50 protein-coding genes (2 of these 50 only partly in view) are annotated in these 55800 nt (G+C 72.7%); 13 read left to right on the top strand and 37 right to left on the bottom strand.

Going from position 1 to position 55800, the window contains the following annotated elements:
• The 4 genes in view from ACIGXO_RS28900 to ACIGXO_RS28915 are tightly spaced (each overlapping or abutting the next) and all read right to left on the bottom strand, a layout consistent with a single transcriptional unit that may run on beyond the window.
• Nucleotides 1–312, bottom strand: partial view of an amino acid ABC transporter ATP-binding protein gene (locus tag ACIGXO_RS28900; protein ID WP_399792613.1) — the 5' portion only. 468 nt of this gene lie to the left of the window's left edge; only the first 312 of its 780 coding nucleotides appear in the window; it begins with the start codon at nt 310–312; its stop codon lies off the left edge, out of view.
• On the bottom strand, nt 309–1199 hold the full coding sequence (locus ACIGXO_RS28905) for an amino acid ABC transporter permease (protein ID WP_399792616.1): 891 nt from the start codon (nt 1197–1199) through the stop codon (nt 309–311). The genes ACIGXO_RS28900 and ACIGXO_RS28905 overlap by 4 nt, the downstream gene beginning before the upstream one ends.
• Nucleotides 1183–3033: an FAD/NAD(P)-binding protein gene (locus ACIGXO_RS28910; protein ID WP_399792618.1), complete on the bottom strand. Its 1851-nt coding sequence runs from the start codon at nt 3031–3033 to the stop codon at nt 1183–1185. Before ACIGXO_RS28910 ends, ACIGXO_RS28905 begins: the two co-directional genes overlap by 17 nt.
• Entirely contained in the window at nt 3030–3908 is an 879-nt protein-coding gene (locus ACIGXO_RS28915) for an amino acid ABC transporter permease (protein WP_399792620.1), read from the bottom strand. Before ACIGXO_RS28915 ends, ACIGXO_RS28910 begins: the two co-directional genes overlap by 4 nt.
• 452 nt (nt 3909–4360) lie before the next feature.
• Between ACIGXO_RS28915 and ACIGXO_RS28920 the strand changes: the two genes are divergently transcribed.
• From ACIGXO_RS28920 to ACIGXO_RS28935, 4 genes are all read left to right on the top strand, one after another.
• The gene (locus tag ACIGXO_RS28920) at nt 4361–5407 is read left to right on the top strand and encodes an LLM class flavin-dependent oxidoreductase (protein WP_399792621.1); all 1047 of its coding nucleotides are present in this window, start codon (nt 4361–4363) and stop codon (nt 5405–5407) included.
• The gene (locus ACIGXO_RS28925) at nt 5404–5904 is read left to right on the top strand and encodes a GNAT family N-acetyltransferase (protein WP_399792623.1); all 501 of its coding nucleotides are present in this window, start codon (nt 5404–5406) and stop codon (nt 5902–5904) included. The genes ACIGXO_RS28920 and ACIGXO_RS28925 overlap by 4 nt, the downstream gene beginning before the upstream one ends.
• Nucleotides 5901–6827 (top strand): ABC transporter substrate-binding protein, encoded by a 927-nt coding sequence (locus tag ACIGXO_RS28930; protein WP_399792625.1) that lies wholly within the window; start codon nt 5901–5903, stop codon nt 6825–6827. Before ACIGXO_RS28925 ends, ACIGXO_RS28930 begins: the two co-directional genes overlap by 4 nt.
• 294 nt (nt 6828–7121) lie before the next feature.
• The gene (locus ACIGXO_RS28935; RefSeq protein ID WP_399792627.1) at nt 7122–7577 is read left to right on the top strand and encodes a cell division protein SepF; all 456 of its coding nucleotides are present in this window, start codon (nt 7122–7124) and stop codon (nt 7575–7577) included.
• Between the two features lie 54 nt (nt 7578–7631).
• On the opposite strand, the gene ACIGXO_RS28940 is transcribed toward ACIGXO_RS28935, so the two are convergent.
• The gene (locus ACIGXO_RS28940) at nt 7632–8822 is read right to left on the bottom strand and encodes an acyl-CoA dehydrogenase family protein (protein ID WP_030266835.1); all 1191 of its coding nucleotides are present in this window, start codon (nt 8820–8822) and stop codon (nt 7632–7634) included.
• 129 nt (nt 8823–8951) lie between these two features.
• Complete coding sequence (locus ACIGXO_RS28945) at nt 8952–10577, bottom strand: MFS transporter (RefSeq protein WP_399792629.1); 1626 nt, start codon at nt 10575–10577, stop codon at nt 8952–8954.
• A 352-nt stretch (nt 10578–10929) separates the two neighbouring features.
• On the opposite strand from ACIGXO_RS28945, the gene ACIGXO_RS28950 reads away from it, so the two are divergent.
• The gene (locus ACIGXO_RS28950) at nt 10930–12114 is read left to right on the top strand and encodes a hypothetical protein (RefSeq protein WP_399792630.1); all 1185 of its coding nucleotides are present in this window, start codon (nt 10930–10932) and stop codon (nt 12112–12114) included.
• Nucleotides 12115–12384: 270 nt separating this feature from the next.
• Nucleotides 12385–13410 (top strand): phosphatase PAP2 family protein, encoded by a 1026-nt coding sequence (locus tag ACIGXO_RS28955; RefSeq protein ID WP_399792632.1) that lies wholly within the window; start codon nt 12385–12387, stop codon nt 13408–13410.
• A gap of 111 nt (nt 13411–13521) precedes the next feature.
• On the opposite strand, the gene ACIGXO_RS28960 is transcribed toward ACIGXO_RS28955, so the two are convergent.
• Nucleotides 13522–13737: an I78 family peptidase inhibitor gene (locus ACIGXO_RS28960; RefSeq protein WP_399792633.1), complete on the bottom strand. Its 216-nt coding sequence runs from the start codon at nt 13735–13737 to the stop codon at nt 13522–13524.
• Between the two features lie 482 nt (nt 13738–14219).
• Here ACIGXO_RS28960 and ctaD point away from each other — a divergent pair, with 482 nt between their 5' ends.
• Nucleotides 14220–15917 (top strand): cytochrome c oxidase subunit I, encoded by a 1698-nt coding sequence (gene ctaD / locus ACIGXO_RS28965; RefSeq protein ID WP_399792635.1) that lies wholly within the window; start codon nt 14220–14222, stop codon nt 15915–15917.
• Here the strand turns inward: ctaD and ACIGXO_RS28970 are convergent.
• From ACIGXO_RS28970 to ACIGXO_RS28995, 6 genes are all read right to left on the bottom strand, one after another.
• Nucleotides 15886–16842 (bottom strand): helix-turn-helix transcriptional regulator, encoded by a 957-nt coding sequence (locus ACIGXO_RS28970; RefSeq protein WP_399792637.1) that lies wholly within the window; start codon nt 16840–16842, stop codon nt 15886–15888. The two genes, ctaD and ACIGXO_RS28970, sit on opposite strands and share 32 nt — an antisense overlap.
• Nucleotides 16843–16928: 86 nt before the next feature.
• The gene (locus ACIGXO_RS28975; protein WP_030624574.1) at nt 16929–17099 is read right to left on the bottom strand and encodes a hypothetical protein; all 171 of its coding nucleotides are present in this window, start codon (nt 17097–17099) and stop codon (nt 16929–16931) included.
• Nucleotides 17100–17189: 90 nt separating this feature from the next.
• Complete coding sequence (locus tag ACIGXO_RS28980) at nt 17190–18083, bottom strand: hypothetical protein (protein WP_399792639.1); 894 nt, start codon at nt 18081–18083, stop codon at nt 17190–17192.
• Nucleotides 18080–19339: a glycosyltransferase family 4 protein gene (locus tag ACIGXO_RS28985; RefSeq protein WP_399792641.1), complete on the bottom strand. Its 1260-nt coding sequence runs from the start codon at nt 19337–19339 to the stop codon at nt 18080–18082. The genes ACIGXO_RS28980 and ACIGXO_RS28985 overlap by 4 nt, the downstream gene beginning before the upstream one ends.
• Before the next feature lie 164 nt (nt 19340–19503).
• Nucleotides 19504–20067 carry a transglycosylase family protein gene (locus ACIGXO_RS28990; RefSeq protein ID WP_399792643.1) on the bottom strand — a complete coding sequence of 188 codons (564 nt, stop codon included), beginning with the start codon at nt 20065–20067 and terminating at the stop codon, nt 19504–19506.
• A gap of 146 nt (nt 20068–20213) precedes the next feature.
• The gene (locus ACIGXO_RS28995; protein WP_399792645.1) at nt 20214–20825 is read right to left on the bottom strand and encodes a transglycosylase family protein; all 612 of its coding nucleotides are present in this window, start codon (nt 20823–20825) and stop codon (nt 20214–20216) included.
• A gap of 574 nt (nt 20826–21399) precedes the next feature.
• On the opposite strand from ACIGXO_RS28995, the gene ACIGXO_RS29000 reads away from it, so the two are divergent.
• Together ACIGXO_RS29000 and ACIGXO_RS29005 are read left to right on the top strand one after the other, a co-directional pair.
• Nucleotides 21400–22206, top strand: a complete 807-nt coding sequence (locus ACIGXO_RS29000; RefSeq protein ID WP_399792740.1) for a hypothetical protein — start codon at nt 21400–21402, stop codon at nt 22204–22206.
• A 276-nt stretch (nt 22207–22482) separates the two neighbouring features.
• The gene (locus ACIGXO_RS29005) at nt 22483–22767 is read left to right on the top strand and encodes a hypothetical protein (protein ID WP_399792646.1); all 285 of its coding nucleotides are present in this window, start codon (nt 22483–22485) and stop codon (nt 22765–22767) included.
• A 62-nt stretch (nt 22768–22829) separates the two neighbouring features.
• Here ACIGXO_RS29005 and der read toward each other — a convergent pair whose 3' ends face one another.
• The 15 genes from der to ACIGXO_RS29080 form a co-directional block, all read right to left on the bottom strand.
• Entirely contained in the window at nt 22830–24299 is a 1470-nt protein-coding gene (gene der, locus ACIGXO_RS29010) for a ribosome biogenesis GTPase Der (RefSeq protein WP_399792648.1), read from the bottom strand.
• A gap of 79 nt (nt 24300–24378) precedes the next feature.
• The gene (locus ACIGXO_RS29015) at nt 24379–25035 is read right to left on the bottom strand and encodes a lysophospholipid acyltransferase family protein (protein ID WP_399792650.1); all 657 of its coding nucleotides are present in this window, start codon (nt 25033–25035) and stop codon (nt 24379–24381) included.
• A complete protein-coding gene (gene cmk / locus ACIGXO_RS29020; RefSeq protein WP_223736199.1) occupies nt 25032–25757 on the bottom strand; it encodes a (d)CMP kinase in 726 nt (241 codons plus the stop codon). Before cmk ends, ACIGXO_RS29015 begins: the two co-directional genes overlap by 4 nt.
• Before the next feature lie 152 nt (nt 25758–25909).
• Nucleotides 25910–26995: a prephenate dehydrogenase gene (locus ACIGXO_RS29025; protein ID WP_399792652.1), complete on the bottom strand. Its 1086-nt coding sequence runs from the start codon at nt 26993–26995 to the stop codon at nt 25910–25912.
• Entirely contained in the window at nt 26992–27354 is a 363-nt protein-coding gene (gene aroH, locus ACIGXO_RS29030) for a chorismate mutase (RefSeq protein ID WP_031064329.1), read from the bottom strand. Before aroH ends, ACIGXO_RS29025 begins: the two co-directional genes overlap by 4 nt.
• A gap of 131 nt (nt 27355–27485) precedes the next feature.
• Complete coding sequence (locus tag ACIGXO_RS29035; RefSeq protein ID WP_399792655.1) at nt 27486–28499, bottom strand: ADP-ribosylglycohydrolase family protein; 1014 nt, start codon at nt 28497–28499, stop codon at nt 27486–27488.
• Between the two features lie 93 nt (nt 28500–28592).
• Nucleotides 28593–29678 carry a pseudouridine synthase gene (locus tag ACIGXO_RS29040; protein ID WP_399792657.1) on the bottom strand — a complete coding sequence of 362 codons (1086 nt, stop codon included), beginning with the start codon at nt 29676–29678 and terminating at the stop codon, nt 28593–28595.
• Nucleotides 29679–29689: 11 nt separating this feature from the next.
• Entirely contained in the window at nt 29690–30409 is a 720-nt protein-coding gene (gene scpB, locus ACIGXO_RS29045) for an SMC-Scp complex subunit ScpB (protein WP_399792659.1), read from the bottom strand.
• Entirely contained in the window at nt 30406–31467 is a 1062-nt protein-coding gene (locus tag ACIGXO_RS29050; RefSeq protein ID WP_399792661.1) for a segregation and condensation protein A, read from the bottom strand. The genes scpB and ACIGXO_RS29050 overlap by 4 nt, the downstream gene beginning before the upstream one ends.
• Nucleotides 31468–31649: 182 nt before the next feature.
• Nucleotides 31650–32231: a hypothetical protein gene (locus tag ACIGXO_RS29055; protein ID WP_399792742.1), complete on the bottom strand. Its 582-nt coding sequence runs from the start codon at nt 32229–32231 to the stop codon at nt 31650–31652.
• Nucleotides 32228–33391, bottom strand: coding sequence for a ParA family protein (locus ACIGXO_RS29060; RefSeq protein WP_399792663.1), 1164 nt, complete (start codon nt 33389–33391; stop codon nt 32228–32230). Before ACIGXO_RS29060 ends, ACIGXO_RS29055 begins: the two co-directional genes overlap by 4 nt.
• Nucleotides 33392–33745: 354 nt before the next feature.
• Nucleotides 33746–34861 carry an alanine dehydrogenase gene (gene ald / locus ACIGXO_RS29065; RefSeq protein WP_399792744.1) on the bottom strand — a complete coding sequence of 372 codons (1116 nt, stop codon included), beginning with the start codon at nt 34859–34861 and terminating at the stop codon, nt 33746–33748.
• Between the two features lie 167 nt (nt 34862–35028).
• Nucleotides 35029–37131, bottom strand: a complete 2103-nt coding sequence (locus ACIGXO_RS29070; RefSeq protein WP_399792665.1) for a tetratricopeptide repeat protein — start codon at nt 37129–37131, stop codon at nt 35029–35031.
• Between the two features lie 202 nt (nt 37132–37333).
• A complete protein-coding gene (locus tag ACIGXO_RS29075; RefSeq protein ID WP_399792667.1) occupies nt 37334–37960 on the bottom strand; it encodes an NUDIX domain-containing protein in 627 nt (208 codons plus the stop codon).
• An 80-nt stretch (nt 37961–38040) separates the two neighbouring features.
• A complete protein-coding gene (locus ACIGXO_RS29080) occupies nt 38041–39702 on the bottom strand; it encodes a CTP synthase (RefSeq protein WP_399792668.1) in 1662 nt (553 codons plus the stop codon).
• Between the two features lie 422 nt (nt 39703–40124).
• Here ACIGXO_RS29080 and ACIGXO_RS29085 point away from each other — a divergent pair, with 422 nt between their 5' ends.
• Entirely contained in the window at nt 40125–41954 is a 1830-nt protein-coding gene (locus ACIGXO_RS29085; protein ID WP_399792670.1) for a glycoside hydrolase family 15 protein, read from the top strand.
• 36 nt (nt 41955–41990) lie between these two features.
• Here the strand turns inward: ACIGXO_RS29085 and ACIGXO_RS29090 are convergent, their stop codons facing one another.
• Nucleotides 41991–43151, bottom strand: a complete 1161-nt coding sequence (locus tag ACIGXO_RS29090) for a beta-1,3-glucanase family protein (RefSeq protein WP_399792672.1) — start codon at nt 43149–43151, stop codon at nt 41991–41993.
• Between the two features lie 109 nt (nt 43152–43260).
• On the opposite strand from ACIGXO_RS29090, the gene ACIGXO_RS29095 reads away from it, so the two are divergent.
• Nucleotides 43261–44307 (top strand): LacI family DNA-binding transcriptional regulator, encoded by a 1047-nt coding sequence (locus tag ACIGXO_RS29095; RefSeq protein WP_399792674.1) that lies wholly within the window; start codon nt 43261–43263, stop codon nt 44305–44307.
• A 9-nt stretch (nt 44308–44316) separates the two neighbouring features.
• Here ACIGXO_RS29095 and ACIGXO_RS29100 read toward each other — a convergent pair whose 3' ends face one another.
• On the bottom strand, nt 44317–45942 hold the full coding sequence (locus ACIGXO_RS29100; RefSeq protein WP_399792676.1) for a flavin monoamine oxidase family protein: 1626 nt from the start codon (nt 45940–45942) through the stop codon (nt 44317–44319).
• Nucleotides 45943–45952: 10 nt separating this feature from the next.
• The gene (locus ACIGXO_RS29105; RefSeq protein ID WP_399792678.1) at nt 45953–47473 is read right to left on the bottom strand and encodes an APC family permease; all 1521 of its coding nucleotides are present in this window, start codon (nt 47471–47473) and stop codon (nt 45953–45955) included.
• 238 nt (nt 47474–47711) lie between these two features.
• On the opposite strand from ACIGXO_RS29105, the gene ACIGXO_RS29110 reads away from it, so the two are divergent.
• Nucleotides 47712–49337 carry a PucR family transcriptional regulator gene (locus ACIGXO_RS29110; RefSeq protein WP_399792680.1) on the top strand — a complete coding sequence of 542 codons (1626 nt, stop codon included), beginning with the start codon at nt 47712–47714 and terminating at the stop codon, nt 49335–49337.
• Between the two features lie 31 nt (nt 49338–49368).
• Here the strand turns inward: ACIGXO_RS29110 and ACIGXO_RS29115 are convergent, their stop codons facing one another.
• Both ACIGXO_RS29115 and ACIGXO_RS29120 read right to left on the bottom strand, forming a co-directional pair.
• Nucleotides 49369–49695 (bottom strand): branched-chain amino acid transporter permease, encoded by a 327-nt coding sequence (locus ACIGXO_RS29115; RefSeq protein WP_399792683.1) that lies wholly within the window; start codon nt 49693–49695, stop codon nt 49369–49371.
• A complete protein-coding gene (locus tag ACIGXO_RS29120; protein WP_399792685.1) occupies nt 49688–50455 on the bottom strand; it encodes an AzlC family ABC transporter permease in 768 nt (255 codons plus the stop codon). The genes ACIGXO_RS29115 and ACIGXO_RS29120 overlap by 8 nt, the downstream gene beginning before the upstream one ends.
• A gap of 81 nt (nt 50456–50536) precedes the next feature.
• On the opposite strand from ACIGXO_RS29120, the gene ACIGXO_RS29125 reads away from it, so the two are divergent.
• Nucleotides 50537–50977, top strand: a complete 441-nt coding sequence (locus ACIGXO_RS29125; RefSeq protein WP_399792687.1) for an Lrp/AsnC family transcriptional regulator — start codon at nt 50537–50539, stop codon at nt 50975–50977.
• Nucleotides 50978–51002: 25 nt separating this feature from the next.
• Here ACIGXO_RS29125 and ACIGXO_RS29130 read toward each other — a convergent pair whose 3' ends face one another.
• The 4 genes from ACIGXO_RS29130 to ACIGXO_RS29145 all read right to left on the bottom strand — a co-directional run.
• The gene (locus ACIGXO_RS29130; protein WP_399792689.1) at nt 51003–52130 is read right to left on the bottom strand and encodes a glycosyltransferase family 4 protein; all 1128 of its coding nucleotides are present in this window, start codon (nt 52128–52130) and stop codon (nt 51003–51005) included.
• Between the two features lie 178 nt (nt 52131–52308).
• Entirely contained in the window at nt 52309–53100 is a 792-nt protein-coding gene (locus ACIGXO_RS29135) for a hypothetical protein (protein ID WP_399792691.1), read from the bottom strand.
• Complete coding sequence (gene recN, locus ACIGXO_RS29140) at nt 53097–54848, bottom strand: DNA repair protein RecN (protein ID WP_399792693.1); 1752 nt, start codon at nt 54846–54848, stop codon at nt 53097–53099. The genes ACIGXO_RS29135 and recN overlap by 4 nt, the downstream gene beginning before the upstream one ends.
• 224 nt (nt 54849–55072) lie before the next feature.
• A protein-coding gene (locus ACIGXO_RS29145) for an NAD kinase (protein ID WP_399792746.1) crosses the window boundary here: on the bottom strand, nt 55073–55800 show its 3' portion. Its footprint extends 196 nt past the window's final position; only the last 728 of its 924 coding nucleotides appear in the window; its start codon lies off the right edge, out of view — the gene reads right to left on this strand; the stop codon is at nt 55073–55075.

Consider the following 55800-nt stretch of genomic DNA (forward strand, 5'->3'; position numbering starts at 1 on the left):
GTTCTGGAAGACGAAGCCGATGCCGGTGCGCTGCTTGAGGATCTCCCGTTCGCGCAGCTCGTACAGCTTGTCCCCGGACCTCCGGTAACCGACCAGCGAACCGTCCACGCTGACCTGGCCGCCGTCCACCTTCTCCAGGTGGTTGATGGTGCGCAGCAGCGTGGACTTGCCGGAGCCGGAGGGGCCGAGGACGACGGTGACCTCGCCGGTGCGGACCGTCAGGTCGATGCCGCGGAGCACCTCCACCGGCCCGAAGTTCTTGGTCACGGCCTTGATCTCGACCATGGGAGTGGTTGCGGTCCCCGCGCTCATCGCGTGGCCCCCTTCGCGAAGTGTCGTTCGATGTAGTGCTGGAGTACGGAGAGCGCGCCGGTGAGGAGCACGTACCAGACGGTGGCGACCATCAGCAGCGGGACGACCCGGCCGTTGCGCCCGTAGATGACCTGGGCCTGGTAGAAGAGTTCGCCGATCGCCATGACGGAGACGATCGAGGTGCCCTTGAAGAGGGAGATGACCTCGTTGGCGGCGTTGGGCAGGATGGCGCGCATGGCCTGCGGCAGGACGATCCGGCGGAGCTGCCGCAGCCGCGGGATGCCGAGGGCCGCCGCGGCCTGCGTCTGGCCGCTGTCCACGGCCAGGACGCCGCCGCGCACGATCTCCGCGGCGTACGCGGCCTGGTGCAGCGCGAGGCCGAGGACGGCCGCGCTCATCGCGCCGACCAGCCCCGCCGTGTCGAAGGAGACGAAGCCGGGGCCGAACGGGATGCCGATGTCGAGCCGCTTGTAGAGGTAGGCGAGGTTGAACCAGAACAGCAGCTGGACGATGAGCGGGACGGCGCGGAAGATCCAGATGTAGCCGACGGACACCGCGCGCAGGAAGGGGCTGTCGGAGAGCCGCATGAAGGCGAGGACCAGGCCGAGTAGGAAGCCGAGGGCCGTGCCGTAGACGGTGAGCTGGAGGGTGGTGCCCACGGCGCGCAGGATGGTGCCCGCGGTGAAGTACTGCGCGAAGACCGGCCACTCCCAGCCGGGGTTGGTGACCAGCCCGTGGGCGAACTGGGCGAGGAGGACGGCGGTGAGCGCACTGGCGATCCAGCGTCCGGGGTGGCGGACGGGGACGATCTTCAGGGCGGCCTCCGGCGCGTCCGCGGGCGCGCGTGCGGGGGTCTTGCTCAGCGGCGGGTCACTGGTCAGCGGCATGGGAGTCCTTGGTGGTGCGGGTGGCGAGGAAGGCGAGCGGGGTGCGCGCCGTGGCGTCGTTCTGGCGGAAGGCGGGGGCGTTGGTACCGGGGCGGGTGAAGGCCCCGGAGGCGCGGGCGTCGGTGTACGGACCGAGCGCGAAGCGGCGCGGATGGGCCCGGCCGCCGCGGTCCAGGACCCGGCCGTCCGCGGCGTCGACGCGCAGCAGTCCGTCGGGCGTGGTGGCGGCACCATCGGTGTACAGGCCGCGCAGCAGCGCGTCCCGGCTGTGCGCGACGGAGGGTTCGGGGAGCCGGGCCTCGACGAGCGCGCGGGCGGTGATCTCGGCGCCGGGCAGGCTCGCGCTGCTCGCCCGGAAGCGGCCGTGCTCGGCGTCGGCGGTGACCGAGACGTGGGCGCCGAGGAACTTCACGACCCCGGCCCGGGAGAGCGCGAGCAGCTGCCGCAGCCGGGGCCCGGGCGGCCCGGAGGCGAGGTAGCTGAAGAAGCCGTGCCACCACGGGCCGCGGTCGCCGATCCGGGTCAGCTGGCCGTAGACGGACAGCAGCGCGAGGAAGACGGCCTGGTCGGGGCTGTACGCGGGGTCGTGGCGGCGGTCCAGGTCGGCCTGGATGTACCCGCGCAGGCCGTCCTGGAGCGCCGCCTCGTCCGGGAAGCGCACACCGTCCAGCGGGTGGTCGAGCGCTTCGAGGTCGAGGCGGTCGGCGGGATCGGGCACGGAGGCGGCGACCAGGGCCTGGAGTTCTGGGCTACCGGTTTCGACGGCCGCGTACTTCTCCTCGAAGTCGGTCCAGTGGACCGCCGTGCGCTCGGGGTGGGCGGTGAACAGCCGGTGGTAGTGGGCGAAGCCCAGCTCCTTGGCGATCAGCGGCCATACGTCCCGGGTGAAGTCGGCACCACCGGGCCGGGCCAGCAGCGCGTCGACCTCCGCGGCCCCGAAGAACCGGGGCAGCGGCGGCCGTTCGCCCGTCCAGCCGTATCCGATCTTGGAGTGGTACGGCACGCCGCGCCGCGACCCGACGTGCAGCACCGGCTCCTCGCCCGAGGGCAGATACGCGAGCTCCCCGTCGGGCCGGGTCAGGTAGCGGCCGCCGCGGCCCTCGGTGAGCAGGATCATCAGGTCGACGAAGGCCAGACCCATGCCCCGCACCAGTACCGGTTCGCCGGCGCGCAGCCCGGACAGGTCGCTGTCCGCGGTGAAGTCCGGCGGCAGGTACGTGAGGCCGTGCTCGGCGGCGAAGGCGGCCAGCGCCCGCTGCTCGGGCGGCGGTTCGGCGCCGAGGTGGCCGAGGGTGAGCACGACGAGGTCGGCGACGAGCGGAGTGGGGCGGCCCGCCAGCCAGACCTGCTGGCGGCCGTCGCGCGGGCCCGCGACCCGGACGGCGCGGTGCCGGTGCTCGTGCACGGTGACGCCGGGCGGCAGCTCCGCGACCGTGCGCGCGTACGCCCACTCCAGGTATCCGCTCTGCAGCCGGCGGCCGGCGAAGTCGCGCGGGCCGAGCGCGCCGGCCGCCTCCGCCAGTCCCGGTGCCACGTCGACGGCACCGTCCCTGACCTGCTGCGCCCAGTCGGCGAGCGTGGGCCCCGGGCGGACCGGCCCGGCCATCTCCACCGAGTCGTCGGTGAAGATCGTGACGTCCTCGGCGGTGGAGTTCATCCAGAGCAGCGGCGACTGGTCGTGCCGCCAGATGCGGCCGCCGCCGGGCGGGTGCGGGTCGACGAGGTGGATGTCCAGCTCGCGGCCGCCGTACAGCTCCGCGGCGTTGGCGGCGATCCGCTCCAGCAGTCCGGTCCCCCGCGGCCCGGCTCCCACGATCACCAGGGACGGCCTCATCGGGTGCGCTCCGCACCGCGCGCGTAGTGCCGCTCGACGTAGTACTGGCCGATGCTGAGCAGCGAGGTGATCAGTACGTACCAGAGGGTGGCGACCAGCAGCAGCGGGATGACCTGGTAGGTGCGGTGGTAGACCAACTGGACGGAGTACAGCAGGTCCTGGACGGCGATGACGCTGACGATCGAGGTGCCCTTGAGGGTGCCGATCAGCATGTTCCCGGCGGGCGGCACGATCGAGCGCATCGCCTGGGGCAGCACGATCCGCAGGCCGCGGCGCCACCGGCTCAGGCCGAGGGACTGCGCGGCCTCCAGCTGGCCGCGGTCGACGGAGAGGATGCCGCCGCGGACGACCTCGGCGGCGTAGGCGGCCTCGTGCAGGGTGAGGCCGATGAGGGCGACGGTGAGCGGCCCGAAGAGGTTCACGGTCCTGATGCCGAGGATGTGCGGGTACAGCGCGCCGATGTTGAACCAGAACAGCAGCTGCACCAGGATCGGCATGGACCGGAACAGCCAGACGTAGCCCCAGGCGACGCCTCGGAGCACCGGGTTGGCGGACAGCCGCATCGCGGCGAGCAGCGTGCCGAGCGCGAAGCCGAGCACCATCACCAGCGCGGTGAGCCAGAGCGTGAGGCCGAGGCCGCGCAGCACGGCGGTGGTGAGGAAGTAGCCGGCGACCACGTCCCACTGGAACGCGTCGTTGCGGACGACGGAGGTGGCGGCGAGCGCGAGCAGGGCCAGGACGAGGGCGGCCGCGGCCCATTGGCCGGTACGGCGGCGCGGGACGATGCGGGGCGCCCCGTCGGCGCCGGATCTCACGGGCGGCGGTGCCGGGGCAGGGGTGTCGAGGGTGCCGGAGGCCGGCTGTACGGAAGGCATGCGAAGGCTCCGTGGATGCAGAGATCGAACACGGGAGTTGACGCCTTCACACAGGCTCGAGAACCGGTCGCGCCCCTCAGCACGGCCGGTCCTCGAGGCTATGGCGTGGGTACCGCGCCCTGTCAACCCTGTCCATACTGTGAGAATCACATCTCAGGGGCAGTTGACGCGGAAACGGATGCCTGCTCCACTTGGCCGCATGTACTCATGGCAGCGGCTGGTCACCCGCGACCACATCGACTTCGGTCGAGTGTGGTCGTCGTCCTGTTGAGCTGACCCCCTGCCCGCCCGCCGCCTTCTCCGGCCGGGCCGTTTCGCGGTTCTGATCCGTCTTCCCTGATCCCGCCGCGCCTTCACACACTTTTCCGCGCCTCCCCTCGGCGCACCCTTCCCCCTTCCTTCCCCGCTGTTCTCCCCATTCCTTCGGCCTGCTCGAAGAAGGGCGCACCACAATGCGCTTCGGCGTCATGACATTGATCGACAACGTCCCGGACGCGCTGTCCGGGCGGCTTCTCCCGCCTCATCAACGCCTCCGTGAGGTCGTCGAACTGGCCGTGCTGGCCGAGGAGTTGGGCTACGACGCGATCGGCGTCGGGGAACGGCACGGACCGCCGTTCCTGTCCAGCTCCCCGGCCGCGGTGCTCGGCGCGATCGCCGCCCGCACCCACCGCATCCGCCTCTTCACCACCGTCACCGTCCTGTCCACCCTCGACCCGGTCCGGGTCGCCGAGGAGTACGCCACCGTCGACCAGCTCTCCGGCGGCCGCCTGGAGCTGATGACCGGCAAGGGCAACGCGCCCGAGCCGTGGCACCTGTTCGGCCGCGACCCGGCCGACCAGTACGCACTCCAGGAAGAGAACTACGAACTGCTGCGCCGGCTCTGGAGCGAGGAGAAGGTGACCTGGTCGGGGCGGTTCCGTCCACCCCTCGAGAACGCCACGACGCTCCCCCGCCCCTACCAGCAGCCGCCCACCATCTGGCACGGCAGCGCCACCAGCGAACGCTCGGCGGACCTCGCCGCCCTGTGGGGCGACCCGCTGTTCACCGCCAACGTCATCCAGCCCGTCGCGAACTACGCCCGGCTGATCGACCACTACCGGGAACGCTGGGCGGAGTACGGACACGACCCCTCGGCCGCGCTGGTCGGCGCGGGCGGCACGCTCTACGTCGCGCCCGACGACCGCCTCGCGCGCCGCGAGTTCGCGCCGTACTACGAAGCGGCGGTCGCGGCCCGGGACGTGCCCGGCAACAACACCCCCTTCCGCAGCCTCGCGGACGCCGCCGACCACGGGCCGGCCCTCGTCGGCTCGCCGGACCGGGTCATCGACAAGGTCCTCCAGCAGCACGCGGCGTACGGGCACGCGGTGCAGTTCTTCGGCGTGGAGAGCGCCGGGCTGCCGTTCGCCCGCAAGGCCGAGGTGCTGCGGCTGGCCGCCGAGCAGGTCCTGCCGGTCCTCCGCAAGGAAGCGCCGGATCCGCTCCCGTGGGACCGCCCGTGACCGCCCCGGCACCGCGTCCCGCGGCGCTGACGGTGCATCACACCGACGTGACCGACCCGCTGGCCCGCCCGCTGCTCGCCGAGCTGACGTACGAATACAGCACTCGCTACCAGAAACCCGTGGACCTGGACCGGGAGTACCCGCCGGAGGAATTCGCCCCGCCCGGCGGCGCGTTCCTGCTGCTCCTGGAGGACGGCCTGCCGGTGGCCGGAGGCGCGTACCGGCAGTACGACGCGCGCACCGCCGAGCTGAAACGCATCTGGACCCACTCGGCGCACCGGCGCCGGGGACTGGCCCGGCGCGTCCTGCACGCCCTGGAACGGGACGCCGCCGCGCGCGGCTACACCCGCCTCTACCTCACCACCGGCCCGCGCCAGCCCGAGGCCAAGGGCCTTTACCTCGCGGCCGGTTACCGCCCGCTCTTCGATGTGACCGCCGACCCGGAGTCGATCGGCCCGCTGCCCTTCGAGAAGTACCTGGAGATCACGAACCCATGAGCCCCAACGCCACCAGAGCCGTCGTCCTGCTCGCCGCCGCAGCCCTCGCCCTGACCTCCTGCGCCGCGCCGAAGGAGACGGCGAAGACGGCCGGCGCGGCCGAGGAGAAGATCCCCACCACCGATGTGGTCAAGGACGTCGGGAAGGACCCGGCCGCCGCGAAGCTGCTGCCGGAGGCCGTACGCGAGCGCGGCACCCTCTCCATCGCCTCCAGCGTCGGCGCGCCGCCCGGCGCGGCCTATCTGCCGGACGGGAAGACCGTGGCCGGCCAGGACATCGACTTCGCCGACGCCGCGGCGAAGGTCCTCGGGCTGCGCCTCAAGCGCGAGGAGGCGAGCTTTGAAGCGATCCTGCCCGCGCTCGGGAGCGGCAAGTACGACCTGGGGACCGGCAACTTCGGCGTCACCAAGGAGCGCCTCAAGACGGTCGACTTCGTCACGTACATCAACGACGGACAGGGCTTCGCGGTCCGCGACGACAGCCCGCTGAAGAAGGTCACCGACCTGACCCAGCTGTGCGGCCGGACGGTGGCGACCGGCGCCGGCACGACCTTCGAAGCGACACTGGAGGCGAACCGCCCGAAGTGCGCGGCGGCGGACAAGAAGCCGTACGAGGTCAAGACCTATGCCGACCAGGGCGCGCTGTGGATCTCCCTTCAGCAGGGCCGCAGCGATGTCGTCATGAGCACCATCAACGGGCTGCGCTACGCGGTACGGCAGCAGGAGGGACTGCGCTTCCTCAACGAGTACCAGCGTCTCGACGTGGGCTTCGCCTTCAAGAAGGGCAGCGACCTCACGCCCGCGTTCCGGGCCGCGGTGAACCGGCTTCAGAAGGACGGCACGTACGACCGCATCCTGAAGAAGTGGGGCACGAGCAGTTCGGCGATCGGCGCCTCCCGGATCAACCCGCCGGCGAAGGGATGACGGCCAGCGGCTGACCGGTCCACTCGCATATGCCTGGACCCCTCCTTACGGACCCATTCTTTCCGGTATGTTCCACTCTGTCCTGCCAGAGGGGGCCAAGGGAGCGCGCACCCCGTGTGACACCCTTCGCACAGTCAGTTCGCGGTCGTCGCCTTGAAGCTGACGCTGTGCCATCCTCATTGCACCAGATGTGTCACGAACCCCCCATGCGGCGGCTATCCACTTGGCACATCATCCGCGTCATGGCCGACCATAGAGGGGCGGACAGCACACCGCGGGAGAGAGGAGGCGTCCATGGGATCGGTGCGCAAGGCGAGTGCGTGGCTTGGCCTCGTCGACGACAACGATGACGAGCGTTACTACGACGACGACTACGCCGAGGGAGCCGAGTCCGAACAGACGGGCGGCAACTCCTGGGTGACCGACCCTCGCGTGCGGGTGGCCGACCAGGCCGCGCAGCAGCAGGGCACCCGGATCGCCACGATCACGCCGGACGGCTTCCGGGACGCCCGCGGGATCGGCGAGCTCTTCCGGTCCGGTGTGCCGGTCATCGTGAACCTCACGGCCATGGAGTCCACCGACGCCAAGCGCGTCGTCGACTTCGCCGCGGGGCTGACCTTCGGGCTGCGCGGCTCCATCGAGCGCGTGGCCACCCGGGTCTTCCTTCTCACCCCGCCCGACTACCGGATCGTGAGCGGCGGCGAGGCCACGGGCCGCGCCCGCCAGGGCGGGTTCTTCAACCAGAGTTAAGGCGCTCTTCTTGCGGACCGGGCGAATGCCGGTCCGCAAGAGGACGTCGCCCGCTCAGCCCCGGAAGGCGTCGAGCCCCGTCAGCGCCTTGCCCAGCACCAGCTGGTGCATCTCCACGGTGCCCTCGTAGGTGAGCACCGATTCCAGGTTCGTCGCGTGCCGCATGACGGGGTACTCCAGCGAGATCCCGTTCGCGCCCAGGATCGTGCGCGACGTACGGCAGATCTCGATCGCCTCCCGCACGTTGTTGAGCTTGCCGAAGCTGACCTGCTCCGGGCGGAGCTTCCCCGCGTCCAGCCGGCGCCCCAGGTGGTGCGCGAGCAGGACGCCCTTGTGCAGCTCGACCGCCATGTCCGCGAGCTTGCCCTGGGTGAGCTGGAAGCCGCCGATGGGCTTGCCGAACTGCTCGCGGGTCTTCGCATACTCCAGCGCCGCGTCGAAGCTGGCGCGGGCCGCGCCCATCGCGCCCCAGACGATGCCGTACCGGGCGTGGCTGAGGCAGCTGAGCGGGCCGCGCAGCCCGGTGACCTCGGGGAGCACCGCGTCGGCGGGCAGCCGTACGTCGTCCAGGACCAGCTCGCTGGTGACCGAGGCGCGCAGCGACCACTTGTGCTTGATCTCGGGGGCCGAGAAGCCGGGGGCGTCGGTGGGCACGACGAAGCCGCGCACGCCGTCCTCCGTCTGCGCCCAGACGACCGCGACGCCGGCCACCGAGCCATTGGTGATCCACATCTTGCGGCCGTTGAGGACCCAGTCGGAGCCGTCGCGCTTGGCGTGGGTACGCATGTTCGCCGGGTCGGAGCCGTGGTCGGGCTCGGTCAGGCCGAAGCAGCCGATGATCTCGCCGGCGGCCATCTTCGGCAGCCACTGCTGCTTCTGCTCCTCGGAGCCGAAGCGCCAGATCGCGTACATGGCGAGCGAGCCCTGTACGGAGACCAGCGAGCGGATGCCGGAGTCGGCGGCCTCCAGCTCCAGGCAGGCCAGGCCGTACTGGACGGCGGAGGCGCCCGCGCAGCCGTAGCCGGTGAGGGACATGCCGAGCGCGCCGATCGAGCCGAGCTCGCGGGCCAGCTCGCGGATGCCGGGCAGCTCGCCGTCCTCGTACCACTGGGCGATGTGCGGCAGCACGCGGTCGGCGGCCCACTGGCGGACCGTGTCGCGTACGGCGAGGTCCTCGTCGGTGAGCAGGTCGTCGATGCCCAGCGGGTCGGCCGGGTCGAAGGGCGGCAGGGTGGATGCGGACATGCGAGGTGCCTCCTGCGGCTGCGCGAAAAACTAGCAGTGGTAGTTATTGCTCACGGCAGACGTTACGACGCGCGCGGGCGCGCCACAAGAGGGCCCGCGAGGGGGCCCGCACAAGAAGGGAGGCGGCGCTCAGCGCCCGGAGGCCGCGGGCGCCGGCTCCGCGTCGTGGCCCGGGCCCGGCGCTTCGCCGTCGGTGCGCTCCGCCGCGTCGGCCACCTGCCGCGGCAGCCGCAGCGCGATCGCCGCGCCGACCAGCAGCAGTACCGCGCTGGCCACGAGCGTGACGTGCAGGCCGTGCACGAAGGAGGCGCGCGCCGCCTCGCGCAGCGCCTGCCGCGCGTGCGCGCCGAGGCCGCCGGCGACCTGGTACGCCTCGCCGAGCGAGTGCCCGGCCGCGCGGCTCGCGCGGTGCGGCACGCCGGCGACGCGGTGCAGGCCGGGCGCGTAGACGGCGTTCATGACGCTGCCGAGCACGGCCACGCCGATGCCCGCGCCGAGCTGGTAGGAGGTCTCGCCGATGGCCGCCGCGCCCCCGGACGCCTCGGCGGGCGCCTCGCTGAGCATCGACTCGTACGCGCCGAAGAGCGTGGACTGGAAGCCGAAGCCGAGCAGGACGAAGCCGGCGGACAGCTGCCAGGGGTGGTCGTGGGTGCCCATCGTGGTCAGGCACAGCACCGCGACGGCCGTGAGCACGAAGCCCGCCGAGACCATCACGCGCGGGCCGAGCGCCTGCAGCATCCGCGAGCCGGTGAGCCCGGCCGCCATCGCGGCGAAGACCAGCGGCAGCATCCGCAGCCCGGTCTCCAGGGGGCTCATGCCGAGCACGAGCTGGAGGTACTGCACGGCTATGAGCTGCAGTCCGACCAGGGCCAGCATCGCCAGCACGATGCAGCCCACGGACGTGCCGAAGGCCGGGCGGGCGAAGAGCCGCATGTCGATCAGCGGGTGCTCACGGCGTCGCTGCCGGTGCACGAAGAGGGCCAGCAGCAGGGCCCCGACCAGGATCGGACAGAGCGTCGTCCAGCCCACGACGTGCGCGCCGCTGCCGATCCGCTTCACGCCGAACACCAGACCGAGCACGCCCAGTGCCGCGATGACCGCGCCGAGGACGTCCCAGGGGCCGTTCCGCTCGCCCCGGGACTCCGGCAGCAGCCAGCGGCCGACCAGCAGCATCACGGCCATCATCGGGATGTTGATGAGGAAGACCGAGCCCCACCAGAAGTTCTCGACGAGGAAGCCGCCGAGCACCGGGCCGACGGCGGCGCCGACCGCGGCGACCGCGCTCCACACGCCGATGGCCACGGCCCGCTCGCGCCGGTCGGGGAAGACCTGGCGCAGGATCGACAGCGTCGCCGGCATGATCATCGCGCCGCCGACGCCCAGCAGGGCCCTGGCCACGATGAGGATCTGCGGATTGGGCGCCAGCGCGGCGCCCGCCGAGGCGATCGCGAAGAGTCCGTAACCGAAGAGCAGTATCCGGCGTCTGCCGACTCTGTCGCCGAGCGTCCCGAACAGGATCAGCAGGGACGCGGCGATGAGCGGATAGACGTCGACTATCCAGAGCAGTTCGACCGGACCCGGCCGAAGGTCTTCGGTGACGGCAGGCACCGCGACGTAGAGGATCGTCGTGTCGAGGGCGACGAACAGCAGGCTGACGCAGAGCACGATCAGCACGGTCCAGCGGTTCGCGCCGCCGCCGCGATGCCGGGTGACACCAGTCGTCCGCTTCTTGCCGGACGCGGTCGTCCCGGACATGTACGCACCTCCTGTCGAGCACTCGCAGCCGCGCACGACGGCACGACGAACACCCCGGGGGAACCGGCGGCACGGGCGAGTTGTGACGAAAGCCTACGCGAGTCGCCGGGCGGGACACATGGCTCACCTCACGATGAGATGCTCATCGCAAGGGCCGGGAGTTCTCATACCCACTGGACAGGGCACTGGCTACCATTCGCCGCCGACTCCTTCGGGGGACCCTTGCCCCCTCTGTCGCGGACCCTTCGTGAGGACTTCCGCACCCCCTGTCACGCCCCGGCGCACCTCCGGCGCCCGCCCCGATCCGGCCATCGTGCCGCCAGGACCCCCGCCCACCTGGATAATCGGATTGATGACCGATCTCGCTTTCTCCGCCACCGCGGGTCCGGCCGCGGCAGGCAGAGGCGCCGGGGCCGCGCTGCGCCGTGCCGTGCCCGCCCTGGCGGCGTACGCGGCCATCCGTCTCCTGGGCCTCACGGTGCTCGCCCTCTGGTCGGCGGCGGCCGGCAAGGACTGGCAGACGCTGCTCTCCGCCCGCTGGGACTCGCTCTGGTACACCCGCGTCGCCGAGCAGGGCTACGGCTACGCCGTCCAGCTGCCCGGCGGCGAGGTGCACTCCAATCTCGCCTTCTTCCCGCTGCTGCCGTGGCTGGAGCGGGCCGTCTCGGCGCTGCTGCCCCTGTCGGCGGCGAGCGCCGGGCTGCTGGTGAGCTGGGCCGCCTCGCTGGCCGCCGCGTGGGCGCTGTACGCCACGGGCGAGCGGCTGAACGGTCCGCGGGCCGGGGTGACGCTGGCCGCGCTGTGGGCGGCGGTCCCGATAGGCATCGTGCAGTCGATGGCGTACTCGGAGGCGCTCTTCACCGCGCTCGCGGCCTGGGCGCTGTACGCGGTGCTGACCGGCCGGTGGGTGTGGGCGGGCGTCCTGACGTCGCTGGCCGGGCTGACCCGGCCGGTGGGCGCCGCGGTCGTCGCGGCCGTGTGGGCCGCGGCGGCGCTCCAGCTGTGGCGCGAGCGGTCCCGTGACGGCCGGGTGTCCTGGCGCCGGCACGGCCGGCTGCTCGCCGGGATGGCGCTCGCCCCGCTCGGCTGGTGCGGCTTCTTCCTCTGGGTGGGCGCCCGCGAGGGCGGCCTCACCGGCTACCTCGACGTCCAGGCGGGCTGGAACAACGGCTTCGACGGCGGCCTCGCCTTCGCCGCCTTCACCTGGCGGCTGCTGACGGGCCCCGCGCTGCCCGCCGGGCTCGCGCTGGTGGCCGGGGTCGCCGTGGTGCTCTGGCTGTACGTGCTCGGCGTGCGGCAGGGGCGGCCGGTGCCGCTGCTGGTCTACGGCGGCCTGGTGCTGGGGCTCGCGCTGACCGCCAAGGGCTACTTCGGGTCCAAGCCGCGGCTGATGCTGCCGGCGTACCCGCTGCTGCTGCCGCCGGCCGCCGCGCTGGCCCGGTGGCGCCCCCGGTACGCCGCGGCCGTCCTCGGCGTCCTCGCGGCGGGCTCGGCGGTGTACGGCGCGATCTGGCTGAACGGCTCGGGCCCGCCCTGACCGCGGCCGGACCGGCGAACGCCCCGGGACCGGACCGGCGAACGCGCCATGAAGCTCCGGGAAATGCGCGATAAACGCGGCCGGGGAAATGCATTCAGCTTCTTGGCCGGGCCGCCACACGGATGCCCGGCGGGTGAAAGAGCGATTTAGTGAATTCTCTTGGCAGGGCCCTGGCGAATGGCTTGTTTGAGACGCATTCCACATCACATCGTCATTACAAAGCGGACGGTTTGACCAAGCGCCTACATCACACGCGGTAACGTCGATTGAGTGCGTACCGATGAGAAGCCCGACCAGAGGGAAGGGCACCCGAGCGAGCGCGCCCGGCCGTATATGACGCGAACACGCCACTGGCTGTTCGGCGGCACCGTGGCGGTCTATGCGGCGATCGTGCTCGGCGTGCTGACGACTTCCTGGCTGGTCACCCTCGACTGGCAGGTCATGCTGTTCAGGCCGTACAAGCAATGGCCGGACATCCACGCTTTCCTCGACTACTTCGTGGTGCTGGGCCAGCGCGGCCCCACCGCCGTCGCGGTGGCCGCGTGGCTGATCTGGCGCTGCTGGCGGCAGAAGAACCTCCACCCGCTGCTGGTGCTGGGCGTCGCCCTGCTGATGCTCAACGTCACCGTGGGTGCCGCGAAGATCGGCATGGGCCGGCTCGGGCCGCACTACGCGACCGCCATCGGGACCAATGAGATGTGGCTCGGCGGCGATATATTCCCGTCCGGACACACCGCGAACGCTGTGGTCACCTGGGGCGTGCTGTCGTATCTGGCCACCACCCCGCTGCGCCGCAGGATCCTTTCGGTGGTCGCCGCGCTCGGCGCGCTGGGCGTCGGCATGACCACTGTGTACCTCGGTACCCACTGGGTCAGCGACGTGCTGCTGGGCTGGGCGGCGGGGCTCCTGGTACTGCTCGCGCTCCCCTGGTGCGAGCCGGGCATGGCCTGGGCCGAGGCCCGGCTGATGGCGGCCCTGTGGGGGCTGCGGGACCGGCTGGGCGCGGCACGGCCGCTCCCGGTACCGGCGAGCCCGGCGGGCGTCACCGCCGGCGTCTCCCGCCAGCGGGCCGTCGCCGAGGACGGGGTCCTGGTCCGCGAGCCGGCGGTGGCCGGCGGCGGACGCCAGGGCCGGCCCTCGGACGCCTGGCCGCACCACCCCGCCCGCCCGCACACCACCCGCTCGGAGCGCACTCCGGTCACCCCCTCGGGCAGCCGAAGACCGCCGCACGCGGACCGTGCCCCGCGCACCGCACCGGTCACCACGACCGTCCGCGGCCGCTCGCAGGGCAGCTGACACCCAGACGTGCGGGGACGGTACGCACATCGCCCGCGCGGCACGGCCCCGGCGGCTCCGCTCAGGAGCCGGCCGGGGCCGTCGTAGTACCGGGGGGGAAACGCGGGCCGCTCAGCCCTTCCAGGACTTGCTCACGGTGCCGTCCCGCACCTCGAAGTTCAGCCGGCCCGCCAGGTACTCCATGGTGATGATCGCGCCGGGCGGCAGCGACCTGACGGTGCTCCAGCCGCGCGCGCGGGCCTGTTCCTCGGCCTGCTGCTGCCCCAGACCGACATAGGTCTCGGGGTTGTCGTCCGGCTCTTTCGGAAGGTTCGGTACTGGCGCCATGGCGCCACCGTATGCCTCCCCCGCGGTGCGCGGAAGGCCCTTCCTGACACATCAGAGTGTTCCCGGGGTACGGCATTGGTCACACTTCTGTCACAGCCCGCCGAGGCCGGTTTAACGCCACTTCCGTCACCCGAACGAGCAGCCCCGGTATCACTTCGGCAACGGAGAAAACCGGCCCGATTTCCCGCTGATCGGTTTCCGCGAACGCACCCGTACAACTCGCGTAGCAGCCCGGAAATCAATCGCCCGATGGCCTCGCATTCCCCTTACCCGATACGCAATATCGGGCGTCCCGTAATCTGCCGACGACACACACTCCGCTCACATTTCCCGCACATCCCGCGGCGGCCGAGAGCGGCCGACACCCCCTCGCGCGAAGGCCGTTGGGGCGCGCATCATGGGGCGAGCTCCAGTACGTCCTGCCGTCGGGGCGCGCCCTCGGTCACGCCCTGGTACGTCCTGTCGACGAACGAGGTGCGCGGATGGGAACAGTGGCACCGGAGGCGAGCGCCGGACCCGTCGCGGCCCGCCGCCCCGGCAAGGTCCTGGTGGACTGGCTGACGACGACGGACCACAAGAAGATCGGTCATCTCTACCTGATCACGTCGTTCGGCTTCTTCCTCTTCGGCGGGGTGCTGGCGCTGGTGATGCGCGCCGAGCTGGCCCGGCCCGGGCTGCAGCTGGTCACGAACGAGGAGTTCAACCAGGCGTTCACGCTGCACGGCACGATCATGCTGCTGCTCTTCGCCACCCCGGCGTTCGCGGGCTTCGCCAACGAGATCATGCCGCTGCAGATCGGCGCGCCCGACGTGGCGTTCCCCCGGCTGAACATGCTCTCGTACTGGTTCTTCCTCTTCGGCGGCCTGATCGTGGTGGGCTCGCTGCTCACCTCTTCCGGCGGCGCGTCCTTCGGCTGGACCGCGTACGCGCCACTGAACTCCATGGTCCGCTCGCCCGGCGTCGGGCACGACATGTGGATCATGGGCCTGGCGCTGTCGGGCTTCGGCACGATCCTGGGCGCGGTGAACTTCCTGACCACGATCATCGCGATGCGGGCGCCGGGCATGACGATGTTCCGGATGCCGGTCTTCACGTGGAACGTGCTCTTCACCTCGATCCTCGTCCTGGTCGCCTTCCCCGTGCTGGCCGCGTCGCTGCTGGTGCTGGAGGCGGACCGGCGGTTCGGGTCGGTGGTCTTCGAGGCGCAGTGGGGCGGGCCGCTGCTGTGGCAGCACCTCTTCTGGTTCTTCGGCCACCCGGAGGTCTACATCATCGCGCTGCCGTTCTTCGGCATCGTCACCGAGATCATCCCGGTCTTCTCCCGCAAGCCGATCTTCGGGTACATGATGCTGGTCGCGGCGACGATGGTGATCACCGCGCTGTCGCTGACGGTCTGGGCGCACCACATGTTCGCCACCGGGGCCGTGCTGCTGCCGTTCTTCTCGTTCATGTCGTTCCTGATCGCGGTGCCGACGGGCGTGAAGTTCTTCAACTGGATCGGCACGATGTGGCACGGCTCGCTGTCCTTCGAGACGCCGATGCTGTGGTCGGTCGGCTTCCTGGTGAGCTTCCTGTTCGGCGGGCTGACCGGGGTGATCCTGGCGTCGCCGCCACTGGACTTCCACGTCACCGACACCTACTTCGTGGTGGCCCACTTCCACTACGTCGTCTTCGGCACGGTGGTCTTCGCGACCTTCGCGGGCTTCTACTTCTGGTGGCCCAAGTTCACCGGCAAGCTGCTCGACGAGCGGCTGGGGAAGATCCACTTCTGGACGCTCTTCGTCGGCTTCCACACCACCTTCCTCGTCCAGCACTGGCTGGCCGTGGAGGGGATGCCGCGCCGGTACGCCGACTACCTCGCGGCCGACGGCTTCACGGCGCTCAACACCGTCTCCTCGATCGGCGCCTTCCTGCTGGGCGCCTCCACCCTGCCGTTCCTCTACAACGTCTGGAAGACGGCCAAGTACGCGCCGAAGACGGACCTGGACGACCCGTGGGGGTACGGCCGCTCCCTGGAGTGGGCCACCTCCTCGCCCCCGCCGCGCCACAACTTCCTCACCATGCCGAAGATCCGCTCCGAGTCCCCGGCCTTCGACCTGCACCACCCGGCGACAGCGCTCAGCGAACTGACCGAGGAGGACGCGCGGCTCAGGCCGACGCCCGGGACAAACGGTCCCTGATCTCCCGTATGTGCTCCAGGAGTTCGGGCGGCTCACGGACCTCGAAGTCGAAGCCGGTCATCATCAGGAACACGACCAGCGCGTCCGGGTTCGCCGCGCCGGCCCGCAGCAGGCAGGTATGGGCGTCCACCGCCTCCAGCGTCCCGGCCATCGGCGAGACGCGCTGCGCGGCCTCCTCCAGCGGCGCGTGCAGCAGGACCGTCGCGGACACCGCGTACACGGCTCGGGAGACGCCCTCGGAGACATAGGCCGCCAGGTCCTCGGCGGGCGGCGTGCGGGGCGCCACGCGCGGCCCGTGCGGCGGGGTGGGGGTGATCCGGTCGGCGCGGAAGGTGCGCCAGTCCCCGCGTCCGGTGTCCCAGGCGACGAGGTACCAGCGGCGCTGGGCGCTGACCAGGCGGTGCGGCTCGACGGTGCGGCGGCTGACCGTGCCGTCGTGCGCGGCGTACTCGAAGCGCAGCTGCTGACTGTCCCGGCAGGCGGCGGCCAGCTCGGTGAGCACGGCGGCGTCCACGCGGGGCCCCGCGCCGCTCACCAGGGGGACGGTGAAGGTGTTCAGGGTGGAGACGCGGCGCCGCAGCCGGGCCGGGAGCACCTGCTCCAGCTTGGCCAGCGCGCGGACGGAGGTCTCCTCGATGCCCGCGACGCCGCCGGCGGCCGCGGTGCGCAGCCCGATCGCGACCGCCACGGCCTCCTCGTCGTCGAGCAGCAGCGGCGGGAGCTCGGCACCGGCACCCAGTTGATAGCCCCCGGCGGTGCCGGGGGCCGAGTGCACGGGATAGCCGAGCTCCCGCAGCCGTTCGATGTCACGCCGTACGGTGCGCGGCGTCACGCCCAGCCGGTCGGCCAGGTCGGCACCGGACCATTCACGGTGGGCCTGCAGCAGTGAGAGCAGGCGGAGCAGGCGTGCCGAGGTCTCCAACATGTGCTGGATTCTGGCAGCTCTTGCGGACAGCCATGGTCCGCAACGGCGGCTCCGCCCGCGCCGCCGTCATCGGTTCATGCGCGCCGCTACCAGCGGTACCAGCGCGCCCGGCCGCCTCCTGTGCCGGTGGAACGGAACAGGAAGCCCAGCAGCCATACGACGAGCACCGCCACCGCGATCCACCACAACGCCTTGAGCGCGAAGCCGGCACCGAAGAGGATCAGCGCGAGCAGCAGGACCAACAGGACAGGAACCATGATGTGCACCTCCGGAATCCGGGTGCCCCTTTTGTCGCGGGTCAATCCGGGGTCCGTGAGGCCGGGGGACGCGGGGCGTCCCCCGGTGGCTCAGGAGAAGTCCTGCGGCCCCACGACCTTCACCGACAGGTCGTTGTCGACGGTGAAGTACGGGCCGACGCGGACCTGTGCGCCGGGCGCCGCGATCGGCATCGCCGGGTAGGTGAAGATCTGCTTCTTGTCCGGTACGTCGTCCAGGATGCGGGAGAGGCGCACCGGCTCGGCGGCCTGGCCGGTCCGCACCCACAGGTCCCACCGCTCGGTGCCGGCCCGCCACCGCTCGGCCAGCGGGCCGTGCGGCAGGACGAAGGCGAAGTCCGGCCCGTCGCCGTGCAGCGGGATCGTGACCGTGTGCCCGTCCTGCCGGGCACGTGCCTCGGCGGCGGCGCCGGGCTCCAGCGCGGCGCCGTAGAGCCGCCCCTGGACGGTGATGCCGTCGGGCGCCACGGTGATCTCGCCGGACTCCGCGTGCGGGCCGCGCAGCCAGCTGCGCAGCGCGAGATTGCCGTACTTGGTGGCGTACGGGATCCGGACGCCGAGCCGGCCGATGGCGGCCAGCGGGCGCCGGTCGACCAGCGACCGCAGGTCGTTGACGCCGGGCAGCAGGCGCTGCGGGTCACCGGCATCGCCGAGGTCGGCGTAGACGTTCCACCGGCCCTCGGCCAGCGCGACCGTACTGGGCAGCACGGCCCGCAGCCGGCCCCCGCCGTTCGGTCCGAGCGGCAGCCGGATCTCGTCGGCCGGGGCCTCGCCGCCACGCAGCCGGAGCACCAGTGCCGCGTTCCAGACCGTGCCGGTCTCCTCGCCGGTCCGGTCGGGAACGGCGATGTCGAAGGTCAGGCCGCCCGCGGAGTCCGCGATGCAGTCGGCGTGCAGGGCGGTGCGTGCCGCCGGCCGGGTGCCGGAACCGGCGCCGGTGGCGGGCAGTTGCATCGACGCGCTCATGCCGTCCGCACTCCTCTCAGTGCGGCGTGCGCCGCGTCCTTGGTGGCGTAGGCGCCGCTCAACAGAGCTCCTCTGGTGCGGTGGACCGTGGCGCGCAGCGCGCCGCGCCCGCCGCCGGAGATCAGGTCGCCGAAGAGCGATTCGTACCGTCCCGCGATCCGACCGGGATCGAAGCGGGCGGAGGACACCAGGGCGGCCCGACCCATCCGCTGCCGGCGCTCGTCGTCGTTGATGAGCTCCAGCAGCGCCGCGGCGACGGCGTCCTTCTTGCCGACCGGGACCAGCCGGCCGTCGACGCCGTCATCGATGATCTCGCCGGGACCGTGCGGGCAGTCGGTGGAGACCACCGGCAGCCCGCACCGCATCGCCTCCACAATCGTCATCCCGAACGACTCCAGGCTGGAAGTCACGGCCGCGATGGAGCCCTTGGCCCACTCCGGGTCCAGCGGGTGCGCCGGGCCCATCAGATAAACGTGGTTGTACAGCCCCAGCTCGTCGATCAGCTCGCGCAGGGCCGCTTTTTCGACACCGCCGCCATAGATCCGCAGCCGCCAGTCGGGGCGCTGTTCGACGACCGTCGCGAAGGCCCGGATCAGCAGGTCGTACCGTTTCCCCTTGGCCAGCCGACCGGCGGCGACGACCCATTTGCCGGTGCCGTCGGCGGGCCGGATACCGGGCTCGGGCACGCTGTTGGGCACCGCTTCGATGCGTACGCCGGGCAGCCGCAGCCGCTTGCGGTAGGACCGGGCGTCCGCCTCGGTCACCGTGGTCAGCGCGTCCAGCCGCGGGTAGACCCCGCGCAACTGCCGGACCAGCGCCCTGCCGTGCGTATCGAGGGTGAGGTGTTCCTGCCCGACGCGCACCACGCCGCGCCGGGCCTGGCGGGCGATGTGGACGTTGAGTCCGGGCCGGGTCCCCACCACGACGTCGGCCTCCAGTGACCGCAGATGGGCCGCGATCCGCCGGTCGGTGAGCTCGCTGTACTGCCGGAAGCGGCCCTCGGACGACGGGAAGACCCGGGCCTCACGGAGGAAGGCGGGGTCCTCCCCGTCGTAGTCGGGGCTGTCCTTGCGGAGGTCCACCAGATGCCGCAGCCTGACCCGCGCTCCGGGCTCGAAGACCGGCACATCACGGTGGCGGAAGACAGACACGATCTCGACGTCGTGCTGCTCCGACAGCGTGCGGGCGAGGTTGTACGTCGTCCGGATCGTGCCGCCGATGCCGTATGCGTTGTGAATCAGGAATGAGATATGCATCCGTCCCCGTATCCCATGGTTTTCGCGCGAACGTGGCCTGCCGTCCGCCTACCAAACGGTTAGACCGCCGTGGGAGGTTTCGGGTTGGGTCCTTTCGCTATTTTGTTCCGGAAACGTGAGCAAATCGGTAGCCGGAATCCGGAACTCCGAGCGACTGATTCGCATCAGGGGGTGAGAAGGGGGCCCGGCGCGGAGCCCGGACCGCCCGCCGCGGGTACCCCCGCCCGCAGCCCGTAACGCTGCGCGCAGGCCGGCCAGGCACCCCAGCCCTGCTCGTCCAGCACCCGCTCGGCCACCTTGATCTGCTCCTCGCGGGTGGCCAGGTCCGGTCGCGGCGCGAAGGCCAGTCCGCCCGCCGCCTCCCACGTCGACTGGGTGAACTGCAGCCCGCCGTACATGCCGTTGCCGGTCCGGGCGTGCCAGTCGCCGCCGCTCTCGCACTGGGCCAGGCAGCCCCACGGCCAGTCGTCGCGGGAGCAGTTCGCCGTGCCGAGGACGGTCCGCGTCACCGTGCTCAGCGCTCCCGTCAGCGCGCCCGCGGACCGGGTCTCCCGGTCGGCCGCCGCGCCCGCCCCCGCGCTCCCCGCCAGCAGGGCCGCCAGTACCGCGAGCGTGAGCGCGGGCCTGCGGGCGGAACGGACAACGGTGCGCGCGCGGCGCTCCGTACGGGGCGGCCGCATACGGGCCGCCGCACCAAGACGGGGGAAGAACTCCGACAGTTCGAGCACCGCCGCAGGCTAGCGGCGGTCCGCCGGACCGGCCGCGCGGCACGCGCCCGAAGACCCGTGCCCCACCCGGTCGGGTGACCGGGCGGGGCACGCCGCCACTGCGGCGCCGCGGGAACGGGGGACGCGCGGACCGTGGCGGCCGGGGATCAGACCGTGAGGTGCTGGCCGGGCCGGATCATGTGCGGGTCGCCGCCGATGACGGACTTGTTGGCGGCGTACACCTTCTTCCAGGACACGCCCTTGGCCGCGGCGATGGAGCCGAGCGTGTCACCGCTGCGCACGGTGTACTTGCCGCCGTGGCCGCCCCGGGAGCTGCGGTCGGCGTGGCTGCTGCTGCGCACCGCGCGGTTCTCGGACTTCCGGGACGCCGAGACCTCGCCGCCGACGGCCGGCGCGCCGCCGGAGGCGTTCGCCCGGACCGAGCAGACCGGCCAGGCACCCCACCCCTGGGCCTGCTGCACCTTGGTCGCGACCGCGATCTGCGCGTCGCGGCCCGCCTGGTGCGCGCTCGGCGCGTACTTGTGGCCGCCGAACGCCCGCCAGGTGGAGGCGGAGAACTGCAGTCCGCCGTAGTAGCCGTTGCCGGTGCTGATGTGCCAGTTCCCCCCGCTTTCGCAGGCGGCGATGCGGTCCCAGACCCCGCCGTCCGCGGCGCGCGCCTCGGAGGCGGTGGCGGCCAGCAGTGCGAGCGGTGCGACCAGCGCCGCCCCGGCCAGGGCAGCGGTTTCACGACGCATGAAGCCCTTCGGAAAAGGCATGGATTTCCCTCTCGGAGAACCCGGGTCCTCCCCCGGGCGGCGCGCCGCCGGGCGTTGTCCCGCCCGTCCGCCGTGCCGCCCCGCCCGCCGCGGGTCCTGCGCCGCGCCGCGCCGCGCGTCTCGTGGGGCGCGGCGCCGCGCTGGTCCGTACTGCCGTGCTGCCGTGCTGCCGGTCATGGACGGCGGGCGTCCCCGGGCGGTGCTCGGTGCACACGGCCGCTGAATGTAGGAACCCCAGGGGCCCGGCATCAACCAATCCACTGTCGCGGCAGGCCAGTCGTGCGTTACTAAAGGTACCGACGAGTTCCGGTCACCCCCTACATTCCGGGATATCGGGATTTGTCGGCCCGATGATCTCCCGTCCTGTGAGCCACCTCACCCCAATCCGAAACGTGGCTCGCACACGCGGTGGCGGGGAGTGACGGCTTCCGCGGCGACGTTCACGGTGTGCGCCGATCGGTTCGATTCCGTTCGCGCCCGCGCGTGACTCCTGCCACAGATCGCCCGTTGTCTTTTTACACGCCGGGATCCGCCCGGCAGCCGCACACAGATCGAGGAGTCAGCCGTGCCCCGCATGCTCGACGTCAGTGCCGACGTCCGCGCCGAGATCGGCGACGAGGAGGCCGACCGCCTGCTGGCCGGCGACAACGCCCCCGGCGCGTATGACTGCACCTCCTGCCGCACCCCGGGCGACAGCGAACAGGAGCGCACCAGCACCGTCCTGTTCATCGGCGAGGAGACCGCCGTCCTGGCGTTCGCCCACGCCACGTGCATCCCCTCCCAGGTCGTCACGGTGGCCGAGGAGCAGCTCAAGGGCGCCGTCCGCTCCATCACCGGCGAGGCCCCCGCCGAGACCCCGGCGGGCCCGCCCGCGCCGCGCTCCGCCGACGGACCGAGGCCCGCCCCGCGCCAGGCGACCCTCGGGGTGACCTGCGGCCTGGTCCTGGTCGAGGGCGAGCTGCGGCCCGCGCTCGTGGTGGAGCCGAGCGGCCCGATCGCCCGCCCCGGCTCGGCCGGTCTCGACGACGACTTCCTGCCGCTGCTGCGGGAGCAGGGCTTCCACCCGGTCCCGGACATGGCCGTGCTGCCCGCCGGCGGGACGGGCTGGTCCGTGCTGCTCGCCATGGGCCAGCTGCACGCCGTGCTCCAGGACAGCGGCGAGAGCGGCGGTCAGAACGCCTGGTGGAAGGCGCACCAGCCGCTCCCCGTCTCCGACGGCTGGCGCGCCGCGGTCAACAAGTCCCGCACGGTGGTGGTGTACGCGGCACCGCACGGCTCGATCGGTCAGCAGCCGCGCGAGGACCTGATGCGCGACGCGCTGGAGAAGGCCGCGGCGCACGGACAGCTGGTCGCGATGTCCATGCCGCTGGCCGGCACCTGAGCCGTCGTCCGGCGGGCCCACGGGCGGCCGTTCCCCACGAGGGGGCGGCCGCCCGTCCGCGTACAGCCGCCCGTTCGCGTACGGATGTCCGAGGCGTCACGCGCACGCGGCGCGGGCCCTGCGGCGGCGGGGCTCCGGACCCCGCGGACGTACGCGTATGCCCGCGATCAACCGATTCGCCACCAAAGGCCGCATCCCGCGGGGCTCCGGGTCGTTGGCACAGACGTGCACCCATACGACCCGTCCCCCCGCGCCCCGTTCCACTCCATCCCCGGCATGCGCCCGTCGTACGAGCCCGCCGCGCACCACACCGAGCGTGGTTCGGCCACGCCGATCTACGACGCGCTCTACGCCGAGTACCGCCGCTCCTTCCGGGCCCTGCCCGGGGACCGCACGGGCGAGGACGAGCTGAGTCCGGAGGTGCTGCGGCGGATCTGGCGGCGCACCACGCCCGCGGCGGCCGGCCGCCGCGAGGTACCGCTGCCCCCGCAGCACGCCCGGGGCCACGCCCCGGCCGCGCTGCCTCCGGCGCCGCGCGACAACCGCCCGTACCGGCACTGAGGCACGCGAAAGGGCCCGCCCGCACCGTTCATCCGGTGCGGACGGGCCCTTCCCGCTGCTGCTTACTTCTTCCGGCCGCGCTTCTCGCGGACCCGCACCGAGATGTGGATCGGGGTCCCGTCGAAGCCGAACTCCTCGCGCAGCCGGCGCTCGATGAAGCGGCGGTAGCCGGCCTCCAGGAAGCCGGAGGCGAAGAGCACGAACCGGGGCGGCTTGGTGCCGGCCTGGGTACCGAAGAGGATGCGGGGCTGCTTGCCGCCGCGGACCGGGTGCGGGTGGGAGGCCACGATCTCGCCGAGGAAGGCGTTCAGGCGGCCGGTCGGCACGCGCGTCTCCCAGCCCGCGAGCGCGGTCTCGATGGCCGGCACGAGCTTCTCCATGTGCCGGCCCGTACGCGCCGAGACGTTCACGCGCATCGCCCACGGGATCTGCACGAGGTCGCGCTCGATCTCCCGCTCCAGGTAGAAGCGGCGCTCCTCGTCCAGCTGGTCCCACTTGTTGTACGCGATGACCAGCGCACGGCCCGCCTCGACGGCCATGGTGATGATCCGCTGGTCCTGCACGCTGATCGACTCGCTCGCGTCGATCAGGACGACCGCGACCTCGGCCTTCTCCACAGCGGCCGCCGTACGCAGCGAGGCGTAGTAGTCGGCGCCCTCCTGGAGGTGGACGCGCTTGCGGATGCCCGCGGTGTCCACGAACTTCCAGGTCTTGCCGCCCAGCTCGATCAGCTCGTCGACCGGGTCGCGGGTGGTGCCGGCCATCTCGTTGACGACCACCCGCTCCTCGCCGGCGACCTTGTTCAGCAGAGACGACTTGCCGACATTCGGGCGGCCGATGAGCGCGATGCGGCGCGGGCCGCCGACAGCGGAACCGAAGGTCTGCTGCGGCGCCTCGGGCAGCGCGTCCAGCGCGGCGTCCAGCAGGTCACCGGTGCCGCGGCCGTGCAGGGCCGAGACCGGGTACGGCTCGCCGAGGCCGAGCGACCACAGCATGGCCGCGTCCGCCTCGCCGGAGGGGCCGTCGACCTTGTTGGCGCACAGCACGACCGGCTTGCCGGCCCGGCGCAGCAGCTTCACGACGGCCTCGTCGGTGTCGGTCGCGCCGACCTTGGCGTCCACGACGAAGACCACCGCGTCGGCGGCCTCGATCGCGAACTCCGCCTGGGCCGCGACGGACGCGTCGATGCCGAGCACGTCCTGCTCCCAGCCGCCGGTGTCGACGACCTTGAAGCGGCGGCCGTTCCAGTCCGCCTCGTAGGTGACGCGGTCACGGGTGACGCCCGGCTTGTCCTCGACCACGGCCTCGCGGCGGCCGATGAAGCGGTTCACGAGAGTCGACTTGCCGACATTCGGGCGGCCGACGACGGCGAGGACGGGCAGCGGGCCGTGACCGGCCGCCGCGATGTCGCCCTCGACCTCATCCAGGTCGAAGCCCTCCTGCGCGGCGAGCTCCATGAACTCCGCGTACTCGGCGTCGCCCAGCGCGCCGTGCTCGACGTGCTCGTCGCCGGTGGGGATCTGGTCGTTCATGAAGTCCGTTCCTCGTTCTGCGTGGTCGATGGGCCGTGCCGGCCGCGTCCCCGGCCTTCGTACGGCCGGTGGGTGCGGCTCAGCGGCCGGTCAGGCGTCTGGCCTCGGTCAGGTGGGCGGTCAGCCGCTCCTGGATGCGTACGGTCGCCTCGTCCAGCGCCTTCCGCGTCCGCCGCCCCGAGCCGTCCCCCGCCTGAAAAGCGTCACCGAAGACGACGTCGACGCGGCCGCGCAGCGGCGGCAGCGCCGGTATCGCCCGGCCCGCCCGCTCCGCGCTGCCGAGCACCGCGACCGGCACGATCGGCGCCCCCGAGCGTACGGCGAAATACGCCAGCCCGGAGCGGAGCGACGCGAAGTCGCCCTCGCCGCGGGTGCCCTCCGGGAAGATCCCGAGGACGCCGCCGCGCTCCAGGACGCCCAGCGCGTCGGTGACCGCGGTCCGGTCGGTGCCCGTCCGGTCGACCTTCAGCTGCCCGATGCCGCGCAGGAAGGGGTCCAGCGGACCGGCGAAGGCTTCCTTCTTGACCAGGAAGTGCACCGGCCGGGGCGCGGTACCCATGATCATGGGTCCGTCGATGTTGTGCGAGTGGTTTCCCGCGAGGATCACCGGGCCCGCCGACGGCACCCGCCAGGAGCCCAGCACCCGCGGCCGCCACAGCCCGTACATCAGGCCGATGCCGATCCGCCGCCCGATCGCGGCACCGCCGGTGCTCGGCAGCCGGTCGGAGTCGGTCACGCGGCGCTCTTCTCCGCGATCTTCGCCTCGATGAGGGTGACCACGCACTCGATGACCTGCTCCAGGGTCAGGTCCGTGGTGTCCACCTCGACCGCGTCGTCGGCCTTGGCCAGCGGCGAGGTCTTGCGGGAGGAGTCCGCGGCGTCGCGCTTGATCAGCGCCTCGCGGGTGGCGGCCAGGTCGGTGGCCTCCTTGCCCTTGAGCTCACCGCTGCGCCGGGCGGCACGCGCCTCGGGCGAGGCGGTGAGGAAGATCTTCAGGTCGGCGTCGGGCAGGACGGTCGTACCGATGTCCCGGCCCTCGACGACGATGCCCCGCTCGGCGGACCCGGCGATGGTCCGCTGCAGGTCCGTGATCAGGCTGCGCACCTCGGGGACGGCGCTGACGGCGCTGACCGCGGAGGTGACCTCCTTCGTACGGATCGGGCCCGCGGCGTCCTGGCCGTCGACCGTGATCGTCGGCGCCGACGGGTCGGTGCCGGAGACGATCACGGGCTTGGCCGCGGCCGTGGCGATGGCGGTCGGGTCCTGGATGTCGACGCCGTTGGACAGCATCCACCAGGTGATCGCGCGGTACTGGGCACCGGTGTCCAGGTAGTTCAGCGCCAGCTTGGCGGCGACCGCCTTGGACGTGCTGGACTTGCCCGTGCCGGAGGGGCCGTCGATGGCGACAATCACTGCTGCCGGGGCGGTCCGGGCGGCGGTTTCCACGGTGACGAACACCTTTCCTTGTGCACGGGGCGGGGATCCTGCGGCCGAATGGGCCTCGGACAAGGTTACCGGGTACACGCAGACACGTTTTCCCCCCAGGGGAGCGGGGGGCTGTGACGCTTACCGCGGCGCGCCCGTGACCGCGTCCGCGCCCCCCGCTCCGCCTACTGACGGATGGACCAGCCGCGCTCGCGCAGCGCCGCGGTGAGCGCGGGCGCCGCCGTCGGCTCGACCGTGAGCTGGATGAACCCCGCCTGCTGGCCGGTGGCGTGCTCGATGCGGACGTCCTCGATGTTGACGCCCGCCTGCCCGGCGTCCGCGAAGATCCGCGCCAGCTCGCCCGGCTGGTCACCGATGTGCACGGCGACGATCTCGTACGCGGCCGGGGCCGCGCCGTGCTTGCCCGGCACCCGCTCGCGGCCCGCGTTGCCGCGCCGCAGCACGTCCTCGATGCCGCCGGCGCCCTCGCCGCGCTTGGCCTCGTCCGCGGACTGCAGCCCGCGCAGCGCCTGCACCGTCTCGTCCAGGTCCGCCGCGATCTCGGACAGCACGTCCGCGACCGGCCCCGGATTCGCCGAGAGGATGTCGATCCACATGGCGGGGTCCGAGGCGGCGATCCGGGTCACGTCGCGGATGCCCTGGCCGCACAGCCGTACGGCGGTCTCGTCCGCGCCCCGCAGCCGCGCCGCGACCAGGCTGGAGACCAGCTGGGGCGTGTGGCTGACCAGGGCGACCGCGCGGTCGTGCGCCTCGGCGTCCATGACGACCGGGACGGCCCGGCACAGCGCGACCAGCTCCAGCGCGAGGTTCAGCACCTCGGTGTCGCCGTCGCGGGTCGGCGTGAGCACCCACGGCCGGCCCTCGAAGAGGTCGGCGGTCGCGGCCAGCGGCCCGGACCGCTCCTTGCCCGCCATGGGGTGCGTACCGATGTACGGAGTGAGGTCCAGGCCGAGCGCCGCCAGCTCGCGCCGCGGGCCGGCCTTGACGCTGGCCACGTCCAGGTACGCGCGGGCCACGCCGCGCCGCATCGCGTCCGCCAGCGCCGCCGCGACATGCGCGGGCGGCACGGCCACGATCGCGAGGTCGACCGGGCCCTCGGGCTCCTCCACGGTCCCCGCGCCGAGCGCCGCCGCCGTGCGGGCCTGCGCCGTGTCGTGGTCGGCGAGGTGCACCCGCACGCCGCGGGCGCTCAGGGCCAGCGCGGCGGAGGTGCCGATCAGGCCCGTGCCGATGACGATCGCGGTCCTCACTGGGCGATGTCCTTCCGCAGCGCGCCGGCCGCGCCGAGGTAGACGTGCGCGATCTCCGCCTTGGGGAGGTCGCTCTCGACGTGCGCCAGGATGCGCACCACGCGGGGCATGGCGCCGGCGATGTCCAGCTCCTGCGCGCAGATCAGCGGAACATCGGTGATGCCCAGCTTGCGGGCCGCGACGGCGGGGAAGTCGCTGTGCAGATCGGGCGTGGCCGTGAACCACACGCTGATCAGGTCGTCCGGCACGAGGCTGTTGCGCTCCAGGATGGCGGTCAGCAGCTCGGACACCTGCTCATGCATGTGCTCCGCTTCGTCCCGCTCCAGCTGAACGGCCCCTCGGACCGCACGTACCGCCACGTCTTCGCTCCCTGCGTCTCGTCGCTCGCAACGTCCCGCTCGGGAGGTGCGTGCGCAACACTTTTACGGTACGCAGCGTATCGAGCCCCACTGACAGTCGCCGTGCGCGCCCGCCCTGCGAGACGGCCGTCTCAGTCCCAGAGCCGGCCGAAGGAGAGCAGCTCGTCCCGGTGCTCGATGCGGTCGACCCAGGCCGCGGGCCAGGCACCGGCGCCGAGGTGGGAACCGGCGAAGGCGCCCGCCAGGCAGGCGATGGAGTCGGAGTCGCCGGCGGTGACGGCGCCGCGGCGCAGGGCCGTGACGGGCTCCTCGGGGAAGAGGAGGAAGCAGAGGAGGGCGGTGGCCAGGGCTTCCTCGGCGATCCAGCCCTCGCCGGTGGCCAGGCAGGGGTCGGTCTCCGGGTCGGGCGTACGGAGGGCGGCATCCAGCCGGTCCAGGATGCCGCGGCACTCGTCCCAGCCGTACGCGATGAATGCCTCGGGCGACGCGGCATCGGCGCGCTGCCACAGATCGCCGAGCCAGTCGGCGTGGTACGTGGTGCGGTTGCCGTGCACGTAGCTCCGGAGCAGGGCGGGCAGCTCGGCGGGGTCCGCGCCCTGCGCGAGGAGCCGCACCGCCCACGCCGTGAGATCGCTGGCCGCCAGGGCCGTGGGGTGGCCGTGCGTGAGGGCCGACTGGAGCTGGGCCGCGCCGGCCCGCTGCTGGTCGGTCAGGCCGGGGGCCAGGCCGATCGGCGCGACCCGCATGTTGGCGCCGCACCCCTTGGAGCCGGTCCGGCTGGCGGCCGCCCAGGGGCGGCGCGGGTCGCTCAGCAGGCTGCAGGCGGTGAGGCAGGTGTTGCCGGGCGCCCGGTTGTTGTCCGGCGAGCGCCACCAGGTGACGTACTCGCTGCGCAGCGGCAGTTCGAGGGCGGCGGGGCCGAGCGGGCCGCGCTCCATGGCCGTACGGAGGCCGCGGGCGAACGCCAGCGTCATCTGGGTGTCGTCGGTGATGTACGCGGGCGTGGGCAGCTCGAGCCCGCGCCACGGCCCGTACGCGGCCTCGATCGCCGGCACGCTCTTGAACTCGGTCGGATACCCGAGCGCGTCACCGAGCGCGAGGCCGATGAGCGAGCCGGTCGCGGCCGTGGACACCACGGATGCCATAGAAGAACCACCCCTTAATCGTCATAGTGACATTAAGGGGTGGCGGGGCGCTGTCGCAAGCGCGGTGGTCCGGCGGAGCCGGCAGCTCGACGCTTAGAGGTCGACCTCGCGCATCAGCATGCCGACCTCGGTGTTGGTCAGCCGGCGCAGCCAGCCGGACTTCTGGTCGCCGAGCGAGATCGGCCCGAAGGCGGTCCGGACGAGCTTCTCGACCGGGAAGCCCGCCTCGGCGAGCATCCGGCGCACGATGTGCTTGCGGCCCTCGTGAAGGGTCACCTCGACGAGGTAGTTCTTGCCGGTCTGCTGCACGACCCGGAAGTGGTCGGCGCGCGCGTACCCGTCCTCCAGCTGGATGCCGTCCTTGAGCATCCTGCCGATCTCGCGCGGCAGCGGGCCCTGGATGGCGGCGAGGTAGGTCTTCTGCACGCCGTACCGGGGGTGGGTCAGGCGGTGCGCCAGCTCACCGTGGTTGGTGAGCAGGATGATGCCCTCGGTCTCCGTGTCGAGACGGCCCACGTGGAAGAGCCGGGTCTCGCGGTTGGTGACGTAGTCGCCCAGGCACTGGCGGCCGTCGGGGTCCTCCATGGTGGAGACGACGCCGGCCGGCTTGTTCAGCGCGAAGAAGAGGTAGGACTGGGTGGCGACGGTCAGGCCGTCCACCTTGATCTCGTCCTTCTCCGGGTCGACGCGGACGCCCTGCTCGGTGACGATCTTGCCGTTCACCTCGACGCGGGCCTCGTCGATCAGGTCCTCACAGGCGCGCCGCGAGCCCATGCCCGCGCGGGCCAGCACCTTCTGCAGCCGCTCGCCCTCCTGGTCGCCGAAGGTCTTCGGCGTCTTGATCCCGGGCTCCGAGTACCGGGCGCGGTTGCGCTCCTCGATCTGCGCGTCGTACTCGCGGGGGCGGGCCGGCGAGGAGCCGCGGCCGCGGGAGCCCTTGGCGCCCTTGCCCTCCTGGCTCCGGGGGCTGGCCTTCGGGCCGCCCTTGGCGCCGCCGCGGGCCGCCGCGCCGCGTCCCTTGCGGGGCCCGTCGCCGGGGCCGCCCGAGCCGGAACCGCCCACGTCGTAGCGGCGCTCCTCGGGACGCGGCTTCCCCGCGCGCTTCTGCTTGTCGTCGCGCTGATTGCCCGCGCCCCGGTAGTTGCCCCTACCGCTGCTGTTCCTGCCGCTGCTTCGCATCAATGATCCGTCTAGTTCGTCTGACCCGTGTGGGAGTCGCCGCTGTCGTCTACGTCGAACGACGGCACACCTTCCCGGGAGTCGCCCTCGACCGCGTCCGCCTCGGGGAGGAAAGGGGCGAGCTCGGGGAGCTCGTCCAGGCCCCGCAGGCCCATCCGCTCCAGAAAGTAGTTCGTCGTCCTGTACAGGATCGCACCTGTTTCGCCTTCCGTGCCCGCCTCCTCGACCAGACCGCGCTGCAGGAGGGTGCGCATCACGCCGTCGCAGTTGACACCGCGTACGGCCGAGACCCGGGACCGGCTGACCGGTTGACGGTACGCGACCACGGCCAGAGTCTCCAATGCGGCCTGTGTGAGCCGGGCCTGCTGGCCGTCCAGGACGAAGCTCTCCACGGCGTCCGCGTATTCCGGGCGGGTGTAGAACCGCCAGCCGCCGGCGACCAGCCGCAGGTCGAAACCGCGGCCCTGCCGGGCGTACTCGTCGGACAGTTCCCGCAGCGCGATCGCCACGTCGCGGCGGCGGCGCTGCAGCACCTTGGCGAGGTGCTCCTCGGTGGCGGGCTCGTCGACGACCATCAGGACGGCTTCGAGCGCGGGCTTCAGGTCGAGCGCCGCGACCCCGAGGGCACCGGCCGGCCCTTCGGGGGGCTCGGGGGCCTGCGCCTCGGGGAGGTCGTAGGTCTCTTCGGGGCCGACGGCGGGGTCGGTCTGCTCCGTGCTGTAGGCACTCATGCCGTCTCCGTCTCCTTCTCGGTCTTCCCCTCGGCCCGCGGCTCCGGCGGCCGGTCGAACTCGTCCGTGACGACCGGCTCGGCGCCGTCCTCCGTACCGGCCCAGCGGACGGTCAGCTCCCCCAGCGCCTCGGGCTGCTCCAGGGCGACCGCGCGCTCCCGGTACAGCTCCAGCAGCGCCAGGAAGCGCGCGACGACCGTGAGCGTGTCCGGCGCGTCCTCGGTCAGCTCCTGGAAGGACGCCTCGCCCGCCGCGCGCAGCCGCGCCACCATCACCTCGGCCTGTTCCCGGACGCTGACCAGCGGCGCGTGGATGTGGTCGACGTACACCTGCGGCTTGGCCTTGGGCTGCATCGCCTTCACGGCGAGCTTCGCGAACCCCTCGGCGCCGATGCTGATCACCACTTCGGGCAGCAGCTCGGCGTGGTGCGGTTCGAGCCCGACGGTACGTGGGTACCGGCGCGCCTCGTCCGCCAGGCGGCGGCTGAAGATGTCGGCGACCTCCTTGTACGCGCGGTACTGGAGCAGCCGTGCGAAGAGCAGGTCGCGCGCCTCCAGGAGGGCGAGGTCCGCCTCGTCCTCGACCTCGGCGGCGGGCAGCAGCCGCGCGGCCTTCAGGTCCAGCAGCGTCGCCGCGACGACCAGGAACTCCGTCGTCTGGTCCAGGTCCCAGTCCGGGCCCATGGCCCGGATGTGCGCCATGAACTCGTCGGTGACCTGCGAGAGCGCGATCTCGGTGACGTCCAGCTTGTGCTTGGAGATCAGCTGCAGGAGGAGGTCGAAGGGACCCTCGAAGTTCTCCAGGTGGAGGGTGAACTTCCCGTCACCGGTGACGGTGGCGTCCGCGGGCTCGCCGGGCCCGGCCCCCTCGGGGGCCGCGGCCTCAGGGGCCGCCGCCCCGGGCTCCGGTACGGCTTCCGGTACGGGCTCCGGTACGGCCGCGACCGGCTCCGGAGGCGGCGCGGCGGCCTCCGGCCCGGGCTCCGGGGCCGTGCCCGGGCCGTGGCCCAGGGTGCGGCGCGGGGCAGGCGCTGCGGGGTCGTGGTGGGTCGTCGGCATCGTGGTCCATACGCTGCGGTCCCGTGCCGCGCACGGCGCCGGGCTGGTCACCGGCGGGCGGCGCCCACCGGTGTCCGAAGGCTAACCCGGCACCCGCCCACCGGCGGGGACCCGGCCGCCCGGGCGGCCGGAGTTCCGCAGCATGGCCCTCACGGAGCCGCACGGCAGCCCTCAGGAGCCGCTCAGCGGCCCCTCAGACGCCTCACGAGGATGCTGGCGTCCCCCCGGGACTCCAGGTCCGCCAGGACCACGGCGACGGCCTCACGGACGATCCGGCCGCGGTCCACCGCGAGGCCGTGCTCGCCGCGCAGGACCAGGCGCGCGTGCTCCAGGTCCATCAGCTCCTCGGCGGAGACGTACACGGTGATCTTCTCGTCGTGCCGTTCGCGGCCGCTGGGGCGGCGGTTCGCGCCCCGGCCGCGCCGCCGGGCGGTGCCACCGGTGGCCGGCGTCCCCGCGCCCGCCGCTGCCGCGGCCTCCTGCCGGCGGCGCCCCTTGGCGGCCTCGTCGGCCGTGTCGCGTCCGCTGTGCTGCTCCGCGGGCGCCACCGCCCCGGACGCCGCCGGGGCCGACTCGCCCTCGGACCGGCGCTGCGCGGCGTTGCCCTGCTGCGGCGCGGCGGGATCGGCCTCGCCGCCCGGCGCGGGCACCCGGGGTGCCTCGCCGTTCGCGGGAGTGCCGTTCGCCGGCCTGCGGGGCGAGGAGGACTGCAGCGCCGTCCCCCCGGTGGTGCGGAACAGTTCGTCGGCGCCGGGCAGACTCACTCGGCGTGACACCGGGCGAGCACCTCCCTGGCGAGCTGACGGTAGGCGGCGGCACCTACGGAGTTGGAGGCGTACGTGGTGATCGGCTCGCCCGCGACCGTGGTCTCGGGGAAGCGCACCGTACGGCCGATGACGGTGTGGTAGACGTGATCGTCGAACGCCTCCACCACGCGCGCGAGCACCTCACGGCTGTGCACGGTGCGCGAGTCGTACATCGTGGCGAGGATGCCGTCCAGCTCCAGGTCGGGGTTGAGCCGCTCCTGGACCTTCTCGATCGTCTCGGTCAGCAGCGCCACACCGCGCAGCGCGAAGAACTCGCACTCCAGCGGGACGATGACCTTGTGAGCCGCCGTCAGGGCGTTGACCGTGAGCAGACCGAGCGAGGGCTGACAGTCGATCACGATGTAGTCGTAGTCCGCCATCAGCGGCTTCAGGGCGCGCTGCAGGGTCGACTCGCGGGCGACCTCACTGACGAGCTGCACCTCGGCGGCTGACAAATCGATATTGCTGGGCAGCAGGTCCATGTTCGGGACCGCCGTCTTCAGCAGGACCTCGTCGGCGGCCATGCCCCGCTCCATGAGCAGGTTGTAGACCGTCAGATCGAGCTCCATCGGGTTGACTCCGAGGCCGACCGAGAGGGCGCCCTGCGGGTCGAAGTCGACCAGCAGCACGCGGCGGCCGTACTCGGCGAGCGCGGCACCCAGGTTGATGGTCGAGGTCGTCTTGCCGACCCCGCCCTTCTGGTTGCACATCGCGATGATCTTCGCCGGGCCGTGCTCGGAGAGCGGCCCGGGGATCGGGAAGTAGGGAAGGGGCCGGCCGGTCGGGCCGATGCGCTCGCGGCGCTGGCGCGCGGCGTCCGGCGCGAGCGTCGCCGCGTACTCCGGGTCCGGCTCGTACTCCGCGTCCGGATCGTAGAAGTGCCCCTCGGGCAGGTCGTCGTAGTCGGCGAAGCGGGCCTGGTCTGTGCCGCCCTGGTCGCCGGCCGTGGCGTTCACTTGATGGCCGTCCATGCTCTGGTGGGCTGTCGTCGTCATGCTCTTCTGGGCTGCGAAGGTGTGGACAGCGACGGAGCCGACAGCCTCGTGCCCCGAGGGACCCTGGCCCCGTGCAACCGCTCCTGGTCGACCACCTCCGGGAGTAAATGTCGACTCATTCACAAGTCGTCTTACCTCCTTGGATGTGACCAGGAAACTTATCGATAGGTCAGCGTGACACCATGCCGACGGTTGGCGACTCTATGGCGTGTCGGGCGTCCGCAGCAACACAATCCACCGGACCCGGCACGATGTGTCGGCAATGGAACACCCCGATGTCAAGGGCGCGCGGCGCACATCCGTGAGGTTTCGAGGGTGTGCGAAAGGGTCGAAGAGCGACGTTCGTTACGAGTTGCTGAGGGCTCGCCGGAGGCCCGTCAGGGACGGCATCGGAAATCTGTCGCAAACGCGACCGGCCGGGCCTGAAAGTCTCAAGGCCCGGCCGTGCGCGCGGTGTTGACGCGCCGTGTTGACGAATCAGCCCAGCAGGGTGCTCAGCTCGACGGACTCCAGACCGTGCGCCTCGGCGACCTCGGCGTAGACGACCTTGCCGTCGTGGGTGTTGAGGCCCTTGGCCAGCGCGGCGTCGCGGCGCAGCGCCTCGACCCAGCCGTTGTTGGCCAGCGAGACGATGTAGGGCAGCGTCGCGTTGGTCAGCGCGTAGGTGGAGGTGTTCGGCACCGCGCCCGGCATGTTGGCGACGCAGTAGAAGACCGAGTTGTGGACCTGGAAGGTCGGCTCGGCGTGGGTGGTCGGACGGGAGTCCTCGAAGCAGCCGCCCTGGTCGATCGCGATGTCGACAAGGACACTTCCGGGCTTCATCTTGGCGACGAGCTCGTTGGTGACCAGCTTCGGGGCCTTGGCGCCCGGGATGAGGACCGCGCCGACGACGAGGTCGGCCTCGATGACGGCCTTCTCCAGCTCGAAGGTGTTGGAGACGACGGTCTGCACCTTGGTGCCGAAGATCTTGTCGGCCTCGCGGAGCTTGTTGATGTCCTTGTCGAGCAGCGTGACGTGGAAGCCCAGGCCCACGGCGATCTGCACGGCGTTCCAGCCGGAGACGCCGCCGCCGATGACGACGGCCTTGCCCGCGTGGACGCCGGGGACGCCGCCGGGCAGCACGCCGCGGCCGCCGGCCTGGCGCATCAGGTGGTACGCGCCGACCTGCGGGGCGATGCGGCCCGCGACCTCGGACATCGGGGCGAGCAGCGGCAGCTGCCGGTTCGCGGTCTCGACGGTCTCGTACGCGATCGCGGTGGTACCGGACTCGATCAGCGCGTCCGTGCACTCGCGGGAGGCGGCGAGGTGCAGGTACGTGAAGAGCGTCTGGTCCTTGCGGAGCCGGTGGTACTCCTCGGCGATGGGCTCCTTGACCTTCAGCAGCAGGTCGGCGGTGGCCCACACCTCGTCGGCGGTGTCGAGGATGTTCGCGCCGGCGCCGACGTACTCCTCGTTCGTGATGGAGGAGCCCAGGCCGGCGTCCTTCTCGATGAAGACCTGGTGGCCGTTGCGGACGAGCTCGTGGACACCGGCGGGCGTGATCGCCACCCGGAACTCGTTGTTCTTGACCTCGCGGGGGATGCCGACCTTCACGTCGATCACGGTCCTTGAATCGTGCTTGCAGAGAAATATCCGCACATACAGACGCATGACGGATGTGACCGCGAGAACCGCGGGCTCTGCCAGTCTATTGAAGGAGCTCTTGTTGTCTAGCCTTGCAAAGCAATTACTTTCGCGGGAACCGCCACCGATTTCGTAGGTCAGGCCGGGTGATCTGCGAGGAGACGCTCTCCCAGGCCCCGGTGCAGCCTTGCTGCCGCAGGGTCGCCGAGCCGTTCGAAGGTGTCCGCAATCCGCAGCTGGAGCGCCGCCTCCAGCCGCCCGTCGGCCGCCTTCCTGGCCAGCTCCAGGGCCTCGAAGCAGGTGCGCAGTGCCTGCTCGGGCCGTCCCGCGTACTCCTGGACCCGTGCGATCTCCCCCATCGCCCGCGCCGGCCCGACCGCGTCGCCGGCCCTCCGGTACGCGCCGTAAGCGGCCCGCCACTCCCGCAGCGCCTCGGCCCAGCGCCCCGCATACGTGTGCACCGCGCCCAGCCGCCCGTGCAGCCGGGCCGCCTCGGCCGTGTCCCCGCGGGAGAGCCGCAGCTCCAGCGCCCGGCCGTACCAGTCGGAGGCCCGCTGCCAGTCGCCCAGCTCGGCGTACGTGCCGCCCAGCGACTCCAGCGCCCGCCCCATCGCGACGGCGTCCTTGACCGCGCGTGCCGACTCCAGCGCGCCCCGGTACCGGGCCAGCGCGTTCTGGGCCCGGCCCGCCTCGGCGTCCAGATCGCCGAGGTTCAGCAGCGCGGCGGCCCGCTCACGGGCCAGCCCGCGCCGCTCCGCGACCTCCAGGACCAGCCCGTGCAGCCCGTACAGGTCGGGCGCCGCCGCCTCGGGCGCCTCATGGGCCAGCAGCGCCCGTACGAGCGCGGCCATCAGCCGCCGGTCCAGGGTGTCCAGCTCGCCGTCCGCGACGGCGATCCGGGCGGAGTCCAGCAGGGCCGGGCGGCGGCTGCGCAGCCAGGCCGCGGCCTCGGGGACGGACCCGAAGCGCAGCGACCGCGGCAGCCCGGAGGTCCGCTCACGGGCCGGGGACCCGGCGGGCTCCCCCATCGCCCGGCAGGACTGCAGCTGCCGTACGGTCCGCTCCAGCATCCGGGCCCGGGAGAGCTGGATCTCCGGCGGGCGCTCATGGAGCCGGAGCTGCTCGCGCAGCAGCGGCACCAGGCAGTTCGGTACGCGGTACTGCGCCGGCAGCCCGGCCATCGGGTCGGAGCCGCCGGAGACCGGCTCCCCCGCCGGCTCCACAGGCCGCAGCAGCCCCCGGGCGCCGAAGTCGCGCAGGGTGGCCTCGGCGGCCGGCACCGAGCAGCCGGCCAGCGCGGACGCGGTGTGCGCGTCGACGAGGCCGGCCGGGGCGAGCGAGAGGAGCCGCAGTATCCGGGCGGCGGGCGCCGGCAGCGAGTCGTACGCCAGCCGGAAGGCGCGGGTCAGCGGGCGCGGGACGGGCACCGCCTCCTCCTCGCCCGGCGGCAGCAGGAACAGCGTCCGCAGCAGGTCGGAGACCGAGGACTTGGGGTGCGCCGCGAGCCAGCCGCCGGCCAGCACGAGCGCGGCGGGCTGGCCGCCGCAGTCCTGGACGACCTGCTCGGCGGTGCGCGGGTCGACGGTGATGCGGGTGGGCCCCGCGAACCGGGTCAGGATCTCCACGCCGGCCGCGGTGTCCAGGCCGCCGAGCGTGCAGGGCCGGACGTCCGTGATGCCGGTGAGCGGACCCTCGGAGACGGCGAGGACCAGGCAGTCCGGGGCGTCCGGGAGCAGCGGCTCGACCTGCTCGGGGCCGGTCGCGTCGTCCAGCAGGAGGAGCGCCCGCCGGTCGGCCAGCGCGGCGCGCAGCGCCTCGGTCAGCTCGTCCTCGTCCGCGCCGGCCGGCACCCGCTCGCCGAGCTGGGTGAGCAGGTCGCGGGCGACGTCGGCGGTGGGCACGGGCCGGCCGTCGGCGGTGCTCAGCCAGGACCGCAGCACGCCGTCCGGATAGTCACCGGCCAGCTGCCGGGCCAGCTCTTCGGCCAGCGCGCTGCGGCCCGAGCCGGGCCGCCCGGCGATCAGCAGCACCCGGCTGCGGGCGCCCTTGCGGCCGGAGAGGGTGTCCAGCCCCGCGCGCTCGATGTCGCTGCGCAGGGCGGCCAGTTCGCGGCGGCGGCCGGTGAAGGCGGCGGGGGCCGGCGGGGCGGTCGCCGCCGGCACGCCGGTCCGGCCCGCTCCTCTTCGTCCGGCCCCCGACGCCGTCACCGTCCGGCCGGTGTCCACCGCCTGCTCCGCCACGGGCCACGCTCCCGTTCACTTGCGCGTACGAGCCGGCCGCCGCTGCGGCCGGGATGCGTCGAGCGTAGTTCACGAGTGCCATGGATCACGGCGGACATACCGCGTAAATCAGACAAAAATGGAAGCGAGTGTTCCGGAAGTGATCAGGCTCCGCCTCCTACAGGGCCCGGCGCGGCCTCGTAAGAGGGCCTGCCCCGCCTCGTTACGCCTGGAACGGCCGGGCCGGCCACGGCGCCTCGGCCGGGCGCAGCGCCTCCAGACCGTCGCCCGACTGCGCGGCCAGCAGCGACAGCACGCCGACGACCAGGCAGTTGTTGTGCAGCTCGCCGGCCAGCACGCCGCGCGCGAGGTCGGCGACCGGCACCCGCGCCAGCTCCATGTCGGCCTCTTCCTCCTCGACCTCGAAGCGCTCGCCCTCCGCCTCGGAGAGATCGCGGGCCAGGAAGATCCGTACGGCCTCGTCGCAGCCGCCGGGCGTGGTGTAGACGTCCGTCAGCACCCGCCAGTCCTCGGCCTTGACGTGCGCCTCCTCGTACAGCTCGCGCTGGGCGGCGTGCAGGGGGTTCTCACCGGGCACGTCCAGCAGCCCGGCCGGGATCTCCCAGAGCTTGTGGCGCACCGGGTGGCGGTACTGGCGCAGCACCAGGACCTTGCCCTCGTCGTCCAGGGCGAGAACGGCCACCGAGCCGGGGTGGACCTGGTAGTCCCGCTTCACGGTGGACCCGTCGGGCATCACGACCTCGTCCGTGCGGACGCTGGTCTTGTTACCGGTGAACGGGGTCGCCGTCGCGGTGATCCGCCATTCCTCGGGGGTGTCCTTGATGGCCATGCGCGTCCTCCCAAACAAGCAGAAACCGGGGTACGGACCGCAAAGTCCGCACCCCGGTAACCGTATCCCCGGTCAGTGGATCACTTACCGGCGGCCTTGCCGGTCTTCCGCTCGACGGCCGCCTTCACCAGGCCGGCGAAGAGCGGGTGCGGGCGGGTCGGGCGGGAGCGCAGCTCCGGGTGCGCCTGGGTGGCGACCAGGTAGGGGTGCACCTCGCGCGGGTACTCGACGTACTCCACCAGCTTGTTGTCCGGGGAGGTGCCGGAGAACTGCAGGCCGGCCTTCTTCTCCAGCTCGGCGCGGTAGGAGTTGTTGACCTCGTAGCGGTGGCGGTGGCGCTCCTCGACGTACTCCTTGCCGCCGTAGACCTCGCGGACGATGGAGCCCTCGGCGAGCTTCGCCGGGTACATGCCGAGCCGCATCGTGCCGCCCATGTCGCCCTCGCCGGCGACGATGTCCAGCTGCTCGGCCATGGTGGAGATGACCGGGTCGGCGGCGGCCGGGTCGAACTCGGTGGAGTTCGCGCCCGCCACGCCGGCCAGGCTGCGGGCCGCCTCGATGACGACGCACTGCAGGCCCAGGCAGATGCCCAGCAGCGGGACCTTGTTCTCGCGGGCGTAGGTGATCGCCTCGAGCTTGCCCTCCACGCCGCGCTCGCCGAAGCCGCCCGGGATGAGGATCGCGTCGCAGTCGCCGAGCTGCTTCTTGGCGCCGGCCGCGGTGCGGCAGTCGTCGGAGGTGACCCACTTGATCTTCACGCGGGCGCGGTTGGCGAAGCCGCCGGCGCGCATCGCCTCGGAGACCGAGAGGTAGGCGTCGGGCAGGTCGATGTACTTGCCGACCAGCGCGACCTTGACCTCGTGGTCGGGGTTGTGGACGCGGTCCAGCAGGTCCTCCCACTGGGTCCAGTCCACGTCGCGGAACGGCAGATCGAGCTTGCGCACGACGTAGGCGTCCAGGCCCTCGGTGTGCAGCACCTTCGGGATGTCGTAGATCGACGGGGCGTCGATCGCGGCGACCACGGCCGCGTCGTCCACGTCGCACATCAGCGAGATCTTGCGCTTGATGGCGGTCGGGACCTCGCGGTCGGCGCGCAGCACGATCGCGTCGGGCTGGATGCCGATGTTGCGCAGCGCGGCGACGGAGTGCTGGGTCGGCTTGGTCTTCAGCTCGCCGGAGGGGCCGATGTACGGGAGCAGCGAGATGTGCACGACGAAGACGTTGTCCCGGCCGACCTCGTGGCGGACCTGGCGGACGGTCTCCAGGAACGGCAGCGACTCGATGTCGCCGACCGTGCCGCCGACCTCGGTGATGACGACGTCGACGTCCTCGGTCGCCATGCGGCGGATGCGATGCTTGATCTCGTTGGTGATGTGCGGGATGACCTGCACGGTGTCGCCGAGGTACTCTCCGCGCCGCTCCTTGGCGATCACGGTGGAGTAGACCTGGCCGGTGGTGACGTTCGCGGAGCCGTCGAGGTCGACGTCCAGGAAGCGCTCGTAGTGGCCGATGTCCAGGTCCGTCTCGGCGCCGTCGTTGGTGACGAACACCTCGCCGTGCTGGAACGGGTTCATCGTGCCGGGGTCGACGTTGAGGTACGGGTCCAGCTTCTGCATCGTGACCCGCAGGCCCCGGGCCTTGAGCAGCGCACCCAGGCTGGAGGCGGTGAGCCCCTTGCCGAGCGAGGACGCAACGCCCCCGGTGACGAAGATGTGCTTGGTCGTCGAGGATTTGGGCGGCATGGCCAAGACGGAACTCCCGTGGTCGCGAAGTGAAAGAGCGGAGCGGCGCGAGCCCGGATTTCCAGGGGTGCCGTCGCTGCGGTCGGGGGTGCCGGGTTTTCTTCCGGGCCCACCGGTCCACGGGGTACCAGGCTATCAGCGACAGAGCGTGGTCGCGCCCGCCCGCGCGGGGCGGAATGCCTCGCTCCCCGTATACGGCCCCCGACGTGACGCAGGCCACCCGTTCGGCCGAGTCTCGGGAAGCGGAGCGTCGCGCGGATGTCACGTGCGCGTCGTATCCTGCTCGGGCACTCGCATCGGGCCATCCGGAACGGCATCACCCCCAACCGAATTACCGGACCAGCAGCCCGGCGGGGTTTTCAATGGGCAGGACGGAAGATCTACACGTCCCACGGGGGGCGTCACCCCAGTTCGAACGGGAGATGTACTACGTGGCCGGGCGCATCGAGGACTACGCACTGATCGGCGACATGCAGACCGCCGCACTCGTCTGCCGGGACGGCACGGTCGACTGGCTGTGCCTGCCCCGGTTCGACTCGCCCGCGGTCTTCGCCGGCCTCCTCGGCACCGAGGAGCACGGCTTCTGGCGGCTGGGCCCGGCCGCGGAAGCGGAAGGCGAAGCGGAGGCGGTTTCCCCCGCCTCCGACCGGCGGCGTTACCGCGGTGACTCCCTGATCCTGGAATCGGAGTGGGACACCCCCGACGGCACGGTCCGGCTGATCGACTTCATGCCGCCGCGCGACGGTGCGCCGCAGCTCATCCGCATCGTGGAAGGCGTCAGCGGCAAGGTCGCGATGCGCTCCTCGCTGCGGATGCGGTTCTCCTACGGCTGGGTGGTGCCGTGGGTGCACCAGGTCGACGGCCGCACGGCCGCGGTCGCGGGCCCGGACTCGGTGTGGTTCGACACCACGGCCGAGACCCACGGCGAGGACCTGACCACCTACTCGGACTTCACCGTCGAGGCCGGGCAGCGGATCGCCTTCACGATGAGCTGGCAGCCCTCGCATCACGAACAGCCCCCGCTCCCCGAGCCGGAGAACGCGCTCACGGCCACCGAGGACTTCTGGCGCGAGTGGGTCGAGCAGTGCACGTACCACGGTCCCTACCGCGACGCGGTGGTCCGCTCGCTGATCACGCTGAAGGCGCTGACGTACGCGCCGACCGGCGGCATCGTCGCGGCCCCCACCACCTCCCTCCCCGAGGACATCGGCGGCTCCCGCAACTGGGACTACCGCTTCACCTGGCTCCGGGACGCCGCGATCACCCTCTCCTCCCTCCTGCGCACGGGATACCGCGAGGAGGCCCGCGCCTGGCGCGAGTGGCTGCTGCGCGCGGTGGCGGGCGACCCGGAGAACCTGCAGATCATGTACGGCATCGCGGGCGAGCGCGAGCTCGGCGAGAACGAGCTGACCTGGCTGCCGGGGTACGAGAACTCCAAGCCGGTCCGGGTCGGCAACGGCGCCGCCGACCAGCTCCAGCTGGACGTGTACGGCGAGGTCATCGAGGCGCTGCACCTCGCCCACATGACCGGGCTGGCCCGCAACGACTATGCCTCGCTGCTCCAGCTGAAGCTGATCCGCTGGGTGGAGAAGCACTGGGACGAGCCGGACGAGGGCATCTGGGAGGTCCGCGGGCCGCGCCGGCACTTCGTCCACTCCAAGGTCATGACCTGGGTCGCGGTGGACCGCACCATCAAGCTGATGGAGTCCGGGGACGTCGAGGGCCCGCTGGAGGAGTGGAAGGAGCTGCGCGACACGATCCACCGGGACGTGTGCGAGAAGGGCTACGACCCGGAGCGGAACACCTTCACCCAGTCCTACGGCTCCAAGGAGCTGGACGCCTCGCTGCTGCTCATCCCGCAGATGGGCTTCCTGCCGCCGGACGACAAGCGCGTCATCGGCACGATCGAGGCGATCCAGCGCGAGCTGGCCACGCCGGACGGCTTCATCCTGCGCTACCCGACCTCCGCCGACGCCGAGACGGCGAACCTGGACGGTCTGGAGGGCGACGAGGGCGCGTTCCTGGCCTGCTCGTTCTGGCTCGCGGACGACCTGGCGATGATCGGCCGCGTGGAAGAGGCCCGCAAGCTCTTCGAGAAGCTCCTCTCGCTCCGCAACGACCTGGGCCTGCTGGCCGAGGAGTGGGACTCCAAGGCCGGCCGCCAGGTCGGCAACTTCCCCCAGGCGTTCAGCCACGTTCCGCTGATCGACACGGCCCTGCGGCTGACGGCGAGCGGGGCGTACGGGGGCTGAGCCGCCCCCGGTACGCCCCTGCGGCGGGTCCGGCCGTCAGAACGGCGTCAGCGTCAGCCTGATCCGGCTGGGCGCGCCGTCCTCGATGTACGAGGCGAAGCCGGCGACGTCGTCGAAGGCGAAGCCGTACGCCTTGCCGTCCTGGGCGGCCTCGTGCATCACCCTGGCGTAGTGGTTGGCGAGCCGCTGCTGGTAGAAGGCGGCGGGGTCGGTGGTGGGCTGCTCGGCGTGCGAGGTGAGGGTGGCGCGGTTCAGCGCGGCGCCCAGGATCGCGGCGACCGGGCCCGTCGTCCCGTCGTTGGGCGCGGCGAGGGTGCCGTCGCAGAAGAGCACGTCGCGGGTGCTGGGCTTGCTGAACGAGACGCTCGCCGGGCCGGTGAAGGAGAGCTTGTCCCCGGCGACCCGGCCGGTGAAGGTGCCCGCGTTGGTGGTCACCTTCAGGTCCTTGGCCGCGTACGCCGACCACGCCTCGTCGATGGCCGGGGCGAGGTAGTCCTTCGCGAACCGGCCGCTGTCCAGGCCGTGGCCGGGGGCGATGACCCGCTTGTCGTCGACGACCAGGTCGCCGAAGCCCTCGGTGCCGGCGAGGGCCGAGAAGATCTTCGCCCGGGCGCCGTCCTTGAGCAGCCCGGCCGTCTGGTCCTTCGCCCCGGTCAGCCGGATCGCCAGCGGCACGCTGAACATGTCGACCATGGTGGTGTTGCAGTACATGCCACCGTCGTTGTACGTGAACTCCGCGCAGTCGTGCAGGACTCCGAAGTTGGGGTCGGAGTCCACCCAGCCGGCCGGGTAGGCCAGCGCCGCCTTGCCGTTGCCGTCCTCGACGGCCTTGAACTTCAGCTTGGAGCCGAGCGCGGTGTAGATCCTTCCGGACATCTTCGGCAGCGTCAGGGTGGTGGTGCCGCTCGCGGCGAGCGGGATGGCGTAGTCGGTGAAGCCGTCGGAGCCGTTGTCGGAGACGGCGACGGGCTTCAGTTCTCCTTCGGGGGTGACGCGGACCTGCTGGGTGCCGTCGTTGCCGACGATGTAGACCCAGACAGATGAATTGCCGAACTCCCCGGAGTCGTTGGCGATTTCCAGGGGGAGCCCGGCGGCCTTCGTACGGCCGGGTGCGCCGCTGGCGTGTCCGGCGAGGGCGAATCCGGTACCGACGGCGCCCGCGGCGAGGCCGCCTAGCAGGGTGCGACGAGAGATCACGAGATGGCTCCTTGTGGGGGGTGGGTGAGAGCGCTCTCAAATGAAGTAGGGTCACCCTGCCCACTTCCGGCGGTACCGTCAACCCATCGCGGAGAAGAAGGAGTTCGACATGTCCGTGCCCGGCGGTCCCCGGCCGACCCTGGAGGCGGTGGCCGCGCTGGCCGGCGTCTCCCGCGCCACCGTCTCCCGTGTCGTCAACGGCGGCCCCGGCGTCCGCGCCGAGATCCGCGAGAAGGTCCGGCAGGCGGTCGCCGAGCTCGGGTACGTCCCCAACATCGCCGCGCGCTCGCTCGTCACCCGCCGCACCGGCGCCGTCGCCGTGGTCATCGCCGAGCCCGAGACCCGGGTGTTCTCCGACCCCTTCTTCGCCCAGCAGCTGCGCGGCATCGGCCGCGAACTGGCCGCCGCCGACACCCAGTTGCTGCTGATGATGGTGGAGAGCGACCGCGACCACGCGCGCATCGGCCGCTATCTCTCGGGCGGGCACGTCGACGGCGCGCTGATGTTCTCGCTGCACCGCACCGATCCGCTGCCCGCGATGGCCGCGGACTCGGGGCTGCCCACGGTCTTCGGCGGGCGGCCCCACTGGCCGGCCGACGGCCCCGCCGGTGACCGCCCGCTGTACGTCGACACCGACAACCGCGACGGCGCCCGGCAGGCGGTCACCCACCTGGTCAACCGCGGCCGGCGGCGGATCGCCGTGATCACCGGCCCGCTGGACCAGACCTCGGCCCAGGACCGGCTGGACGGCTACCGCGACGCGCTGACCGGCCCCGACACCCCGCCCGTGGACGAACGGCTGATCGCGGACGGCTCCTTCACGGCGGAGGGCGGCGAGCGGGCCATGGCCGCGCTGCTCGACGCCGTACCGGACCTGGACGCCGTCTTCGCCTGCTCGGACCTGATGGCCACGGGCGCGCTGCGCACGCTGCGGGCGCGCGGCCTGCGGGTGCCGGCGGACGTCGCGGTGGTCGGCTACGACGACCTCGCCCCGGCGGCCTGGGCGGACCCGCCGCTGACCACGGTCCGCCAGGACGTGCAGGAGATGGGCCGGCTGATGGCCCGGCTGCTCCTGGACCGGCTGGCGGCGGACGACGGCGCGCATCTCTCCCCCGTCGTCACGCCCGCCACCCTCGTCGTCCGCGAATCCGCCTGACCGGTCGTGTCAGGTCACCTCCGCGATCACCTCACGCGCCGCCCGCTCGCCCTCCGTGGCCCCGCCGTTCATGAACCCCTGGAAGTCGTACGAGGTGTGCTCGCCGCCGAGGTGCACATTGCCCTGCCGGACGCCCTCGTACCCCGCGTACCTGTGCAGATAGCCCACCGGCCAGTACGAGTACGCGCCCAGGGCGTACGGATTGCGGTGCCAGGCGGAGAGCTGGGCCCGGCCGGTCCAGACGGCCTTCGTGCCGGGGAAGAAGCGCTCGATGCCGGTGAGCCGACGCTGAGCGAGATCCCGTACGTACGGATCGGATTCGGTGGAGAAGGGCCCGGCGGGAGTGAGCGCGTGGGCGAGGCTGCCGCCGCCGTACTGGATGAGGATGCCGCCGGTGCCCGGCTGGGCCTTGGTGGTGTCCCAGGTCTGCTGGACGTCCAGGTCGGTGAAGCAGTCGCCCGCGCTGACGCCCGGCCAGGCGCCGCTGCCGCGCCAGGGGCGGGCGGAGAACTGCATGTTGAGCTTGGTGCAGTACCCCATCCGGGCATCGCGGAGCAGGTTTGTCATGCGGGTGTCGAAGCCGGCCTTGGTGAGGTCGAGGTTCTGGAGGACGGGCAGCGGGACGGTCAGGATCGTGTGGTCGGCGGTGACCGTGCGGGTGCTGCCGCCGTCGTCGAAGGTCAGGGTCTGGCTGCCGTCGGAGTTCCGCGCGACGGCCGTCAGGGACCAGCCCCTCCGCAGCGTCCCGGCGGGCAGCGCGGCCGCGATGGCCTTCGGGAGCTGATCATTGCCGCCGGTGATGTGGTACCGCTCGTCCGACAGCCCCCAGACGTTGAACTTCCCCGGGTTGGGCTGGTAGCCCATGAGCAGCACGAGGGCGAGTGCGGACTGGTCGGTGGTGTCGGCGCCGTACTCGACGTTGTAGGCCACGTCGATGAACTGCCCGAGGCGCGAGGCGTAGCCGCCGGGCACCCGGGAGTCGATCCATTCCCGTATCGACATGTTGTCCAGGGCCGTGCCCTCGGGCGTGGTCTGGTTCCAGGTGACCTCCCCGGCCTTCTGGAGGTCGGTGCGCAGCGCCTGGTAGACGCCCTTGAAGTCCTCGTCCGCCTGCGCGCGCGGGTAGTAGGCGCCGTCGAACCAGAGGACTTCCTCGGCGCCGTTGGGGCCCGCGCCGAGGAAGTCCTCCAGGGGCAGGCCGAAGCGGCGGCAGAGTTCCTGCATCTTCTTGTGCTCGGTGTCGATCAGCTCGCCGCCGATCTCGGAGGTCTGGCCGTACGCCCAGTGGTCGCGCTGGCTGTACATCCGGCCGCCGACCCGGTCGGGGTCCGCCTCGTACAGCGTGCAGGGCAGTCCGGCGTCCTGGAGGGTGAGCGCCGCGGTCAGTCCCGCGATGCCCGCGCCGACGACGGCGATCCGGGGCGCGGCGGCGGACCGCGGCGGGCGCGCGGGCTGCGCGGCCGCGGTCGTGGCGGGGGTGGCGAGCGCGACGCCGAGTCCCAGCGCGCCCGCGCGCGCCAGGAGTTCGCGCCGGTCCAGCCCTCGTACGTCGGCGGCGGACATCCGGAGTCTTCGTGCCGCCGCGTGCTCGGCGGCGAGGCGGCGCAGTGCGTGCATTGCGTGCGTACGGGCCATGTGGGCCTCCTCAGAGTGTGGGGTTCTCCGCGTCGCGCTCGGCCGCGTCCTCCAGAACGATCCGGCCGATGATCTCGTAGCGTTCGGGCCGCCTGGCCTTGAGGTACAGGGCCAGGCCGAGGCCCCCGAAGAAGACCAGGCCGACGATCCAGGGGATGAGCCGGAAGAAGAGCGAGTCGGCCGCGTCACCGGCCGCGGTCCGCATGTTGACCAGCAACAGGACGACCACGGCGGTCATCCCGACGCCGCCGAGCAGCGGTGCGGTGAACGTGCGGAACCAGTGCCGGTCCTCGGGGTGGTGGCGCCGGAAGTAGCCGATGACGGCGAAGGAGCAGAGGGTCTGCACGATGAGGATCGCCATCGTGCCGAGGATCGCGAGCAGCGTGTAGAGGTGGATGTAGGGGTCCTGGCCGGTCAGCCAGAAGGCGGCGACGAGCGCGACGGCGAGCGCGGTCTGCACGTACGAGGCGAAGTACGGGGAGCCGTGCCGGGGGTGCGTACGGCCCAGGCCGCGGTGGAGGAAACCCTCGCGCCCGATGGCGTACAGATAGCGCGCGGCGCACTGGTGGAAGGCCATGCCGCAGGCGAACGATCCGGTGAGCAGCAGCCATTGGAAGGCGTCGACGGCCCAGCCGCCGAGGAAGGTGCGGGTGGGCGCGAAGAAGAGGTCCAGCGGGGTGCCGGAAGAGGCGATCCGCACCGACTCCGCCAGGCCGTTCCCGGAGATCGTCATCCAGGACACGAAGATGTAGAACAGGCCGACGCCGATGACGGAGACGAGCGTGGCGCGCGGGATGACGCGCTTGGGGTCGCGGGACTCCTCGCCGTACATCGCGGTGGACTCGAAGCCGACCCAGGACCAGAAGGCGAAGAAGAGGCCGAGCCCGGCGGAGGTGCCGGTGAAGGCGTTGGCGGGGTTGACGGGCGCCGCGGGGATGCCGTCCGGGCCGCCGCCGGCCAGCAGCACGGCGAGCGAGACGGCGAAGAGCACGGCGATCTCGGCGACGAGCATGACGCCCAGCGCCTTGGCGGTCAGATGGATGTCGAAGTGCGCGAGCACGGCGGTGACCGCGAGCATCGCGCCCGCGTACAGCGGCCAGGGCAGGTCGGCGCCGAGTTGGTCGGCCACGGTGGTCTTCGCGAAGTACGCGAAGACGCCGACGATCGACGCCTCGAAGACGATGTACGCGAGGACGGCGAGCATCCCGGAGGCCATGCCGGCGACCCGGCCCAGGCCGTGCGAGATGAAGCCGTAGAAGGCGCCGGCGGCGGTGATGCGGCGGGCCATGGCGACATAGCCGACGGAGAAGACGGTCAGGACGGCGGTGGCGAAGAGGTAGCCGGCCGGGGCGCCGATGCCGTTGCCGGCGCCGACCGCGATCGGGAGGTTGCCGGTCATCGCGGTGATGGGCGCGGCGGTCGCGACCGCCATGAAGACGACGCCGACCAGGCCGACGGAGCCGGCCTTGAGCCGGTCGACGCCCTGGTCCGGGCCCTCCTGTGCCGACGCCGGCATTTCTGTTCTGGACATGCCACCCCTTGTTCCGGCCGGTACCCCGTGCACACGGCCTGTGGAGCCGACAGCCTGGCGCGGTGTGACCGCCGCCACAACCGACAACGGCGCCGGTTTTGGCGCGGCTGGGCCGACGAGGTGTCGGGGCGCGGGGCGACGGATTCCGTGGCGGCGGGCGGCGGGAACGGGGCGGCCTGCCCGCTGACCAGGCTCCCGTGGCGGCAGGCAGCCGTTCCTGCGGGTAGCGTTCGGCGCCATGGGGTCGGAAGCGATGATCGAGGCCGAGATCACGGTACGCAGGGCGCTGGAGCTGCCCGCGCTGCGGCGCGGGCTGCCGGAAGTGATCACCGGCGAGGACGGGCTGGACCGCTCGGTCCGCTGGGTGCACGCCGGCGAGGTGCCGAACATCGCCTCGCTGCTCAAGGGCGGCGAGCTGCTGCTGACCACGGGGCTGGGCCTGGGGGCCCGCCCCTCGGAGCAGCGCGCCTTCGTCCGCAAGCTCGCCGAGCGCGGGATCGCCGCGCTCGTCGTGGAGCTGGGCGCCCGCTTCGAGTCGCTGCCCACCGCCCTGGTCGACAGCGCCCGCGCCTGCGGCCTGCCGCTGATCCAGCTGCACCGCGAGGTGCCGTACGTCTCGGTCACCGAGGAGATCCACACCGAGATCGTCAACAGCCACTACACGCTGATGCGCCGCGCCGACGAGGTGCTGCGCCGCTGTACGGACGTCCTGCTGCGCGGCGGCGGCGCCCCCGAAGTGCTGCGCCTGCTGGCCGCGTTCACCGGCAACCCGCTCTGTCTGGAGGCCCCGGACGGCAGTCCGCTGTACGCCGCGGGCCCGGACGACGGCGGCGCGGCCGACGCCGATCCGCTCCAGGCGTGGGAGGGCCTGCGCGAGAAGGGGCTGCGGGTGGACGTGCCCGGCGGCGGCCACGGCCCCGACGCCGTACGGGCCCGGCTCGTCCTGCTGCCCGTCAACGCCGCCGTCGCGCCCGTCCACCGCATCGCCGCCGAACGCGCCGCCGACCTCCTCGCCGTCGTCATGCTCCAGTCCCGGCAGGAGGAGGGACTCGCGGCGCGCGGCCGCGGCGACTTCCTCGCCGACCTCGCCGAGGGCCGGATCTCCGCCGCCGAAGCGCCGGGCCAGGCCCGGCTGCTGGGCTTCCGGCCCGGTACGGCGGCGCTCCTCCCGGTGGTCATGCGGCTGCCGTCCGGACTGCCCACGGCGGCCGGCTGGGCGCTCCTCGCCCAGGCGCTGCGCGAGGAACTCGCCGCGCTGGGGACGCCCGTACTGCTCGGCGTGCGCCCCGTGGAGGGCCGCGTTCCGCTGCTGGCCGGTCTGCGCGAGGGGCAGGACCGGGAGGGCGCGGCGGACCGGATCGCGGAGGCGCTGCGGGCCGGCGTCGCACGGGCCGGGCTGGACCGCCCGGCGGCGCAGCGCCCGGTGGTCGTGGTCGGCGCGGCCGGCGACTGGGCGGCGACGGGGCCCGGGCTGCGGCACGCCGCCGAGGCGGCCGCGGCTGCCCAGGGGCTGGAGCCGCGGCTCTGGTACGACGCCCGCCGCCTGGACATCGAACTCCTCCTGTGGCGGATGCGCGAGCACGGCGAGGAGGGCATGCTCGCCGACTTCGTGGAGCGCGCGATCGGCCCGCTGCTGGCCCACGACCGCACCGCGCGCCAGCCGCTGCTGCCCACCCTGGAGGCGTACCTCGCCAGCGCCGGGCGCAAGGCCGAGACCTCCCGCGACCTGAACGTCAACCGCCAGACCCTGTACGACCGCCTCGCCCGCATCTCCCAGCTGCTCGGCACGGACCTGGACGACCCGGGGACCGTACTGGGGCTGCGGCTGGCCCTGCACGCGCGACGGCATACGGAGCGGGGCTAGCGGTACGGGACAAGGCTGGGCGTGGCGGGGTTTAGGACGGGGCGAAGACCGTGCCCGCCAGGAGGACGTGGAGCGCGGTGCCGCCCAGGATGCTGAGGACCGCGTTGCGCCGCCAGAAGTGCAGGGCGAGGGTCGCGGCCAGGGCCGGGCCGATGGGCAGCGCGTCCGGCGGGGTGAGGTCGCGGAGGGTGTAGACGGTGAGGATCACCATGACGCCGACCGGCATCCGCGCACTGAGGTAGTGGACGGCGGCGCTGGCCCGCAGCGGGGCGAGGACGGCGAACGGCAGGGCGCGCAGCGCCCAGGTGACGGCGGCGGAGACGGCCACCGCGGCGATCACGTAGGAAGTGTCAGGCACGGGTCGCCTCCTTCGTCTTCGTCCTCGTCGCCAGCGCGTGGCGGGCCAGCAGGCCGGCGGTGAACAGCCCCAGGGCGGCCGGCAGCATCTCCCCCGGCACGGCGAACCGGGCCACCAGCGCGCAGACCAGGGCCAGTACGGGCGTGGGGATGTCGCGCCGGGCCCGGTAGGCGTCGACGGCCAGCACGACGAACAGCGCGGTCAGCGCGAAGTCCAGCCCGGTCAGCCGGGCGGGCACCACGGCGCCGAGGAGGGCCCCGGCGGTGCCCCCGGCGACCCAGTACAGCTGGCACAGCGCCTGCAGCCACACGATCCGCCGGCCGCTCCAGGTCCGCGCGGCCTCTCCGGTGGTCAGCGCGTACGCCTCGTCGGTCAGCGCGAAGACGCTGTAGCCCTTGCCGAGACGGCTCCCGACCCGGTGCAGCGGGAAGGACAGGGCGTAGAAGACGTGCCGGAAGTTGACCAGGAACGCGGTCAGCGCGACCTGCGCCAGCGGGGTGGTGGCGACGACGAGGCCGATGAGCAGGAACTCCAGCGACCCGGCGTAGACGACAGCGGTGAAGGCCGTGGCCCACCACCAGTCCAGGCCCGCATGCACGACCAGCACCCCCAGCGCGATCCCGAGGGGGAACAGGGCCAGCCCGACCGTACTGGAGTCCGTGAGCGCCGCCCGGAAGTCGGACGGCTGCCGGGCAGGCGGCGGAGGTGCGGAGTGGCGGCCGATCGTGCCGGCGGGTGCCGGCGCCGGTGAAGCAGTCATACCGGTAATTTTAGGTTCGTCTGCGCGTAATATGGTTGCCGCTTATTCTCAGATCAAGGGATGCTGAGCAATATGAGCACCATGGACAGCCTTGATCGCGAAATTCTGTTTCAGCTGCGTCAGGACGGCCGGCTGACCAACGTCGAGCTGGCCAAGAGGGTCGGCCTCACCCCGCCGCCGTGCCTGCGCCGGGTCAAGCGCCTGGAGGACGCCGGGATCATCACCGGCTACCGGGCCCGTATCGACCCCGCGGCCGCCGGGCGCGGCTTCGAGGTCATGGTCTCCCTGGAGATCAGCGTGAATGACCTGCGGACCGTCGAGGAACTGGAGACCGCGATCTCCTCGTACGACGAGGTCGTCGAGTTCCACCGGCTCTTCGGGCGGCCCGACTACCTCGTCCGGGTGGCCGTCGAGGACCAGGCCGCCTTCGAGACGTTCCTGACCACCAAGGTCATGGGACTGCGCGCCGTCGCCCGGGTCGACTCGCACCTGATCATGAAGAAGATCAAGACCGACGACTGACGACGACGGAAATGCCGCGGGCCGCTCAGCCCTGACGCTGCGCCAGCTCGTCGTACACGCTCAGGACCTGGGCGACCGTGTCGTCCTCGGTGGGCCAGCCGGCCGCCTGGGCGCGTCCGGCGTCGGCGAGGGCGGCCCGCCGGGCCGGATCGTCGAGCAATCCCACGACCGTGCGGGCGAGGGCCGGGGCATCGCCGTAGGGGACCAGTTCGGCGGCCCGGCCGACCAGTTCGCGAGTGCCGCCGGTGTCCGTGGCGACCAGCGGGACGCCGCCGCGCAGCGCCTCCTGGGCGAGTACCGAGCGGGCCTCCCAGCGCCCCGCCACGAGCACCAGGTCGGCGGCGGCGAGCAGCCCGGGGACGTCCTCGCGCCGGCCGAGCAGCCGCACCGGCAGCCCTTCCGCGTCGATCCGCTGCTGCAGCGCGGGCCGCAGCGGCCCCTCCCCCGCGACGACGAGCAGCGGCTGCGGGTCCAGGCCGCACCAGCCGTGCGCGGCGTCCAGCAGCACGTCGTGCCCCTGGTGCGCGTCCAGCCGGCCGACGGCGAGCAGCAACGGGCGGCCGAGCGCGCCCAGTTCGGCCCGCCGTTTCTCGCGCCGTCCGAGCTCCCGCGCGTACTCCTCCTCGCTGCGCGGACGCGGCCCCGCCGGGGGCGCAAGGCGCGCGTCGCGGGCGCCCCGCTCGCGGGCCCTGCGCACCAGTTCGGCGCACGAGCCCAGGACGACCGCCGAGGCCCGCGCCACCCGGCGCTCCAGCAGCCGCGTCACCTGCGCCCGCGCGCCCTCGCTGTGCACCTTGGTGTGCCAGGTGACGACGAGGGGGACGCGCCTGGCGCGCAGCGCGAGGGAGGCCCGCAGCCCGGCGTGCAGCCCGTGCGCGTGGACGAGGTCGGCGTCCGCGCAGGCGGCGCGGAGCGCGGCGATGCTCCCGGGGTCCGTGCGTGGCGGGATCCGTTCGAACCCCGCGCCCACCTCCGTGAAGCCGTAGGCGTCCTCGGCGTCGGGCGCCGCGCAGACCGTCACCCGCACCCCGCGCGCGACGAGCCCCGCCGACAGCGCGTGCACATGGGCCGCGCTGCCGGCGCTGCCTCGGCCCAGCACCTGGACCGTGCGCAACGGCGACGGTGCGGACGGCGGGGTGGGTGTGCTGCTCACGAGTGCGTCGGGCTCCTGGGTCGGCGTGGTCCGGTGGGGCGCGATACGCCCAGCATGCCAGCCCGCGCCGTCCGTGCGGCGCCGATGACAAGCCGTTGTGCTGCGGCTGCGCGGCCGGGGCCCGCCGGGACCACTCACACGGGTGATCATGCCCTCCGCCGGTCCCGGCCCCCGCACGCTATCCCGTGAGGACGCCCCCCGCCGCGGCGCGGCTGACACCCTCCCCCGAGGCCGCGGCGGCGGTCAGCGCGGCGGCGTGGGCCAGCAGCCCGGCCCGGCCGTTGGCCGCGACGACCGCGAGACCGAGAGCGGCGCCCAGGGCGTGCGCCCCCGTGTCGCCGAGCATGGTGCGCTCCCCGAGGTCGTCGGCGAGCAGTGCCGCCGCCGCGCCCACCGGAGCGGCCGCGAGCGCCGCGCCCGGCCCGCTGCGCAGCAGTCCCGGGGCGCCGAGCACGAGGACCGCGGCGGCCGCCCGGCCCGGGCGCACGTCCACCAGGTTCACCAGGTGGGCCGAGCCCGCGATCACCACGCCCGCCAGGACCTTGTCCGCCGGACGGTCCTTCAGCAGCGCGCCCGCCGCGAGCCCGGCGGCGCCGATACCGAAGAGCTTGACCGCGCCGCTGGTGAGCTCGCCCCGCCGCAGGGCGGACAGGTGCGCCCGGAAGCCGCGCCGGTCATCACCCGCGCCCGCCACGTCGTCGTACGCGCCGCAGCCGCCCGCCGCCAGGACGGCCAGCGTGCCCGCGGTACGGGCCCGGCCGGGCAGCCCGGGCGCGGCCGCGACGGCGGCCGCCGCTCCCAGGGCGGCCGCGGGCCCGGCGTACAGGTCGACGCCGCGGCCCGCGTGGTTCTTGCGCTGCCACGGCCCGTCGCCGCCCGGCGGCCGCCGCCGCAGCCCCTCGTACGCGGCGCGGGCCACCCCGGCCGCCGTCAGCAGCCCCGTGAGCCGCGTCCGCAGGGCGCCGCTCACCGGCCCGACCTCGCGGTCTCCAGCAGCTCCTCGGCGTGCGCGCGCGCCGTCTCGGAGTCCTCCTGGCCCGCGAGCATGCGGGAGAGTTCGCGGATGCGGTCCTCGCCCTCCAGGACCGTGACACCGCTTCGGGTGACCGAGCCGTCGTTGGTCTTCTCGACCAGCAGCTGGCGGTCGGCGAACGCGGCGACCTGCGGGAGGTGGGTGACGACCACGACCTGGGCCGAGCGGGCCAGCCGGGCGAGGCGGCGGCCGACCTCGACCGCGGCCTTGCCGCCGACGCCGGCGTCCACCTCGTCGAAGAGGTAGGTCGGTACGGGATCGGAGCCGGCGAAGACCACCTCGATGCCGAGCATCACCCGGGAGAGCTCACCGCCGGAGGCGCCCTTGTTGATCGGCCGGGGCTGCGCGCCGGGGTGCGGGGCCAGCAGCAGCTCGACCTCGTCGGCGCCGGCCGGCCCGTAGGCCACGTTCCGGCCGCCGACCTGCACGCCGTCCGCGTCCTCGGCCACCTCGGTCTGCCGGATCTCCACGCTCACCCGGGCATGCGGCATGGCCAGTTCGGCGAGCTCGGTGGTGACGGCCGCGGCGAACCGCTCGGCCGACGCCGTGCGCGCGTCGGTCAGCGCCTGCGCCAGCTCGCCCAGTTCGGCGCGGAGCGCGTCGCGCTCGGCGGTCAGCTCGCCGATCCGGTCGTCGTCGCCCTCCAGCTCGGCGAGGCGCGCGGCGCTGTCCTCGGCCCAGGCCAGCACGGCCGCGATGTCCTCGCCGTACTTGCGGGTGAGCCCGGTGAGCGCGGCCCGCCGCTCCTCGACGGCCGCCAGCCGCAGCGGGTCGGCGTCCAGCCCGTCCGCGTAACTGGCCAGCTCGCCCGCCACGTCGGACATCAGGATGCCGATCTCGCCGAGCCGGTCGGTGAGCCCGGCCAGCGCCGCGTCGTGGCTGCGTACCGCCTCCAGCGCCCGGTGCGCCCCGGCGACCAGGGTCGTCGCCTCGATGCCCTCCGGGTCCTCGGGATTGCCCGCGAGCGCCGCGTGCGCCGCGGTCGCGGCGGAGGCCAGGGCCTCGGCGTGGCCGAGCCGCTCGGCCTCGGCGGCCAGCTCGGCGTCCTCGCCGGCCTGCGGCTCGACGGCGGCGATCTCCTCCAGGCCGAAGCGGAGCAGATCCGCCTCCTGGGCGCGCTCGCGCGCCTTGGTGGTCAGCTCCTCCAGCTCGGTGGCCACGTCGCGGAGCCTGCGGTAGGCGGCGGTGTACTTCTCCAGGGGGACGGCGACGGCGTCCCCGGCATAACGGTCCAGGGCCTGGCGCTGCCGGGCGGGCCGCAGCAGCCCCTGCTGGTCGGTCTGGCCGTGCACGGCCACCAGGTCGTCCGCCAACTCCCCCAGCAGGCCGACCGGTACGGACCGCCCGCCGACGTGCGCCCGTGAGCGGCCCTCGGCGGAGACGGTACGGCTGATCAGCAGCGCCCCGTCGTCCAGCTCGGCACCGGCCTCCTCGGCGCGGACCGCCGCCGGCGCGTCGGGACCGACCGTGATGCGGCCCTCCACGACGGCCGCCTTGGCGCCGATCCGTACCAGTGCGGGGTCGGCGCGCCCGCCGAGCAGCAGGCCGAGACTGGTCACGACCATGGTCTTGCCCGCGCCCGTCTCGCCCGTCACCGCCGTGAAACCGGGGGACAGCTCGACGACGGCATCATCGATGACGCCCAGGGACCGGATCCGCATCTCCTCCAACACGGATACGACCATACGAGGTCCGAGGGCCGCGCCGCGACGGCCGCCCCCGCGTCATCCCTGCGCACGGCCCCGGAACCGGTACGGAACCGCCGGGAAAGTCCCACCTTGGGACGCGCGCGGCGCTTCGAGAGGAGCAGGCATACGGGGCACATGCGTACGACCGCTGCCCCGTACGCGTCCAGGCAGCGGTCGCACCCGCGTCCGCGTCGCCGTACGGCCCGGTGCGGCCGGTACGGCTAGTGCGGCGCCCCCCGCCACCCCGCCACCGGCAGGGCGAACTTCGCGACCAGGCGGTCCGTGAAGGAGGCGTGGTGGAGGCGGGCCAGGCGGACCGGGATCGCGCCGCGGCGGACCTCGACGCGGGCGCCCGCGGGGAGTTCGACCGAGCGGCTGCCGTCGCACCACAGGACGCCGTGCGGCGTCTTGGGCTGCACCTCCACCGCGAGGACCGACTCCGGGGAGGTGACCAGCGGCTTGGCGAAGAGCGCGTGGGCGCTGATCGGGACCATCAGCAGGGCCTCGACCTCGGGCCAGACCACCGGGCCGCCCGCCGAGAAGGCGTACGCGGTGGAGCCGGTCGGGGTCGCGCAGACCACGCCGTCGGCACCGAAGCGGGACACCGGGCGGCCGTCGACCTCGGTGACGACCTCCAGCATCCGTTCGCGCGCCGCCTTCTCCACCGACGCCTCGTTCAGCGCCCAGTCGGTGTGCACCACGGTGCCGTTGTTGCGGACCAGGACGTCGAGGGTCATCCGCTCCTCGACCTCGTAGGCGCGGGTCACCACCCGGTCCACGACCTTGTCCAGGTCGTCCCGCTCGGCCTCGGCGAGGAAACCGACCCGGCCGAGGTTGACGCCCAGCATCGGCACGCCGGACGTCCGCGCGAAGTCCGCACCGCGCAGCAGGGTGCCGTCGCCGCCCAGTACCACCAGCAGCTCACAGCCCTCGGCCGCGCACTGTTCCG

It is taken from the genome of Streptomyces sp. NPDC053542, from assembly GCF_044544685.1.
GTDB lineage: Bacteria > Actinomycetota > Actinomycetes > Streptomycetales > Streptomycetaceae > Streptomyces.

Coding starts and splice junctions, on each gene's coding strand:
- ACIGXO_RS29110 (WP_399792680.1), top strand. CDS start 47,712: ATGGGGTCGGAAGCGATGATCGAGGCCGAGATCACGGTACGCAGGGCG.
- ACIGXO_RS28940 (WP_030266835.1), bottom strand. CDS start 8,822: ATGTCCGCATCCACCCTGCCGCCCTTCGACCCGGCCGACCCGCTGGGC.
- ACIGXO_RS29100 (WP_399792676.1), bottom strand. CDS start 45,942: ATGGCCCGTACGCACGCAATGCACGCACTGCGCCGCCTCGCCGCCGAG.
- ACIGXO_RS29125 (WP_399792687.1), top strand. CDS start 50,537: ATGGACAGCCTTGATCGCGAAATTCTGTTTCAGCTGCGTCAGGACGGC.
- ACIGXO_RS29005 (WP_399792646.1), top strand. CDS start 22,483: ATGCGCCCGTCGTACGAGCCCGCCGCGCACCACACCGAGCGTGGTTCG.
- der (WP_399792648.1), bottom strand. CDS start 24,299: ATGAACGACCAGATCCCCACCGGCGACGAGCACGTCGAGCACGGCGCG.
- ACIGXO_RS29085 (WP_399792670.1), top strand. CDS start 40,125: ATGTACTACGTGGCCGGGCGCATCGAGGACTACGCACTGATCGGCGAC.
- recN (WP_399792693.1), bottom strand. CDS start 54,848: ATGGTCGTATCCGTGTTGGAGGAGATGCGGATCCGGTCCCTGGGCGTC.
- ACIGXO_RS29000 (WP_399792740.1), top strand. CDS start 21,400: ATGCTCGACGTCAGTGCCGACGTCCGCGCCGAGATCGGCGACGAGGAG.
- ACIGXO_RS28975 (WP_030624574.1), bottom strand. CDS start 17,099: ATGGTTCCTGTCCTGTTGGTCCTGCTGCTCGCGCTGATCCTCTTCGGT.
- ACIGXO_RS28930 (WP_399792625.1), top strand. CDS start 5,901: ATGAGCCCCAACGCCACCAGAGCCGTCGTCCTGCTCGCCGCCGCAGCC.
- ACIGXO_RS28995 (WP_399792645.1), bottom strand. CDS start 20,825: ATGCCTTTTCCGAAGGGCTTCATGCGTCGTGAAACCGCTGCCCTGGCC.
- ACIGXO_RS28945 (WP_399792629.1), bottom strand. CDS start 10,577: ATGTCCGGGACGACCGCGTCCGGCAAGAAGCGGACGACTGGTGTCACC.
- ACIGXO_RS28920 (WP_399792621.1), top strand. CDS start 4,361: ATGCGCTTCGGCGTCATGACATTGATCGACAACGTCCCGGACGCGCTG.
- scpB (WP_399792659.1), bottom strand. CDS start 30,409: ATGAGTGCCTACAGCACGGAGCAGACCGACCCCGCCGTCGGCCCCGAA.
- ACIGXO_RS28970 (WP_399792637.1), bottom strand. CDS start 16,842: ATGTTGGAGACCTCGGCACGCCTGCTCCGCCTGCTCTCACTGCTGCAG.
- ACIGXO_RS29105 (WP_399792678.1), bottom strand. CDS start 47,473: ATGTCCAGAACAGAAATGCCGGCGTCGGCACAGGAGGGCCCGGACCAG.
- ACIGXO_RS28980 (WP_399792639.1), bottom strand. CDS start 18,083: ATGAGCGCGTCGATGCAACTGCCCGCCACCGGCGCCGGTTCCGGCACC.
- ACIGXO_RS29080 (WP_399792668.1), bottom strand. CDS start 39,702: ATGCCGCCCAAATCCTCGACGACCAAGCACATCTTCGTCACCGGGGGC.
- ACIGXO_RS28950 (WP_399792630.1), top strand. CDS start 10,930: ATGACCGATCTCGCTTTCTCCGCCACCGCGGGTCCGGCCGCGGCAGGC.
- ACIGXO_RS29035 (WP_399792655.1), bottom strand. CDS start 28,499: ATGGCATCCGTGGTGTCCACGGCCGCGACCGGCTCGCTCATCGGCCTC.
- ACIGXO_RS28985 (WP_399792641.1), bottom strand. CDS start 19,339: ATGCATATCTCATTCCTGATTCACAACGCATACGGCATCGGCGGCACG.
- ACIGXO_RS29050 (WP_399792661.1), bottom strand. CDS start 31,467: ATGCCGACGACCCACCACGACCCCGCAGCGCCTGCCCCGCGCCGCACC.
- ACIGXO_RS28960 (WP_399792633.1), bottom strand. CDS start 13,737: ATGGCGCCAGTACCGAACCTTCCGAAAGAGCCGGACGACAACCCCGAG.
- ctaD (WP_399792635.1), top strand. CDS start 14,220: ATGGGAACAGTGGCACCGGAGGCGAGCGCCGGACCCGTCGCGGCCCGC.
- ACIGXO_RS29040 (WP_399792657.1), bottom strand. CDS start 29,678: ATGCGAAGCAGCGGCAGGAACAGCAGCGGTAGGGGCAACTACCGGGGC.
- ACIGXO_RS28935 (WP_399792627.1), top strand. CDS start 7,122: ATGGGATCGGTGCGCAAGGCGAGTGCGTGGCTTGGCCTCGTCGACGAC.
- ACIGXO_RS28905 (WP_399792616.1), bottom strand. CDS start 1,199: ATGCCGCTGACCAGTGACCCGCCGCTGAGCAAGACCCCCGCACGCGCG.
- ACIGXO_RS28910 (WP_399792618.1), bottom strand. CDS start 3,033: ATGAGGCCGTCCCTGGTGATCGTGGGAGCCGGGCCGCGGGGGACCGGA.
- ACIGXO_RS28915 (WP_399792620.1), bottom strand. CDS start 3,908: ATGCCTTCCGTACAGCCGGCCTCCGGCACCCTCGACACCCCTGCCCCG.
- ACIGXO_RS29120 (WP_399792685.1), bottom strand. CDS start 50,455: ATGACTGCTTCACCGGCGCCGGCACCCGCCGGCACGATCGGCCGCCAC.
- ACIGXO_RS29095 (WP_399792674.1), top strand. CDS start 43,261: ATGTCCGTGCCCGGCGGTCCCCGGCCGACCCTGGAGGCGGTGGCCGCG.
- ACIGXO_RS29075 (WP_399792667.1), bottom strand. CDS start 37,960: ATGGCCATCAAGGACACCCCCGAGGAATGGCGGATCACCGCGACGGCG.